Origin of the sequence: Flaviaesturariibacter aridisoli, from assembly GCF_004343705.1 — a bacterium.
Lineage (GTDB): Bacteria > Bacteroidota > Bacteroidia > Chitinophagales > Chitinophagaceae > Flavisolibacter > Flavisolibacter aridisoli.
The window spans coordinates 1-43,687 of sequence record NZ_SKFH01000031.1 but is presented as its reverse complement, the minus strand read 5'-3'; the positions used below and the strand labels follow the sequence as shown (position 1 = coordinate 43,687).

General features: G+C 59.5%; 28 protein-coding genes, 1 tRNA gene and 1 pseudogene. 20 read left to right on the top strand and 10 right to left on the bottom strand.

Annotation, left to right across the window (positions count from 1 at the left end; genetic code table 11):
* On the top strand, positions 1-600 hold a 600-nt coding region (locus E0486_RS14980), incomplete at its 5' end, for a type IX secretion system membrane protein PorP/SprF (RefSeq protein ID WP_131853217.1).
* 295 nt (positions 601-895) lie between these two features.
* On the top strand, positions 896-13,102 hold the full coding sequence (locus tag E0486_RS14975; protein ID WP_131853215.1) for an Ig-like domain-containing protein: 12,207 nt from the start codon (positions 896-898) through the stop codon (positions 13,100-13,102).
* A 166-nt stretch (positions 13,103-13,268) separates the two neighbouring features.
* On the opposite strand, the gene E0486_RS14970 is transcribed toward E0486_RS14975, so the two are convergent.
* Positions 13,269-14,261: a sugar phosphate nucleotidyltransferase gene (locus E0486_RS14970; protein ID WP_131853213.1), complete on the bottom strand. Its 993-nt coding sequence runs from the start codon at positions 14,259-14,261 to the stop codon at positions 13,269-13,271.
* Positions 14,262-14,443: 182 nt separating this feature from the next.
* Here E0486_RS14970 and E0486_RS14965 point away from each other — a divergent pair, with 182 nt between their 5' ends.
* The 4 genes from E0486_RS14965 (at position 14,444) to E0486_RS14950 (ending at position 17,659) form a co-directional block, all read left to right on the top strand.
* On the top strand, positions 14,444-15,721 hold the full coding sequence (locus E0486_RS14965; protein WP_131853211.1) for a serine hydroxymethyltransferase: 1,278 nt from the start codon (positions 14,444-14,446) through the stop codon (positions 15,719-15,721).
* Between the two features lie 92 nt (positions 15,722-15,813).
* The gene (locus E0486_RS14960; RefSeq protein WP_131853209.1) at positions 15,814-16,245 is read left to right on the top strand and encodes a DUF4293 domain-containing protein; all 432 of its coding nucleotides are present in this window, start codon (positions 15,814-15,816) and stop codon (positions 16,243-16,245) included.
* On the top strand, positions 16,245-17,198 hold the full coding sequence (locus E0486_RS14955; protein ID WP_243697455.1) for an NAD(P)H-dependent flavin oxidoreductase: 954 nt from the start codon (positions 16,245-16,247) through the stop codon (positions 17,196-17,198). The genes E0486_RS14960 and E0486_RS14955 overlap by 1 nt, the downstream gene beginning before the upstream one ends.
* Positions 17,199-17,251: 53 nt before the next feature.
* Positions 17,252-17,659, top strand: a complete 408-nt coding sequence (locus E0486_RS14950) for a carboxypeptidase-like regulatory domain-containing protein (RefSeq protein ID WP_131853207.1) — start codon at positions 17,252-17,254, stop codon at positions 17,657-17,659.
* Positions 17,660-17,710: 51 nt separating this feature from the next.
* Here E0486_RS14950 and E0486_RS14945 read toward each other — a convergent pair whose 3' ends face one another.
* The 4 genes from E0486_RS14945 to E0486_RS14930 all read right to left on the bottom strand — a co-directional run bounded on the left by E0486_RS14945 (position 17,711) and on the right by E0486_RS14930 (position 21,503).
* The gene (locus E0486_RS14945; RefSeq protein WP_131853205.1) at positions 17,711-18,262 is read right to left on the bottom strand and encodes a 2'-5' RNA ligase family protein; all 552 of its coding nucleotides are present in this window, start codon (positions 18,260-18,262) and stop codon (positions 17,711-17,713) included.
* A gap of 134 nt (positions 18,263-18,396) precedes the next feature.
* Positions 18,397-19,083, bottom strand: coding sequence for a hypothetical protein (locus E0486_RS14940; RefSeq protein ID WP_131853203.1), 687 nt, complete (start codon positions 19,081-19,083; stop codon positions 18,397-18,399).
* A gap of 152 nt (positions 19,084-19,235) precedes the next feature.
* Positions 19,236-20,555 (bottom strand): ABC transporter permease, encoded by a 1,320-nt coding sequence (locus E0486_RS14935; RefSeq protein ID WP_131853201.1) that lies wholly within the window; start codon positions 20,553-20,555, stop codon positions 19,236-19,238.
* Positions 20,556-20,567: 12 nt separating this feature from the next.
* Positions 20,568-21,503, bottom strand: a complete 936-nt coding sequence (locus tag E0486_RS14930) for an ABC transporter ATP-binding protein (RefSeq protein WP_131853199.1) — start codon at positions 21,501-21,503, stop codon at positions 20,568-20,570.
* Positions 21,504-21,656: 153 nt separating this feature from the next.
* Here E0486_RS14930 and E0486_RS14925 point away from each other — a divergent pair, with 153 nt between their 5' ends.
* Positions 21,657-22,658 (top strand): zinc dependent phospholipase C family protein, encoded by a 1,002-nt coding sequence (locus E0486_RS14925; protein WP_131853197.1) that lies wholly within the window; start codon positions 21,657-21,659, stop codon positions 22,656-22,658.
* A 213-nt stretch (positions 22,659-22,871) separates the two neighbouring features.
* Here the strand turns inward: E0486_RS14925 and E0486_RS14920 are convergent, their stop codons facing one another.
* Positions 22,872-24,431: an NAD(P)/FAD-dependent oxidoreductase gene (locus E0486_RS14920; RefSeq protein ID WP_131853195.1), complete on the bottom strand. Its 1,560-nt coding sequence runs from the start codon at positions 24,429-24,431 to the stop codon at positions 22,872-22,874.
* 186 nt (positions 24,432-24,617) lie between these two features.
* Between E0486_RS14920 and E0486_RS14915 the strand changes: the two genes are divergently transcribed.
* The 3 genes from E0486_RS14915 to dnaA all read left to right on the top strand — a co-directional run bounded on the left by E0486_RS14915 (position 24,618) and on the right by dnaA (position 27,891).
* Positions 24,618-25,397, top strand: coding sequence for a 5'-nucleotidase C-terminal domain-containing protein (locus E0486_RS14915; RefSeq protein WP_131853193.1), 780 nt, complete (start codon positions 24,618-24,620; stop codon positions 25,395-25,397).
* The gene (locus E0486_RS14910) at positions 25,387-26,322 is read left to right on the top strand and encodes a bifunctional metallophosphatase/5'-nucleotidase (RefSeq protein WP_131853191.1); all 936 of its coding nucleotides are present in this window, start codon (positions 25,387-25,389) and stop codon (positions 26,320-26,322) included. Before E0486_RS14915 ends, E0486_RS14910 begins: the two co-directional genes overlap by 11 nt.
* Before the next feature lie 135 nt (positions 26,323-26,457).
* Positions 26,458-27,891 carry a chromosomal replication initiator protein DnaA gene (gene dnaA / locus E0486_RS14905; RefSeq protein ID WP_131853189.1) on the top strand — a complete coding sequence of 478 codons (1,434 nt, stop codon included), beginning with the start codon at positions 26,458-26,460 and terminating at the stop codon, positions 27,889-27,891.
* Between the two features lie 65 nt (positions 27,892-27,956).
* Here the strand turns inward: dnaA and E0486_RS14900 are convergent, their stop codons facing one another.
* Positions 27,957-28,151: a hypothetical protein gene (locus E0486_RS14900; protein WP_131853187.1), complete on the bottom strand. Its 195-nt coding sequence runs from the start codon at positions 28,149-28,151 to the stop codon at positions 27,957-27,959.
* A gap of 157 nt (positions 28,152-28,308) precedes the next feature.
* Here E0486_RS14900 and E0486_RS14895 point away from each other — a divergent pair, with 157 nt between their 5' ends.
* From E0486_RS14895 to E0486_RS14880, 4 genes are all read left to right on the top strand, one after another.
* Positions 28,309-29,646, top strand: coding sequence for a chloride channel protein (locus E0486_RS14895; protein ID WP_165917356.1), 1,338 nt, complete (start codon positions 28,309-28,311; stop codon positions 29,644-29,646).
* Between the two features lie 92 nt (positions 29,647-29,738).
* Entirely contained in the window at positions 29,739-32,138 is a 2,400-nt protein-coding gene (locus E0486_RS14890) for an alpha-2-macroglobulin family protein (protein WP_131853183.1), read from the top strand.
* An 80-nt stretch (positions 32,139-32,218) separates the two neighbouring features.
* Positions 32,219-32,307, top strand: a tRNA-Ser gene (locus E0486_RS14885).
* Between the two features lie 151 nt (positions 32,308-32,458).
* Positions 32,459-34,639, top strand: coding sequence for a PAS domain-containing sensor histidine kinase (locus E0486_RS14880; RefSeq protein ID WP_131853181.1), 2,181 nt, complete (start codon positions 32,459-32,461; stop codon positions 34,637-34,639).
* A 113-nt stretch (positions 34,640-34,752) separates the two neighbouring features.
* Here the strand turns inward: E0486_RS14880 and E0486_RS14875 are convergent, their stop codons facing one another.
* Positions 34,753-35,970: an aminopeptidase gene (locus E0486_RS14875; protein WP_131853179.1), complete on the bottom strand. Its 1,218-nt coding sequence runs from the start codon at positions 35,968-35,970 to the stop codon at positions 34,753-34,755.
* A 215-nt stretch (positions 35,971-36,185) separates the two neighbouring features.
* Between E0486_RS14875 and E0486_RS14870 the strand changes: the two genes are divergently transcribed.
* The 3 genes from E0486_RS14870 to E0486_RS14860 are packed head-to-tail and all read left to right on the top strand — an operon-like array spanning position 36,186 to position 38,729.
* On the top strand, positions 36,186-36,974 hold the full coding sequence (locus E0486_RS14870) for an MlaE family ABC transporter permease (protein WP_131853177.1): 789 nt from the start codon (positions 36,186-36,188) through the stop codon (positions 36,972-36,974).
* On the top strand, positions 36,967-37,746 hold the full coding sequence (locus E0486_RS14865; RefSeq protein WP_207906272.1) for an ABC transporter ATP-binding protein: 780 nt from the start codon (positions 36,967-36,969) through the stop codon (positions 37,744-37,746). Before E0486_RS14870 ends, E0486_RS14865 begins: the two co-directional genes overlap by 8 nt.
* 2 nt (positions 37,747-37,748) lie before the next feature.
* Positions 37,749-38,729 (top strand): MlaD family protein, encoded by a 981-nt coding sequence (locus E0486_RS14860; RefSeq protein WP_131853175.1) that lies wholly within the window; start codon positions 37,749-37,751, stop codon positions 38,727-38,729.
* Between the two features lie 45 nt (positions 38,730-38,774).
* Here E0486_RS14860 and E0486_RS14855 read toward each other — a convergent pair whose 3' ends face one another.
* Positions 38,775-38,960 carry a hypothetical protein gene (locus E0486_RS14855; RefSeq protein WP_131853173.1) on the bottom strand — a complete coding sequence of 62 codons (186 nt, stop codon included), beginning with the start codon at positions 38,958-38,960 and terminating at the stop codon, positions 38,775-38,777.
* A gap of 79 nt (positions 38,961-39,039) precedes the next feature.
* Positions 39,040-39,282 (bottom strand): hypothetical protein, encoded by a 243-nt coding sequence (locus E0486_RS14850; RefSeq protein WP_131853171.1) that lies wholly within the window; start codon positions 39,280-39,282, stop codon positions 39,040-39,042.
* A gap of 381 nt (positions 39,283-39,663) precedes the next feature.
* Between E0486_RS14850 and E0486_RS14845 the strand changes: the two genes are divergently transcribed.
* From E0486_RS14845 to E0486_RS14835, 3 genes and pseudogenes are all read left to right on the top strand, one after another.
* Positions 39,664-40,731: a PAS domain-containing sensor histidine kinase gene (locus tag E0486_RS14845; RefSeq protein WP_131853169.1), complete on the top strand. Its 1,068-nt coding sequence runs from the start codon at positions 39,664-39,666 to the stop codon at positions 40,729-40,731.
* A 176-nt stretch (positions 40,732-40,907) separates the two neighbouring features.
* A pseudogene (locus E0486_RS19375) lies at positions 40,908-41,111 on the top strand (helix-turn-helix domain-containing protein); the annotation flags it as partial.
* A 245-nt stretch (positions 41,112-41,356) separates the two neighbouring features.
* Positions 41,357-43,528, top strand: a complete 2,172-nt coding sequence (locus tag E0486_RS14835) for a sensor histidine kinase (RefSeq protein ID WP_131853167.1) — start codon at positions 41,357-41,359, stop codon at positions 43,526-43,528.
* The last annotated feature ends 159 nt before the right edge of the window (positions 43,529-43,687 follow it).

Sequence of the window (43,687 nt, the reverse complement as noted above, 5' to 3'; positions counted from 1 at the left end):
GGCGCCACCCGCCTCGGGGTGGGGGCCCAGGCGGCCTACACCTCCCGCACGCTGAACACTTCGAAGCTCACCTTCGAAGACCAGTTCACCTCGGGCGGCTTTTCGACCCTGCCCTCGCGCGATGCCGCCCGCGGCGGCACCGACCACCACCTGGACCTCAACGTAGGCCTGCAGCTCTCCCACGAGGTGGCCCGCTGGGGCGCCTCCGTCGGCGGGGCCCTGCGCCACGTCAACCGGGCCAGGGAATCGTTCTGGGACGGCGACTACCGCCTGCCGATGACCTACACGGCCCACGGCCAGGTGTTTGCCAAGCTCAAGGGCGGCGACAAGCTGACCGTGCAGGCGCAGTACGTCAACCTGGGCGAGCAGAACTACCTGCAGGGCGGACTGGTGTTTTCCAAGAACATCCACCTGTCGGCAACCGAGACGACGCTGGACGTAGGGGTGCTGGGCCGCGACACGCGGACGGTGATTCCCTACCTGGGGCTGAGCTACGGCCGCACCAAAGGGGCGATCACTTATGATGTGACCACCAACCAGAGCAAGCAGGCCGGCCTCAACCGCCAGTCGCTGGAGGTGACCCTGCAGCATAGCTTCTAACCGAACTACCGGAACCGCATACAAAAGCCCCCCGACGAAAAGGTCGGGGGGCTTTTTCGTGTGCCCCTGACCGGGAATTTCTGCAGGAATCTATCGCGGCTTCGTCCGGCAATCGGCCGGTTTCGCCGAAAAAAGGGCAGTTTTCCACATTTGGTTAGGAAATCCTCTTAGTCTGTTATTAAAAACGTATTAAAAATGTCCTAATTTCCCATTCCCATTCTTTTTGAGAAGAGACCAGACCGACCAACCGAGTAGATCCATTTTCCTGTAGAGCCAAACAAAACAAAACTGCTTTATGAGTCAGCACACTGCTCCGGCGGTCGCGCACGCGGCTGCCCCCTGCCCGGCTATGTCCGGGTCCTCCCAAAACCGCAAAGCCCGCTTCGGGCGACGTTTGCTTGCCTTCCTGGCTGCCTTTGCAGTAGGAGGGGTGGTGCAGGCGCAAACCACCCTGATCGCTCCGGCTGGTGACGGCGGATTTGAGACGGGAGCAACGCTGGCCGCCAACGGCTGGACGGCTGTTAATTCCACCACCGATGGCTGGGTGACCGGGAATATTGTTTCCCCGGGCACCAGTGCCGGCAGCCGCGCCGCCTATGTAAGTGCGAATGGCGGTACCGGTTGGACCTATTCGGAATTAAGTAAATCAGTTTCTATTTACAGAGATATTTCAATACCCGCCGGGGAAACCAAGCTGACGCTTTCTTTCAGATGGAAAGCTGGAGGTGAAGGCACGACCACCAGCGATTGGGATAACATGAAGGTGTACTTTGCACCAACGACTGTAACACCGACAACCTCCAATAGCTCTGTGAGCAGTTCCTACCAGCAATCCGGTAACGGCGCTGTGAGTGGTATGTACAAGCTGAATTCTACCAGCTGGAACACTACGACCATGACCTTCTTTACCAACCTCGCGGGGCAGACCGGGCGGCTAATTTTCGTATGGCAATCGGACGTGACCACCATTGCGAACCCGCCTGCGGCGCTCGACGAGATCAGCCTCGTCTCAGCAGCGCCCGGCAACATCAGCTCTACCGCCACCGGTGGTAACTGGAGTTCCACCGCTACCTGGGTGGGCGGCGTTGTTCCCTCGGCCGGTGATAACGTCACCATTGCCGACGGCGCCACGGTGACTATCGATGCTTCCGCAGGAAACCCTTCTGTCGGCAACCTTACCGTTGGCGGCGGCACTTCGGGCAATCTGGTGTACAACGCCACTGCTGCGCAGACCCTGACCGTTTCCGGTAATGTAACAGTTAACACCGGGGCCAGCTTGAAATCGGCCGCCTCCGGCACGATGACGACGCATGCGCTGAACATTGCCGGCAACCTGACGAACAATGGTACGATCGACTTCAGCACCAATGGCAATACGGCCGGCGCGCAAATCACCTTCTCGGGTGCGGCAAACGCAACCTGGACCAATGGTACGTCTTCTATTACCAACCTGCGGCAATCAACCGGTGTCACCCTGAACAAGGGTACGTCTACCGCCACGACATTGACCTTCGCGCCCGGTGGCACGCTTACGGTGCAAGGCTCGAATGCGAACGGATTCCTGTCTATTTCCAATGGCCAGTTTATCCTTGGCGGCACGAATGCCTACAGCGGCCCCGTGTTCAATGCGACGGCCTATACAATTCCCAGCACCGGCGGCTTTTGGATGAACAACGCCAACGCCACGGTCACGGGCCTCAACGGCTCCCCCACACTAACCGGCGCCCTGCGCGTTTCTGCCGGTACGTTTACGGTGGGTACGGCCTCCGGTAACTCGATGACCGGCGCTTCGTCCACTTCCAATTTTACGATTGACGGCGGTACCTTCAACAGCGCTGGCCGCCTGGCCCTCACCAGCGGCAACATGACCATTACCGGTGGCACTGTAAACCTCAGTACCTCGGGTCAAAGTACCAACTCGAGTGGCTCGATGAACTTCACCGGATCGACCTTCACGATGAGTGGTGGCATTGTGAATCTCGTGCAGGCCTCGACAGCAGCCACAACGCAATACGACTGGAACGTGGTCCCAACCACGACCGCTATTACCGGCGGCACCCTCAACATCGGTACCAGCGCGACGGCCACCAACTTTACTTTCCGCACGATCGGTTCCATCCCGGCCACCGTAACCAACACCACGAACGGCAATAAGAACCTGACCCTCGCGGGCGCCACGAATGCCTATGGCGACGTGACGATCAGCGCCGGAACCACGTTGAACCTCAACGGCGTCCAGTTGCAGGAACGCAGCAGCACCTTCACCAACAACGGTACGGTTACCGGGACTACGGCAGGCAGTGTGCTTTCCTTCTTCTCGCCCTCCTCGTCTACCCAGACGCTGGCCGGCTCCGGCACGTTTACAGCCGGACTCGCAGCGCTGAGCAACCAGAATACGGGCCTTACGATCACGCACAGCAACGTCATCACGACCCTGCGGGTGAACCTGTTCCAGGGACAAATCACCAACAGCAACAAACTGACACTTGGTACCGGCGCCGCAGCATCCGTCGTCGTTCAGATCGGTGCGGCTGCGTTTGCCAACACCGGCGGCTCCTTCGACGTAGCGCCGACGTTCAACCTGGGTACGGGTACGTACACGATCCTGTATTCGCAGGAAGGAACGCCGCGCACGACCGGCCTGGAGATTCCGCCCTCCCGCTCGATCACGGCGGCTACGATCAACAACACGAACAACCTTACCATCGCCGGCGGCCCGCTTTCGATCGGCACGCTGACGCTGACCGCGGGCAAGGTGAACACCGACGCCTCGAACCTGCTGACCATTTCGGGTACGACGGCAGCCAGTGTAACCGGCGGCTCCACGACTTCCTACGTAAACGGACCGCTTGCCCGCACGCTCCCCGCGAGCAACAGCACCGGCACCTTTACGTTCCCTGTCGGTAAGGGCAGCTATAATCCTTTTGAACTCGTTACGCCGACGACCAACAGCGGTGGTACCGTTGTGGTGCAGGCCGAAGTGTTTGATGCCAGTGCCGGCGGCACAGCAGGTGCGGCCTTCAGCACCCTCGCCACGAACCGCTACTGGCAGGTTGGTATCCTTTCGGGTGCCGGCAACTTTACCGGCTCGCTGGTGAGGCTCAATGATACCCGCGGCTCGAACAACGGTATCGGCAGCAGCGCTACGCAAACCGGCACCTATAATATTGTAGGCGGCGGCCAGGCGACACTCACTGCTTCGTCGCTGACCTCGATCGCTCCGGCCGTCAGCAGCCTTCCCGGTTATTACCTGATGGGAACGCTGGCACCGCCGACCGTGGGTACGCCCACGGCAACAGCCGCAGCCGGCGACCGCTGCTCGGGCAGCGTGGCGCACAACGTATCGGTAACGGTTACTTCAGCGGTTTCGATCAGCACGGTGTCGCTCGCCTACTCGGTGAACGGTACGGCCGCAGGTACGATCAGCCTGACCAATTCCGCTGGCACGACGTGGACCGGAACGATCCCCGCCGTAACACCCTCGAATGCTGTTGTTACCTGGAGCGTAACCGCTACGGACGTCAACGGACTGACGGCGACACAAACCGGTGCGTCGTTCCAGGACAACATCCTGACCGGCATCGATATGGCAATCAGTGCTTCGCTGGCCACGGTCTGCAGCGGCAGCCCGGTAACCCTGACCGCTTCCGCCAGCCGTCCGCTGTCTACCGCCACTTATTCGACACCGTCCGTGTCGAATGCCACAACGGATGAAGACCTCGGCAACGTCACGATCACGAAGGGCGCTACCGAGATCCTGAACAATACCTCGGCCCGCAACTCGCTGGTGGGTACGATCGGCACCGCTACCGGCACGGCCGGCGGCTTTGCCAACTATACCGCCTTCGGACCCTATGCGCTTACCGCGGGTGAGAACTACAGCTTCTCGCTGACCTCCGTACAAAACGGGACCTCGGCATTCAACCATGCCATGGCCATTTATATTGACTACAACCGCGATGGCGACTACAACGACGCCGGGGAACAGGTATACTCCTCGGCCGCGCTGATTTCGGGCGCGCATACAGAAACCGGCACGTTCACCGTTCCCGCTTCGGCCAGAAACGGCCTGACGCGCATGCGCCTTATCGTTACCGAGACGTCGCTGGTGACCAGCCCGACGCAATCGGTGTCGTACGGTGAGTTCGAAGAATACATGCTGAACATCTCCAGCCCCAATGTGGGTGGCGGCGCTGCCGTAACCGGTATCAGTTCGTATACCTGGAGCGATGGCAGCACTACTACGGGCAACTCTTTTACGGTGAATCCCAATAACATCACGACCTACTTTGTGTTGGGCAACGACGTAAACGGTTGCTCCACGGCGGTATCGGCAGCGGGTGTGACGGTGAATGTCAACCAAACGCCTTCGGCGCCGTCGGCTTCCAATTCCACGCAATGCGGTACGCAGGTGCCCACGGCATCGGTAGCCTCCACCAGCGGCCAGGGCAACCCGACCTTTCGTTGGTACGCAGCCGAGACCGGCGGCAGCCCGCTGCAAAGCAGCACTTCTACGACGTATGCTTCTGCCGTCAGTGCCAATACGACCTTCTACGTTTCCGAACTCAACAGCACAACGGGTTGCGAAGGCAGCCGCACGGCAGTGACCGTAACGGTGGCTGCTCCCGACGCGGTGACGGCCGCCAGCAATGGAAACAACGTTTGCCCCGGCACCCCGATTTCCCTTTCGGCCAGCCAGCAGGGAAGCACGCAAAACTACAGCTACACCTGGACAGCTTCGCCGGCTGCCGGATCGGGCATCCCGAGCGGCTCTGTAAGCGGCAACCCTGCCTCGGTAACGCCTACTGCCGCCGGTACGTATACGTATACCGTTACGGCGGTGGACGGCAGCTGCACCACGACGGCTACTGCGACGGTAACGATCACGGCTCCGCCCCCGATCAGCACCATCACGGCTACGCCGACCACGGCCTGTCCCGGAACGACCATCAGCCTGAACGCTACGAGCATCGGCCTCGGCGCGGGTACGGCTACATTGGGCAACGCCAGCACCTCTACTTCCACCGCCGGTATCTCTCCGTTCAGCCAGGGCTGGGAGGCCGTGCATACGCAATACCTCGTTCGCGCTTCCGACCTTACGGCCGCGGGCCTGCGCGCGGGTAACATCAGCAGCGTTGCTTTCAAAGTGACAAGTGGTGTCAGCACCAACCCCTTCACCGATTATACCGTGAAGATGGCTGCCACCAGCGCCACCGCGCTCAGCGGCTACCTCACGCCGACCTTTACCACCGTGTACGGCCCCGCCGTGTACCCCGCCGTGACTACCAGCGGCAACAAGACGATCCCGTTTGCTACCCCCTTCAACTGGGACGGCACCTCCAACATCGTGATCGACATTTGCTTCGCCCTGGATCCCGCCGGCACGGGCGGTACCGTGTATACGTCGTCATCGACGGTTTCGGCGACCTCCAAATCGTACAACGCCGTTTACGGTACCTATAATGACAATGCAAATATTTGCGGCGGCACCGGCACCAGCACCGCTTCGGGTGTGACCAACCTGCCCGACATGATCTTCACCGGCCAGTCGATCAACGGTGACGCCACCCCCAACCTCACCTGGACCTGGAACCCCGGCGGCCTCAGCGGTGCTTCCGTATCAGCAACAGCACCGGCCAACAACAGCGGCAGCCCGGTGACGCAGGTCTATACGGTGTCGGTAACCAGTCCCCTGACGGGCTGCTCGAATACATCCACCGTCAACGTTTCGGTCAACCCGACCCCGGCTGCCCCGACGGCCACCAGCTCCATACAGTGTGGCCTGGCGGTTCCGACGGCTTCAGTGGCTTCGACCACCGGCGTTGCTACGCCCACCTTCAAGTGGTACAGCCTCGCCGAAGGTGGCACTGCGCTGCAAACCGGTACGCAGACTACTTACCAGACCGCCATCAGCCAGACGACGACCTTCTACGTTTCGGAAGTGTCGGCAGCAGGTTGCGAGAGCAACCGCACAGCGGTGACGGTTACGGTCAACGCGCCCGACGCGGTGACGGCTTCTTCCAACGGACCGGTCTGCCTCGGCAACCCGCTCAGCCTGTCGGTGGCACAGACCGGCTCGGGTAATACCTACGCTTATGCCTGGACCGCTGCTCCCGCCACGGGTTCGGGTATCCCGGGCAGCGCCTCGGGCGCTACGGCTTCGGTTACACCCACCGCCGCCGGCACCTACACCTACACCGTGACTGCAACCGATGCTTCGGCCGGCTGCGTTACGAATTCGGCGGTTACCGTAACGATTAACCCCCTCCCGGTAATGCCGGTTGTTTCTGCCACGCCTTCGGTTGTCTGCTCCGGCGCCACCATAGCGCTCAGCGCTCTTTCCTCCGGCAACGGACCTGGAACGGCTACGCAGGGCGCGGGCGCCAACACCTCGTCTTCCATGGGCATTTCGCCGTACAACCACGACTACGGAGCTTCTAAAACGCAATACATCTTCAAACCCGCCGAACTGCAGGCCGCCGGTCTGCGCGCCGGCAACATCACCAGCCTTGCGTTTGACGTAACGACGGTGGGTACCACGCCGCTCAACGGCTTCCGTATTGCGATGGGACACACGACGGCCAACACAGCGCCGATCGATGCGCCGATCACCACGGGACTGACCACGGTTTATACCAATTCGGCCCAGGCGATCACGGCGGGTATCAACACGTATACGTTCACAACGCCCTTCAACTGGAACGGCACCTCGAACATCGTGGTGAGCGTTTCGTTCAGCAACGTGAACACCGGCGGCATTTCCAGCGCCGTGCGTACCGACCTCACGTCGTTCGTTTCTTCGTCGGCGATCGTTGCCGATGAAGTTTCGGCCAATACAATCTTCAATGCGACCTCGTCGTTCAACACCGGTGCCTTCGACTACGATTACGACTACTGGTCCGAGCGTCCCAAGGTGATCTTCGGCGGTACGGTCAATGCGAGCCTCAATGGCCAGTACAACTGGAGCTGGGCTCCCGGCAACCTGAGCGGCGCCAGCACAACGGCCATTGCCGATAACCCCGGCACCACGCCGCTGACGCAACCCTACACGGTTACCGCTACCATCCCGGCCACCGGTTGCTCGGTTACGGCAACGGCAAACGTCACGGTGAACCCGCTTCCCACGGCGCCGACGGCTTCCAACTCCATCCATTGCGGTGTGCAGGTGCCGCTGGCCTCCGTCAGCTCCACCAGCGGTCTGAGCAGCCCCGTGTTCGTCTGGTACGACCAGGCTTCGGGTGGTACTGCCCTGCAAACGAGCACATCCACGACCTACGGCACGGCGGTAGGTGCGACGACGACGTTCTATGTTGCCGAGCGCAATGCGACCACTGGTTGCGATGGCCCCCGCACGCCGGTGACCGTAACGGTGATCACGCCCGATGCCGTCACGGCATCCGCTAACGGCCCTGTATGCGCCAACGGCAGCCTCTCGCTGTCGGCCGTTCAAACTGGTGCTACCAATAACTACACCTTCGCCTGGACGGCCAGCCCTGCTGCCGGCTCGGGTATTCCTTCAGGTTCGGTGGCCGGCAACCCGGCTGCCGTGGTACCGACGGTTGCAGGCAGCTACACCTATACGGTGACGGCTACCGATGCCGGAACGAACTGCGTGGCCGTTGCGACGGTTGCCGTAACGGTAAACCCGAACCCCACCATCAGCACGATCACCGCCAGCCCGCTCAATGTATGCCCGGGCGGCGCGGTGACTCTCGCCGCTACGAGCATTGAAGTCGGTGCGGGAACTACCGTTGTCGGTACGCAAGGCTCCACCAGCACTACCGGCAGCCCCTACCGCTCGGGTGCAGGTGCGGATATGAAAACGCAATACCTGTACACAGCGGCAGACCTGACGGCAGCCGGCGTTTCCGCAGGAAACATTGCCTCGATTGCCTTCAACGTTACGTCGGTAGGTACCGGTGCGATGCCCAACTTCACCATCAGGATGGGTGCCACCAGCGCCACCGCCCTGACGTCGACCTTCAACACAAGCACACTGACCACAGTGCTTCCTCCTGCTACGTATTCCGCTGTCGCCGGCATCAACACGCACACCTTTACGACGCCCTTCCTCTGGGATGGTACGTCCAACGTGATCGTACAGATCTGCCACGACGGCGTAGCTAGTACGTCTTCGACGGTCTCACTGGCCACGACGACCGGCGTCCGTGCCGTGTACCTCACCGCCGCAAACGCCTGCACCACGGCGTCGGGAGGTTCTACTTTATCTAACCGCCCGGTAACGACGTTCGGCGCGCAGATCGGCACCAGCCAGACGGCTAATCGTAACTGGGCCTGGAACCCCGGCGGCCTCAGCGGCGCCTCGGTAACGGCTACGGCACCGGCCACCCCGGGTGTGCAGGTGTTTACGGCGACCGCCACGAACGCGGGCACGGGTTGTGCCAGCACCGCCACGGTGAGCGTGAATGTGGGTTCTGCGCTGATCGCAACAGCAACGGCCGGCACCCCGACCATCTGCGCCGGCGGCAGCAGCACCCTGGCGGCTACGGCCGACGGAGGTGGCGCCCCGTATACGTTCACCTGGACCGACGGTAACGGTAACCCCGCCGGCACCGGCGCCTCCATCAGCGTTACTCCCGCAACAACGACAACCTACACAGTTACGGCTACTGACAATTGCGGCACAACCGCAACGAAGTCCGTAACGGTGACGGTCAATGCCCTCCCGGTGACTACGGTGAGCCCCAATGGCACGCAAGCGGTTTGCGCTTCGAGCCAGGTGCTGACGGCCACCACGAACGCCGCTACGCCTTCTTACCAGTGGCTCCTCGGTGCATCGAATATTTCTACGGCAACGGCGGCCACCTATACGGCCAGCGCTGCCGGTTCTTACTCGGTAAAAGTGACCGATGCCGCCACCGGTTGCTCGGCCACTTCGGCTGCAACGGCACTCACCTTTGCCGGCTACCCGGGTCCGATCACGGTAACGCCCGCCACGGCAACCAACCTTTGCCTTGGCTCTTCGCTGCAGCTTACGGCCGCCTCCACCGTCACCAACGGTGGTACGACGAACCTGTTCAGCGAAAACTTCAACTCGGGAACGGCTGCTTGGACCATTACCAGCGCTTCGGTCAACGGTAGTTCGATACCGATCACGAATGTGGACTGGGCAGCCCAGGCGGCTCCCTTTACCGGTACGACCGGTGCGGCTACCTTCTCGAACTTCAGCATCGAAGGAGCACAGTTCGTGATGGCCAAGCCGGACGGCGGTGGTTCGGGCAGCGTGACCAATACGAAGCTCGCTTCGCCCTCGTTCAGCACGGCCGGCTACGCCAGCGCAACGCTGCTGTTCCAGCACGCCTACCGCTTCAACAGCGGTGATGCGGCGGCCGTAGAATACTCGGTGAATGGCGGTGCCTGGCAGAACCTGAAGAGCTATTCGGCCAGCCAGGGTACGACCACCTCCGGCTCGCAGGCTGTTGTTACGGAAAGCATCGCACTGCCTGCGCCCGCACTGAACCAGTCCAACGTACGTGTCCGATTCAGCTACACGAGCAGCTTCGGCTGGTGGTGGGTGATCGACAACGTACGCGTATCCGTCCCGGTTACCACGGCCAGCTTGGCCTGGACATCTACTGCCAATGCCGGTATCCCGGCACCTGCAGGCACGGCCAATCTCGCCAATAGCACCGTCTCGGTGACTCCGACGGCTGCTGGTGCCTACACCTATACCGTTACCGCTTCGGTTCCCGGCTCTGCCTGTACGACCACGAACACGGTAACCGTGACCGTACTGACGCCGTCGACGGCGCCGGCTACGCTCAACGCCTCAGTGACCGGCAGTCAATGCGCCGGCACAAACGTGATCCTGACGCAAACCGGCGGCTCGCTGGGCGATGGCGCCCACTGGCAGTGGTACAAAGACGCTGCCTTCACACAGGCTGTCGGCGGCCAGCTGACCTCCGCCAACGCACAAATCACGGTGGCACCCACGGCCACTACGAGCTACTACCTGCGCTCTGAAGGCGGCAGTGCTCCCTGCGCCGCCAACGTGGCTGCCGCATCACCGGTGACCATCACGGTGTTCACGCCTTCTGTCGCCGGTACGGTGTCCTCGGCCCAAAGCTTCTGCACGGGCGGCACGCCAGCCGACGTAACGCTGAGCGGACCCACCGGTGCTATCCAGTGGCAGTCCGCTACCGATGCGGCCTTTACCCAAAACGTTGTGACCTACGCCAGCACGACGGCTACGCTTAGCGGCTCCGAGATCGGTGCCCTGACGCAGACCCGTTACGTGCGTGCCGTGGTGACCAACGGCGGTGGCTGCGCTTCGGCAACGTCCAATACCATCACCCTGACGGTGAATGCCTTCCCGGTTCAGTACACGGTAACCGGCGCAGGCACCTATTGCGACGGCATCGGCCGCAGTGTAGGCCTGTCGGGCTCGCAAGTCAATACCAGCTACCAGCTGCGCAAGGGCGGGGCCGACCAGGGATCGCCGGTTTCCGGCACGGGTGCCGCACTGAGCTTCGGCGTGCAGCCTGCCGGTACGTATACCGTCGTGGCTACCTCCAGCACGGGTTGTTCCGCCACCATGGCCGGATCGGCCGTACTGAGCGCCACCGGTCCGTTCTCGGCCGAGATCTCTGCCCAGAACTCCATACTCTGCTCGGCCGGTAACGCCACCACCATCACCATCGCCAACGGCCCCGCCAACGGTATCGTGACAGTGACCACCAACGGCGCCAATGCACAAACGCATACGCTCGACGCTTCGGGCACCTTCCAGTTCAACACGGGGGTACTCAACGCCAATGCTACGTATACCATTACTTCGGTCAGCAACGGTTCCTGCGCTACACCCACCAGCATCGCCACAACGGTGTATGTCGGTGCACTCGTAGCTGACCCGCTGCCCGGCCAGTCGGTATGCCCCGGCTCCACGGTTGGACCCACTACCTTCCTGGGCAACTTCCCGGCAGGTACCACCTACAGCTGGACGTCCACCAACCCGGCGGTTGGCCTCGCGCAGACGTCCGGATCGGGCGCCGCACTGCCCGCCTTTACGGCTACGAACAACGGCAACAGCACCATCTACACTGATATTGCTGTATGGCCGAACCTCGACGTCGAAGGTTGCGAGGTGCGTAAGATGGTCTTCCGCATTTCTGTGAAACCGACACCGACCATGAATACGGTAGGCAACCAGTCGCTCTGCGCCGGCGCCCTGACGGCTGCCGTCAACTTCAGCGGCAACCTGGCCGGCACTACCTACAGCTGGACCAACTCAAACCCCGCCATCGGTATGGTGGCCCAGGGTGCGGGCAACATCCCCTCGTTCACGGCCGTCAACAACAGCAACCAGGGCACCATCAGCGGCACCTTCACCGTAACGCCGTACAACAATGGCTGCGCCGGTACGCCGACGTCCTTCAGCGTGGCGGTGAACAAAGCATCGGTCAGCCTCGTGTATCCCAACTCGCCCTATTGCCCCGTAGGCCCGGCCACTCCGCGCCAGTCGGGCACTTCGGGCGGTACGTACTCGGCCCCCGCAGGTGTGGTGTTCTACAGCACCAGCACGGGTGAGATCAACCTTGGCGCATCGACCGCCGGCACCTACACGGTGACCTACACCATGCCTTCGGCAGTTGGTGGTTGTGGCGGCACAACGACGGCAACGATCACGATCCTGCCCCGCGCTACCGTCAACACGATCCCCAACCAGGCCCTTTGCGCCGGTGCTGCCACAACACTCGTGCAGCCCACCGGTACCGCAAGCGGCTACTCTTGGGTCAACCTCAACCCGTCGGTGGGTCTCGCCGCAACCGGTACGGGTGCTGTTCCGGCCTTTACCGCTGTAAACAACACCACCGGTATCGTAACGGCGCAGGTCAACGTCACCCCGCTGGGCAATGGGTCATCGAGCTGCAACGGCAACGCCGTGGCCTTCCGCTACACGATCTACCCGCGTCCGGCCGTAACCCCGGTGACCGTTGCGGATTACTGCCGCGGCGTACTCACGGCGCCGGTGACCTTCAGCAGCGCCACAGCGGGCACGAGCTTCGCCTGGACAAACAGCAACACTACGATCGGTCTCGGTGGCCGCGGCACGGCTGGTCTGCCCGCCTTCCTGGCGCAGAACCCCAACGCGTCGGCACCCAACACCGCTACCATCATTGTGACCCCCTCGGCCAACAAGTGTACCGGCACGCCGTACCAGTTCACCTTCCAGGTGGATGACTGTACCACCCAGTCCGGCGGCACGGGCAGCGGCAGCGGCAACGCCCGCATGGCCGACCAGGTGACCGTAGGTCCGAACCCGACACAGAACCGCGTGACGGTGTTCTACAAAGGCAGCGACGAAGGCCCCTTTACCGTGCAGCTCATTACGCAGTACGGCCAGGTGCTGACCAAGCCGGTGTCTTTCACGGGCAACACCTACACACTCGACCTCACGGGTATGACCGCGGGCGTCTATGTGCTGCAACTGGTGAACCCGCGCACGAAGGAAACCGTGCAGAAGCAGGTGATCAAGCTGTAAACTGGAGCAAGGTCCCTAAAAACAAAAGCCGCCCTTCGGGGCGGCTTTTGTTTTGGACAGGCAAGCAGGGAACAAGATATGTTGAAGTAGGGGAGCGGGCAGAATGAAGAAGGAAGATCTGTTCAGACCTTCCTTCTTCATTCGTAATTTCTTGTTCTTCTGTTTCTTAGCCGAGATCGATATCGGTATTGTCGCCGATGTTGAGCGTACGCGTTTCTCCGCGGATGCCGGTGTCGGAGCCGATGATGGAGTAGTCGAGCACGATGTCGAACAGGTTGGAGTAGGAGCCGATGATGGAATTCTTGATGATGGAGGAGTCGACCGTGGTCTGGTCGCCGATGGTGACGTTGGGGCCGATGATGGAGTTGCGGATGTCGCAGCCTTTGCCGATGCGCACGGGCTGGATGATGACGGTGTTTTCGTAGGCCTGGCTCGACATCATGGAGCCGCCGAATTTCTTCAGCAGTGTGGCGTTGGATTCCAGCAGCGTTTCACGCTTGCCCGCGTCGAACCAGGAATCGACCTTGAAGGCCCGGAAGCCGGCGCCCTTGCGGATCATGCAGTCGATGGCGTCGGTGATGCCGAACTCGCCATGGGTGCGCAGGTCCTGCGCCATGTTGTTGTCGAGGCACTCGAAGAGCATCCGGCTTTCGCGGATCTTGTAGATGCCTACGAGGGCCATATTCGACTTCGGGATCTGCGGCTTCTCCACCACGTGGGTGACGTTGCCGTCGGGGTCGATCTCGGCCACACCGAAGGAGCGGGGGTCATCGACCTTCTTTACACCGAGGAGCGAATGCTCACTCCGGATGACGGCATCGAGGTCGTATTCGCAAAGGGTGTCTCCCAGCACCACCAGCAGCTCGTCGTCTTTCACGATGTCGGCGCAAAGCTTCAGCGCGTGACCGATGCCCTGGCGGTCGTTCTGCTGCACGAAGTGCGCGGTGATGTTGAGGTAATTGTAGCGGACGTAGTCCTGGATCTTCTCGCCCAGGTAGCCGACCACGAAGATGAATTCGTTGATGCCGGCGTTGCGGAGCTGGTCCACGATAATGCTCAGGACCGTCTTACCCGCCAGCGGGATGAGGGCTTTGGGTTGTGTATAAGTATGCGGCCGCAGCTTTGTTCCGGCGCCGGCCACAGGGATAATTGCTTTCATTCGGTTTTGTTTGGATGGTCCAACTGCACATGCCTTTCGCTTCAGCCACCAGGAATCGAACGCCGGGGCGTTCGGGCTAAATTAGGAACGGACCGGCAAAATTAGCTGAATTTGCGGCCCAAAGTGCCTGCCGGAAGGCAAGGGCGCTTAATTTTGCCCGCATTCCCATCAACCCAACCCTTATGCAACAAGACGTCGCCGTTTTTGATATCATCCGCAAAGAACTGACCCGCCAGCGCCAGGGCATCGAGCTGATCGCCTCCGAGAACTTTACCTCGGCGGCCGTCATGCAGGCCATGGGCTCCGTGCTGACCAACAAGTACGCCGAAGGCTACCCCGGGCGCCGCTACTACGGCGGCTGCGAGTTTGTAGACGAAGTGGAGCAGTTGGCCATCGACCGCGTGAAGCAGGTCTTCGGCGCCGGTTACGCCAACGTGCAGCCGCACAGCGGCGCGCAGGCCAATGCTGCCGTGATGCTGGCCATTCTCAAGCCGGGCGATAAGATCCTCGGCCTCGACCTGAGCATGGGCGGCCACCTGACCCACGGCTCGCCGGTGAACTTCAGCGGCAAGCTGTACGAACCGCATTTCTACGGGGTGCACAAAGAGAGCGGCCTCGTCAACTACGAGCAACTCGAAGAAGTGGCCCGCCGCGAAAAGCCGAAGCTGATCATCTGCGGCGCCTCGGCTTACAGCCGCGACTGGGACTACGCGCGCATCCGCGCCGTAGCCGATGAAGTGGGCGCCTTCGTGCTCGCCGACATCGCGCACCCCGCCGGCCTCATCGCCAAGGGACTGCTGGCATCGCCCTTTGAGCACTGCCACTTCGTGACCTCCACTACCCACAAGACGCTTCGCGGACCCCGCGGCGGCATCATCCTCATGGGCAAGGATTTCGACAACCCCTTTGGTCTGAAAGACCCCAAAGGCAATACCCGCGCCATGTCGCACGTGCTCGACATGGCCGTGTTCCCCGGCTCGCAGGGCGGTCCGCTGGAGCACGTCATCGCCGGCAAGGCCGTGGCCTTCGGTGAGATCCTGTCGGACGAATACACACAGTATATCACCCAGGTGCAGCGCAACGCGCAGGCGATGGCCAAGGCCCTCGTGGCACGCGACTACGCCATCACCTCGGGCGGCACCGACAACCACCTTATGCTGATCGACCTGCGCAACAAGTACATCACCGGAAAGAAAGCCCAGGAAACCCTCGACCGCGCGCACATCACGCTCAACAAGAACGCCGTTCCCTACGACGATAAAAGTCCCTTCGTGACCTCCGGCATCCGTATCGGTGTACCGGCCATCACAACGCGCGGACTGAAAGAAGAACACATGGAGTCGGTGGTAAGCCTCATCGACCAGGTGCTGATGAACATCGACGACGCCGCCGTGATTGAAAAGACGGCAGGCGATGTTAAAGACCTGATGGGCGCTTTCCCCCTGTACCCGGAAATCTAAAAATGGTTCTTAAGGTTTTATTGTTCTTAAGGTAGGTAGGTACGACGTTACCAATAGACCAATAGACCAATAGACCAATAAACTAACACCTCATGCTACAACGTATTCAAAGCATCTGGCTGCTGCTTGCCGGGGCTTTTACCGCCACTACTTTCCGCTTCCCCTTTTATGCGGGCTCGTACCAGATTCCCGGCAGCGGCCCTGTGGTGCCGCCGATGCCGATGGAGCTCAACGCGCAGACGGCCCTGCTGTACACGATCCTTACCGCGATCATCTGCGGCCTGGCCTTCGTGACGATCTTTCTCTACGGCAACCGCAAGCTGCAGCTGCGCTTCAGCATCTTCGGCCTGCTGTTGTCGCTTGGCCTGCTGGCGCTCTACTTCGTAAAGATGACCGGCTTTGTGTCGGGAACGATGGCCTTGTCGAGCATCTTTTATTTTGCAGTCCCGTTGTGTTTTTTCCTGGCCATCCGCGGCGTGGTGCGCGATGAAAAACTGATCCGGAGCATGGACCGCCTCCGCTGATGCTTATGTTCGAAAACCGCATTACCCGGCTGTTCGGGATCCGGTATCCCCTGGTACAGGCCGGCATGATCTGGGCCTCGGGCTGGCGCCTTGCCGCAGCGGTGAGCGAGGCCGGCGGCCTCGGCGTTATCGGCGCCGGCAGCATGTACCCCGAGGTGCTCCGCGAGCACATCCGCAAGTGCCGCGCAGCCACCGCTAAACCTTTCGGTGTCAACGTGCCGCTGCTGTACCCCGACCTCGGCCGGCATATTGAAATCATTATCGAGGAGAAAGTGCCCATCGTGTTCACCTCGGCGGGTAATCCCAAAACCTGGACGCAGCACTTCCGCCAGCACGGCATTACCGTGGTGCACGTGGTCAGCAGCAGCAAGTTTGCCCGAAAGGCCGAGGAGGCCGGTTGCGACGCGGTGGTGGCGGAAGGCTTCGAAGCCGGCGGCCACAACGGCCGCGAGGAGACCACCACGCTGGTGCTCATCCCCGCGGTGGCCGCAGCCGTGCAGATCCCGGTCATCGCCGCGGGCGGCATTGCCACGGGCCGGCAGATGCTGGCCGCAATGACCCTCGGCGCCGAAGGCGTGCAGATGGGCTCGCGCTTCGTGGCTTCCGAAGAGGCCTCTTCGCACCAGGCGTTCAAGCAGGCCGTGATCGCGGCGGCCGAGGGCGACACCCGTCTGTCGCTCAAGGCGCTCACACCGGTGCGGCTGCTGCGCAATCATTTTGCCGCGCAGGTGGAAGCAGCCGAAGCGAGAGGCGCCTCGAAAGAAGAGTTGCAGGAGCTGCTCGGCCGTGCCCGCGCCAAGCTGGGCATGTACGAAGGCAACCTCGAGGAAGGGGAGTTGGAGATCGGGCAGGTGGCCGCCTTGCTGCAGGCCATCGAGCCCGCCGGACGGATCGTGGAAAGCGTGTGGAAGGAATTTTCAGAAGCTTTGGAAAATCCGCTTCAAATACGATAACTTTACGAGAGGTTTCGTTTGAACCCTGGCATTCTTCATCCAAAACGACGGTCATGAAACTACGTTTACTGCTGATGGTTGGCTTACTCGGGGGCGCCGTTGCCGCCCGCGCGAACAACACTACCCCGGGAGCCGGGGAAGAGAGTGCCCGCAAGACCGACATTGCCGGCGGCGTTTTTCACAACGAGTCGCGCCGCCCCCTGGGCAATGTGACCGTAACCGCTTACGTCAATAACCAGAAGCAAAAGGTGGTGCAGACCGATGCCACCGGCGCCTTTTCCTTCGACGACCTGAAGCCCGGTACTTACCGCTTCGTATTCGAAAAGGCCGGCTACCGCAAAGTGGTCAGGGAAAAAACGATCCAGCGGGTAGACGAAGCCGCCGAGCTCAATGTTACCCTCGAGGAACACTCTACGTACGATTTTACGCCCGGCCCCGCGCACTTCTTCGACTTCCAGTAAGACCGTGGTTCGGCAAACGCAATATAAAAGGCAGCCCTTGGCTGCCTTTTTCTATTCACGATCCAAGTCGCGGAATGGTGCAGCAAAGACCACCTCCCACACCCGGCCATTGTGCCGGAGCAACGACAGCGCTGCCGCCGTCCATCCTTCGTCGAAACGCTTGTTTCTAAAATGCGCCCAGGCTTCGTTGAAGGCGCCCGCCGGGATGTCGCGCGTGGCGATGGTAATGTGCGGGTGAAAGGGACGCTGCTCCCGTATCAGGCCATAGGGTGGACGGTTGGTGAACGACGCGTCGCAGGCTTCCTTCAGCTGCCGGAGCGGCTCGTCAACTAGAACATCGATGAACAAGGTGCGATTTTTAAAGGACGAAAACCCGTTTGTCCGCACCGGGAACGGCGCCAGTGTGCCCGCAAACGATTCCAGGTCGGAACGCAGCCCCGCTTCGAGTGCAGGCGGCATCCAATAAGGCGGCAGGATCGTAATGTGTGCCGGCGACCTGAGTCCCACGCGGCACCCAAACCGGTCGCGCATCCACTCCTTGAAGAGCACAATCTCTTGGTTGAGTGCTTCGGGTAGCACAAGCGCCATGTAATAGAGTTGCATGGCCCTAAAGTTCGTGAATCATCAAGCGGGAATCGTCAAGCGTGAATCGTCCATCGGCGACGTGCCGTAACGCGAAACGTCCCGCACACAGTGCGGGACGTTTCCGGAATAAGGGCCTTGGCCATTCCTGTTTCCTAGTCGAGGTTGCGGATGTTGAACTCGTCCTTGCTTTTGCGCCAGGTGAACTTCTTGTGCTTGTCCAAAAAGCTGCGGAACTTCTGGTACACGTCGGCTGGTTGTTCCTTGTCGTTGAGAAAGAGCTTGCCGTCATGGTGCTCGATCTTATAGTCGTTCTTGTCGATAAGACCCGCTTGTGCCAGGTCATTTTCAAAGGCTTCGTATTCCTTCATCTCGGCACGGGCCTTCTCCATACTGCGACCTGCTTCGGCCATGGAGCGGCGGGCGTCTACCTGTGCAAGGCGGGCTTCTTCGATATGCCGGGGCAGGTCGGCCTGCACCCGGGCCATTTCGCGGCGGGCGTGGGCCATCTCGGTGCGGGCGCGGGAAAGGTCAATGCGGCTCATCCCTTCGTTGCTGCGCAGCTCACGCTCCGCGCGGGCCAGGGCACGGTCGGTTTCGGCAAGGTTGATGGCCGGCGGCGGGGGCGGTGTGGGCAGCGAACGTAGCTCGATGCGGTCGAGTTGCTTTTGCACGCGGTCGAGTTCGGCCTGCACGTCGTCGAAGTTGCGGATCTTCCGTTCGGTGGACGGTGCTTCGGGCCTGGCAGGAGCGGCAGGAGGCGCCGGCGGCTGCTGGGCACCGGCGCCGCAGGCCGTCAGCAGGAGCGCGGCCAGCAGGAGGTTACGCGGGGTCTTTTTCATAACAAGGGTTTTGTGTTGACGAAATGTTTCGTACAATGTTACGATGAATTTCGTAATTAAGCGCGCCGCCATTCAAATTTTGATTCCGTTAACAAAGACGCCGAAGGCGTCGCAATTGCGACGCCTTCGGATTTATCAAAACGTATGAAAACCTATTTCCTGGCCCACTTCATCATCTCTTTCCATGTCGGCTTCTTGCCATACAGCAAAATGCCGGTGCGGTAGATCCGCGCGCTCAGCCAGGTCGTGCCCAGGAAGCCGCCCACAAGCAGGAGCATCGACAGGGCGAGCTGCCAGTAGGGCACCGTGTCGGGCACGCCGAAGGGAATGCGCGACATCATCACGATGGGCGACGTAAAGGGGATGAGCGAGGCCCAGGTAGCGAGGGTACTGCTCGGGTCGTTGATGGAGTTGATCATGATGATGATGGCCACAATGATCGGCATCGTGACCGGCAGGGTGAGGCTTTGCGCGTCCGCCGGGTCTTCGTTGACCGTGCTGCCCACGGCGGCAAAGAGCGCCGCGTAGAACAGGTAGCCGCCGATAAAATAAAAGAGGAAGCAGCCGATGACCAGCGGCCAGTTGACGCTGCCGAGCACGTTCTGCGCTTTGGCAAAGGCCTGGGCGGCTTCGTTGCCCTGCTGCATGGCACCGGGCATCTGCTGCGAAGCCTGCTGGGCATGGTGCAGCATCTCCGACGGCAGGAAGGCAGAGGCGGCGAACATAATGCCCACGATGAGCACGATCCAGATGAGGAACTGCGTGAGGCCCACGGCGCCGATGCCGAGAATCTTTCCCATCATCAGCTCGAAGGGGCGCACCGACGACACGATGACTTCCGCCACCTTGCTGGTCTTTTCTTCCATCACACCGCGCATCACCATGACGCCGTAGATAAACAGCGTGATGTAAATGAGGAAGGCCGTTACATAGCCCACGGCCATGCCGACCCCGAAGTTGCTTTCCGCATTCTTGGCGAGGTCGCTTTTCTTTACCTGTTGCACCACGGTCTTGCTCGCCACTTCCTTGAGCGAATCAATGCGCTTCGGGTCTACCTGCAGCTGCTGGCTGATGAGGTGGTTTTCCACGGCGCGGTAAATGTCGCGCTCCAGTTTGTCGTGTGCGATCCGGCTCAGGCTTTTCTGCGACACCACCTGGTAGCCGTCGCCGCGGTTGATGCCGGTATGCGGCGCGAAGACCACCGCGGAGAAATCCTTTTCAAAGTTGCTCGTGTCTACCTGCGCGTTGAAGTTGTAGCTGATGGCTTCGCTGCTGGTGAGCGATTCGCGGAGCATGCCCGAAGGGTCGATGACGGCGACGGATTCCTTGCGGGTGCTGTTGATGGTGATGATGGTGACGATCGTAATCAGCGCCACAAAGAACAGGGGCGTGAGCAGCGTCGTGAGGATGAATGTTTTTTTGCGGACGCGGCTGATGTATTCGCGCCGGATAATGATACCTACTTTACTCATGGCAGCCGTTGTTTAAGGAGTGACGGTTTGAAAAGGGCGGGAAGCAGCGGTGCCTTCCACCAGGCGGATGAAGATGTCGTTGAGCGTGGGAAGCACCTCGTTGAAGGAGCGTACCGTAATGCCCTTGTCGATAAAGAAGCGCAGCACTTCGTTGGGCGAGCTGTCTTCGTCGATGCGCACCGTGATGACGGGCTCGTGCGGCACGGCGCCCATGACGGCGAAGCCCGGTCCCTCGAGCACGGGAGGCAACACATCAAAGCCGATGCGGAACAGGTTTTCCTTGTAATGCTGCTTCACTTCCTTGATGGTGCCGTCGAGGATCTTCTTACCGCGGTTAACGAGCACGATGCCGTTGCAGATCTCTTCCACCTGCTCCATACGGTGGGTGCTGAACAGGATGGTGCTGCCCTGGCGGGCGAGGCGATAGATCTCTTCCTTGATGATGTTGCTGTTCACCGGGTCGAGGCCGCTGAACGGCTCGTCGAGGATGATCAGCTTGGGGTGGTGCGCTACGGTGGTGACAAACTGCAATTTCTGCGACATGCCTTTGGAAAGGTCTTCCACCTTTTTGTTCCACCAGCTTTGCATCTGCAGGCGGTCGAACCATTCGCGGGTGCGCTCCTCGGCTTCTCGGGCACCCAACCCGCGGAGGCGCGCCAGGTACACGGCCTGCTCGCCGACTTTCATTTTCTTATACAGGCCGCGCTCTTCGGGCATGTAGCCGATCGAAGCGATGTCGCGCTCGGGATTGAAGGGGCGGCCCTCAAACAGCACCTCGCCCTGGTCGGGGAGAAAAATGCCGGTGATCATGCGGATGAGGGTGGTCTTGCCGGCGCCGTTGGGACCGAGTAAACCAAAGATGCTGCCGGCCTCCACCGAGAAGGAGATGTCGTCGACAGCCTTCTGCGTAGCGTAATACTTTCGCAGGTGACGCAGTTCCAGGATCATACGTGGTTGAAGTTTTTTGGTGGAGTGAAGCTAGCTGTACTGGCCGGAAAGCCGCTAAAAATTTGACAAAAGCCGCTTTGTGCAGGACGAAAGCGACGCCCCTCCTTGGGCGGTCGGCGGGAAAGGGGCAACTTTGCCAAAATAGTTACCGATATGCGGACCATCCGTTACCTCTTCTTCGCGGCGCTCGTTCTTGGCCTCTCTTCCTGGGGCTTCCTGGTGCACCGCACCAGCACCCAGCTGGCGCTGTACCAGCTGCCCGAAAAGCTGCAGCCGTTCTTTTACGAAAACCTCGACTACCTCGTACGCTATTCCGTGCGTCCCGACCAGCGCCGTAACAGCGACAAGGCGGAAGGTCCCAAACACTTCATCGACGCCGAGCGCTTCGGCCCCGGCGGCCTGGCTGGCATGCCCCACAACTGGAATGCAGCCGTAGCTAAATACGGCGAAGACAGCCTGCTGCGCAACGGCTACGTGACCTACTGGGTCATCAACCAGAAAGCGAAGCTCACCGAAGCCTTCAAAAGCGGCAACCGCGACAGCATCCTGTTCTATGCCGCCGACCTGGCGCACTATATTGAAGATGCCCACGTGCCCCTGCACACCACCGAGAACCACGACGGCCAGCTGACCAACCAGAAGGGTATGCACAGCCTGTGGGAGAGCATGATCCCCGAGATCGAGCTGTCCTCGTACAACCTTTACGAAGAGCACAAGGCCACCTACCTGAAGAAGCCCGAAGAGGCGATCTGGAAGGCTGCGCTCGATGCCAACGCCCTGCTGCCCCAGATGTTCGCGCTGGAAACGGAAACCTCGAAAGCCTTTACGGATTCGACGAAATACCGCTACCAGATGCGCAACGGCCGCGAATCGCGCAGCTACTCCACCGCTTTTGCGAAAGCATACGCCGAGCGCCTCGGCCCGACCATCAACCAGCAGCTGGTCCGCAGCGCGCACCTGGTTGCCGACTTCTGGTATAGCGCCTGGGTAGATGCCGGAAAGCCCAACCTCGATGGCCTGATGAAGGAGCCGATCTCCGCGCAAACGCGCAGCGCCTGGGCGCAGGAGCTCATTTCGTACAAAACGAATTCCCTGCTGAAGAACAAGATGCTGCGGGCCCGCGAGAAGCAGGAAGGCGGTGGCTCCGGGGATTAATGAGTAATCAGTAATGAGTAAAGCCAAAAGGCGTCTTCCTGAGGAGGACGCCTTTTTCGTCATTACGAGCTATACCATTCGTTCGTCATTGCGAACGCAGTGAAGCAATTTCTTACAGGCTGACTCCGCTGCCACATCGGGCTGCGGACCCAGCACTGGCTGATTGCTTCAGGCTTTCACTTCGTTTCAGCCTGCGCAATGAAGGACTGGTGGTTAAGCCAGCACCTGCGCAATCTGCGTCGCCACCCTTTCGCCATCCATGGCTGCACTAACAATACCCCCGGCATAGCCGGCTCCTTCCGCACAAGGATACAGATTGGAGGCCTGCGGGTGGGCCAGTGTTTCGTTGTCGCGCGGAATGCGTACGGGCGAGGAGGTGCGCGACTCGGTGGCCACCACCACGGCGTCGTTGCTGTAATAACCGCGGATCTTGCGGCCGAATTCTTTGAAGGCTTGTTGTAAGGCCGCATGCACGAAGCCCGGGAGCACGCTCCGTAGATCTACGGAATGAATGCCGGGCAGGTAGCTGCAGTCGGGCAGGGTAGGGGAGGTGATGCCCTTGGTGAAATCCACGAGGCGCTGCGCCGGCGCTACCAACTTTCCGCCGCCTGCTTCAAAGGCTTTGCGTTCTACCGCGCTCTGGAAGCCAACGCCCGCCAGGGCACCCATCTTCTTATAAGCCTGGATGTCGGCCTCCTCCACGTTGACCACGATGCCACTGTTGGCGTAGGGGTTGTTGCGCTTCGAGGGCGACCAGCCGTTGACCACGATCTCGCCGGGCGCCGTGGCTGCGGGTGCGATAATACCACCAGGGCACATACAAAACGAGAAAACGCCTTTCCCATTCACCTGTTGCACGAGGCTGTAGGCCGCCGGCGGCAGCCACTCGGGGCGGATGTCGCAATGATACTGTCCCTGGTCGATGACCGACTGCGGGTGCTCGATGCGCACGCCGAGCGCGAAGGGCTTGAATTCGATGCGCAGGCCTTTCTGTGGCAGCAGCTCGAAGATATCGCGGGCGGAGTGCCCGGTGGCAAGGATGAGAGCATCGGCCGGAAGCTCGTCGCCATCGGCCGTGCGCACGCGGCGGACGCGGCCGCCTTCGATCGTAAAGTCGGTCAGTTTCTTGTCGAACAGCACCTCGCCGCCCTGCGCCACGATCGCTTCGCGGATTGCCGTGATGATGCCGGGGAGCTTGTTGGTACCGATGTGCGGGTGGGCCTCGTAGCGGATGCGGTCGTCGGCGCCGTATTGCACCAGCAGGTCGAGGATGCGCTGCACGTCGCCGCGCTTGGTGCTGCGGGTGTACAGCTTACCGTCGCTGTAGGTGCCGGCGCCTCCTTCCCCGAAGCAATAATTGCTCTCGGGGTTGACGATGCCTTCTTTATTCATGGCGGCGAGGTCGCGGCGGCGCGCCCGCACGTCCTTGCCGCGCTCCAGCACGATCGGTTTGATTCCGAGCTCGATCAGTCGGAGGGCGGCGAAGAGGCCCGCGGGACCCGCACCCACCACGATCACCTGTTTCGAAGCAGTGCTTACGTCGGGGAGCTCCAGCCTCAGCGGCGGCTCGGGTTGATAGGGTTCGTTTAGAAATACATTGGCCTTGATCTGCAGCCAGGCCTGGCGGCCGCGGGCGTCAAGCGACTGCCGGAGGCGCTGCACGCCGCTGATGGAAGATTCGGGAACGGCCAGCGCTTCGGCGGCTGCGCGGCGAACGAGCGCCTCGTCCTGCGCCTCGGAGGGACGGATACGTAGAAGGATCTGCTGGGGCATAAGGTGTCAGGTTTTTATCCTGAAAAAAGTTGTGGCAAAGGTCCGGAAAACCGCTGAAGTTTCCCACGGAAGAGTGGCCTGCCCTGTTTGCCCCTTGTTAAAAATCCAGGTACGAAAATACCGGCTCCCAGATGTTGAAAACTTGTGTACATTGACCGCCGAACGATCTTTTCCACATTTTATTTTATGGCTACACAGCTTCCCGACCTCAAAGGATTGACCGGTCGCCTGCGCATCACCGGCTACGCCGGCCTGCTGGCGCTGCTGGTCTCCTGCCACACGGTGCAGCAACCGGTGCGCACCGAGTACAACGATTACCGTATTACTACGGCCTTGCCCCGCGATACGGCCCTGGCGCAATTGCTGGCCCCCTACCGCGACAGCGTGGACCGCAGCATGAACGAAGTGGTGGGCACGGCAGAAAAGGCACTCGATAAAAAACAGCCCGAAGGCACCCTCGGCAACTTCATGGTCGACGCCTTCTTCTACGGCGCCGAGAAATCCTTCGGTGTGAAGCCCGACATCGGCGTGCTCAACTACGGCGGTATCCGCCTCACGCAACTCGCCGCCGGCCCGGTAACCCGCGGCAAGATCTTCGAGCTGATGCCCTTCGACAACCTGCTCGTATTGCAGAAAGTTCCCGGCAACGTACTCCAGCAGTTTCTCGACCTGACGGCCGGGAAGAAAGGCTGGCCCGTGCACGGCCTTACGATGGAGATCCGCGACGGCAAAGCCACCAATGTAAAGATCAACGGCGCGCCGCTCGACCCGGCCAAAGTGTACACGATGGTGAACTCCGACTACGTCGCCAACGGCGGCGACCAGGCCGCGATGTTGAAGGATATTCCCCAGCAAAGCAACGGCTACCTCCAGCGCCAGGCCCTGTTCGACTACATCCGCTTCCTGAAGAGCGAAGGAAAAAATATTTCTGCCACCGAAGAAAACCGCGTTGTCAATGCCCAATAGAAGAACCTTTCTGAAACAAAGCGCCCTTGCTGCCGGTGCCCTGCTGGCGGCACCGCTGGCCCGTGCCGTTGAAGCGGCCGACGCACCCAAGCGCCTCACCATCCTCCATACGAACGATACGCACAGCCGCATGGATCCCTTCCCCATGGACGGCGGCAAGAACCAGGGACTCGGCGGCGTGGCCTCCCGGAGCGAGCTGATCAAGCGGATCCGTGCGCAGGAAGACCATGTGCTGCTGCTTGACGCCGGCGACATCTTCCAGGGAACGCCCTACTTCAACATCTATAAAGGTGAGCCCGAGATCCGCGCCATGAGCGCGATGGGCTACGACGCCACCACCATCGGCAACCACGACTTCGACGCCGGCCTCGAAGACCTGGCCACGCAGCTATCGCGGCACGCGCGCTTCCCCATGATTGTGAGCAACTACGACTTCACCGGCACGCCGATGGAAACGATGTATGCACCCTACAAGATCTTCCGCAAGGGCGGGCTCAAGATCGGTGTGCTCGGCGTGGGCATCGAGGGTGACGGGCTTATCCCCGCCAACCTGTGGGGCGCCACGAAATACCTCGACCCGGTGCAGAAGGCCAACGAAACGGCCGCCCTGCTGAAGCGCGAAGGCTGCGACCTGATTATCTGCCTGTCGCACCTCGGATACAAGTACGACAGCGAGAACCGCATCTCCGACCGCAGGCTGGCACCGGCCACCGAGCACATCGACCTGATCATCGGCGGTCATACCCACACGTTTATGGACGCGCCCGAAGTGATGAAGAACGCAAAAGGCGACGATATCCTGATCAACCAGGTAGGTTGGGCCGGTATTCAGCTGGGACGGCTTGACTTTGTTTTTGAAAAAAAGAAAGGAAAAAATTTGGTGGGTTCGCAGTCGATTTTAGTTACGAAAAAAACGGAAGGATAAAAATTTTTTTCTGAGTTTCTTTTGGGTCAATTTCGTCCTCCTGACTTAAAAAAATTAAGTTATCCACCACCTGTGAGAATGTGAACACCGCGTTGAAAAGTCCTTACTCATTATATATAAACTGCTTGATACTGCATGGAGAAGAATGCTGAACTTGTTTGGAACAATTGCCTGGGGATTATCAAGGATATTGTGGAGTGGCAGCATTTCAAGACCTGGTTTGAACCCATCAAACCCGTAGCGCTCAAGGAAAGTGTATTGATCATCCAGGTGCCGAGCCAATTCTTCTACGAATACCTCGAAGAGCATTATGTGAACCTGCTGGCCAAGACCCTCAAGCGCGAACTGGGTAAGGACGCACAGCTCGAATACCGCATCATGGTCGATGGCGGCAACAATTACAACAAACCCGTAACGGTCGATATGGCGGGGCAAGGCTACAAGTCTTTTGCCGGCAACGAGATGGACTTCCCGCTCGTGATCAACACACCGGTGAAGAATCCCTTCGTGATCCCCGGTCTGAAAAAGATGCAGATCGACCCGCAACTCAATCCCAATTATACGTTTGAAGCCTATATCGAGGGCGATTGCAACCGCGTGGCCCGCCGCGCCGGCAAGACCGTGGCCGAGAAGCCCGGTGCCAACTCCTTCAACCCACTGGTGATCTACGGCAACGTAGGCCTCGGCAAGACGCACCTGGCGCAAGCCATCGGCAACGAGGTGAAGCGCGTGCACCCCAACAAGGTAGTGCTGTACGTGTCGAGCGAAAAATTTATCAACCAGTTCATCGACCACAGCCGCAACCAGGCCATCAACGACTTTATCCACTTCTACCAGATGATCGACGTGCTGATCATCGATGACGTGCAGTTCTTCAACAAGGCCGAGAAGTCGCAGGACGCGTTCTTTTCGATCTTCAACCACCTGCACCAGAGCGGCAAGCAGCTCGTGCTTACCTCCGACAAGGCTCCCAAGGACCTTGAGGGTGTGCAGGAGCGGCTCCTGAGCCGCTTCCGCTGGGGCCTCAGCGCCGACATCCAGGTGCCCGACTACGAAACGCGCATCGAAATCCTGGAGCGCAAGATGAAGAACGACGGCCTCGAGATGCCGGCAGAAGTAGTGAAATACATTGCTTACAACATCAACAACAACGTGCGCGAGCTCGAAGGCGCCCTTATCTCGCTGCTCGCCCAATCTTCGCTCAACCGCAAGGAGATCGACCTCGAGCTGGCCAAGAAGGTGCTGCGCAACTTCGTGAAGTCGTCGAGCAAGGAGATCACCATCGACACTATTCAGAAAATGGTGTGCGACTACTTCGAGGTGCCTTACGAGAAGCTGCTGCAGAAAACCCGCAAACGCGAGATCGTACAGGCCCGCCAGATCACGATGTACCTCGCCAAAGCTTTTACGAAGAATTCGCTCAAGAATATCGGCGAGCACTTCGGCGGCCGCGATCACACTACGGTGATCCACTCCTGCCAAACGGTAAAGGATTTGATGGATACCGACTCCGGCTTCCGTGAGCACGTGGTGGAACTGCAGCAAAAAGTGCAGCTCGCCGCCTTATAAGTTTTTTCGCGATTGCTTGTTATATGATAATCCCGGCCTGAAGCCGGGATTTCTGTTACACGGCATTAGCCGGTCACTTCGTCTTCATCGATTCCAAGACCCGATGACAGGATCACGTAGTCTTTACCCTCGACGCCGGTTACCTTGCCGTTGCTCGATTCGCGGCCATCGTCGGTGAGGTGTTTTTCCTGCCTGGGCTTTTCGGTAGAACGTCCCTGCTCCTGGCTGGGCGCGTCCGGTTTTTTCCTATCGTCTTTCATAAATACCTGTTTTTAGAATAGTCGGCAATAATGGTACCGACGCGTTGCAAGGCGTTATTAAAATGCTGTTAGCTGAGCGCCCCGGGGCTGGTCTGGGCACAACTTTGCGGTCATGAAAAGGAAGTGGTGGCTATTGTGGCGGCAGAGGCTGGCAGGCATGGCGCCTGCTTTATGGGGGCATCCGCTTTCGCGGCGCGCGTTGCTGGCGCTGCCGCTCTGGATCGCTTCGCTCGCCACCGGCCTGGTGGCGGTGGGATACACCCGCCTGTTCGGCTGGGCTGAAGCCCTGCTGCAAGGAGCGCTGCACCAGCATTTCTGGTATGTTTTCCTGCTGTCGCCCCTGTTTTACCTCTTGTCCTGGGCCTGTGTGCAGTGGTTGGCACCCGCCGCAAGAGGCAGCGGTATTCCGCAGGTCATGGCGGCGATCGACCTGGCGACGCCGGCTCACGACCCAAAGATCAACCGGCTGCTCAGCCTGCGGATCGCTGCCGTAAAGGTGCTGTCGAGCGTTGGAATGGTGGTGGGCGGCGGTGCCATTGGCCGCGAAGGGCCCACCATCCAGATCGCCGGCTCCCTGTTCCGAACGGTCAACCGTCTTATACCGGCTTCGTGGCCGCGGCTCTCGAGCCAGAGCTACCTGCTCACCGGCGCCGCGGCTGGCCTTGCGGCTGCGTTCAACACCCCGCTCGGCGGACTTGTTTTTGCCGTGGAGGAGCTGGCACGGGTGCATGTGCGTTTTTTCCGTACCGCCCTGTTTACGGCTATTATTATTGCCGGCCTAACGGCGCAGGCCCTGCTGGGGCCGTACCTCTACCTCGGTTATCCCGATGTGCACGGCCTTTCCTTCCGGATATTTCTGGCCGTGCTGCTGGTGGGTGCATTGGCCGGCCTGGTTGGCAGCCTGCTTTGTACCGCGATTCTGCGTGTTATGGCCTGGAAGCGCACGGCACCACGTTTCATGCAGCCCTTGTACGTCCTGGTCGCCGGGTTGCTGATGGCCGCTTTGGCTTTTTACGTCAACCCCAGCGTGCTGGGATCGGGCAAAGAGCTGATCAACCGTCTGCTTTTTTCGCCCGACAAACACTGCGGCGCCGATATGGTGCTCCTGCGCTTCCTGGGCCCGTTGCTTTGCTTTAATACCGGTGCGGCCGGTGGTGTATTTGCCCCTTCGCTGGCGGGTGGTGCTGCCATCGGTGGCTGGATGGCGTCGCTGTTCGACGTGCTCGGCAGCAAGGCCAATATCCTCGTGCTGGCCGGCATGGTCGGCTTTCTTACGGGTGTCACCCGCACGCCGTTTACCTCGGCTATCCTCGTGCTGGAAATGACGGACCGGCACAGCGTCATCTTTCACCTTTTGCTGGCCGCAATGGTGGCCAACATGGTCGCATCGGTCATCGACAAGCGATCGCTTTATGAGCACCTGAAAGGGGGTTACAAGGTGGAGGCCGGGGCTCCTGCCGATACGGGGCTGGGCGAGGAGCCGGAGCGGGAATAGCAGCGCGCCCGGCCTGGATCGGCACCGCCGGATCAAAATGCAGTGTTAATGTGCCCTCAATCTGGCGGGACTGCGTTTACTTAGCGGTGCTTATGATCCTACGTGTCCTGTTCCTCCTGATGCTGGGCTCCGCCTCGGCTTCCCTGCGCGCCCAGGGCCTCGATTCCCTGTTCGAGCTGCAGCGCCGCGCTGACCCCCGCGAAAAGATCCACGTTCACTTCGACAAGAATTACTATAACCCCGGTGAGATCATCTGGTTCAAAGCCTATGTGTACAACAACGGCGGCTTGTCTGACAGCAGCAGGAACTTTTACGCCGAGCTCCTCGATGAGGACGGACGCGTACTGAGCCGCCTCACCGCGCCCATCGCCTTTGCCGGTGCCTCGGGCTCCTTTGCGCTCGACAGCGGCTTCGCCAGGCCCTCCGTGCTGTTCCGCGCGTATACCGTGGCGATGCTGAACAGCGATACCGCCTACCTCTACACGAAAACGATCCGCGTGCTGGCGAAGACCAAGCCCGCGCCCGTTAAGCCATCCGCGCCGGCGCTGGCCTTTCTGCCCGAAGGCGGGCAGTGGGTGGCCGGTATTCCGTCGAATATGGCCTTTATCGCCACCGATAGCCGCGGACTGCCCGTAGCCGTGTCGGGTATTATCACCGACAAGAGCGGGGGCAAAGTAGCCGACTTCGCCAGCATCCACAACGGGATGGGCACGGTGGCCCTGCTCCCGCAACCGGGCATGACCTACACCGCGCGCTGGAAAGACGACAAGGGCAAGAGCTACAGCACCGAACTGCCCGCGCCCAAAGTGCAGGGGCTGGTGTTGCGCGTGGGCGATGGCGCCGAGGGGAAGCGTTTTACCATCCAGCGCAGCAACGACATCCCTGCGCTGCAGCAACGCCTGCACGTGCTCGCATCGATGAACGGCGCCCTGGTGTATAAGGCCGACATCAACCTCGCAAACCGGCCGGCAGCCAGCGGCGTGTTTCCAACCGAAGCGCTGCCCACCGGCATCCTGTGCATCACGGTCTTCGACAGCAGCTACCGCCCGCTTCTGGAGCGGGTCACGTTTGTGAACAACCATGAATACGAGTTTGACGGCGATGTATACCTGACGAAGAAAGATGCCGGCAAGCGTGCGCTGAACCGCGTGGAGATCGCGCTTTCCGATACGCTGCCCGCCAACGTATCGCTGTCGATCACCGATGCCGACCTCAACGAATCGAATACGATGGACGACAACATCGTGAGCCGCCTGTTGCTGACGAGCGAGCTGCGCGGCCGCATCGTGAACCCGTATTACTACTTCTACAGCAACAACGACAGCGTGTCGATGCAGCTCGACCTGGTGCTGCTCACGCATGGCTGGCGCCGCTACAACTGGGAGGCGCTGATGGCCGGCCGAACGGTGGCGCCGCGCTACCGCGAAACCGACTACCTCGCCCTCAGCGGGCAGCTGCAGGGCTTGCCCCCGGGCCGCATCGGCGCGGGCCTGCAATTGAACGGCATCCTCGAATCGGCCGATTCCGCCCGAAGCTTTATCATGATACCGGTGGACCGCAAGGGCGGTGTTCAGACCGACGGTCTTGTCTTCTACGATACCGCACGACTGTATTTCAGCTACAACGACAAGAACATTCCCGCCGGCACGGGCCTGCTGCAACTGCAGAACGGGTTGTACAAAGGCGTGCGCCGCATTGTGCCCGACTCGCTGTGGCAACGCATCGTCGCGGAACCCGGCGCCGATGTCGTAGCAGCCAACGCGCGCAACCGGGCCCTCATCCGCGAGCGCGGCATCAGCGGGCTCAAGGCCGTGGAGCTGGCAACCATCACCGTGCAGGGACGGGGTAAAACGCCAAAGGACCGCATGGAGCAGAAATATGTGAGCGGCCTCTTTGCCGGCGAAGCCATTTCGTTCGACCTGGTAAACGACCCGTTGGCGCCGAACTACATGAGCATCTTTCAATACCTGCAGGGCAAAATAGCCGGCCTGCAGATCGACGGGGGAACGCAAACGAATTTGAGCTGGCGCGGCGGCACCCCGGCCGTTTATCTCAACGAGATGCAGACCGACGTGCAACAGCTGCAGAACATTTCGATGAGCGACATCGCCTACGTGAAAGTATTCCGCCCGGGCGAAAGCCTGGCCTATGGCGCTGGCGGCGGACTCATTGCCGTTTATACCAAGAAGGGCGGCGACCGGCCCGTGAACAACAATGCCAAGGGGCTGAGCTCCACGCTGGTGGCGGGCTACACGGCACAACGCGAATTCTATGCGCCCGACTACGCCTCCGATGCTTCCTCTGGGTTAGGCGATTTTCGCAGCACGCTGTACTGGAACCCGGCGCTCTACCTCGATCGCAACCGCCGCAAGCTGCGCCTGCAGTTTTACAACAACGACATCACCCGCAACTTCCGCCTCGTGCTGGAAGGCGTAGATGCCTCCGGCCGCCTGATCCACGTGGAGAAGCGTGTGGCGGGAGATGCAAAGTGATGAAGGCCACCACTTTTTTGCTTTAAAATATTGGGCAGTTAACCGGAACTCCCTATTTTTGCCCCCCACTCTACGGAAACGGTGAGGTGGATGAGTGGCTGAAATCAGTAGTTTGCTAAACTGCCGTACGGGTTAAACTGTACCGCGGGTTCGAATCCCGCCCTCACCGCAAACATCCAAAAGGCGCCCCGACTTAGTCAGGGCGCTTTTTTTTGTCCTGGCCGGTCGCCGCACGTACCCGGGCGATCCGCAGGAGGGCAACCGGCTCCGCAAACCCTGCTCCCCGCAACCTTTGGTACCTTTTTTTCCTGCATTGCTTTATGGACACTGATTCCAGGGTGGACAACCATACCGACAAGGACCGGCATTACCCTTCCTACCAGCACCTTAAACGGGTGTTCGACCAATCACTCGACGTCATCTGCATTGTCGACAGGCTGGGCCGTTTCCTGGAGGTGAGCAATGCGGCGGCGCAGACATGGGGCTTTTGCCCGGAAGAGCTGCTCGGCAGGCCCTTCATGGAACTCGTGTGTGACGAAGACCGGATCCGTACCGAAGTGGCCACGCGGCAGGTGATGAGCGGCACGCCCCTGGTAAATTTCCAAAACCGCTTTGTCCATAAAAATGGGCACCTTGTGCCCCTTTCCTGGTCGGCCCATTGGGATCCGCAGCACGAGTACCTCTTCGGCATCGCACGCGACCTTTCCGATACCGGTGCCCGCGAACAACTCCAGACGAAGTATGAACAGCTGCTTCAGGCCGAACGCAACCGCCTGCTCAACATCCTCGACCGGATCAAGGACGGCTTTTTCGTGATGGACGAAAATTGGATCATCACCTATGGCAACCGCTACGTGGAAGACATGCTCGGGATCCGCAAGGAAGATTACCTGGGCCGCAATTACTGGGAGAGCTTCCCCGAGGCCAAAGGAACCCCGTACGATGAGCAATACCACAAGGCGATGGCCGAGAACGTGCCGGTTCATTTTGAAGCCTATTTCCCGCCTTTCGAAAGATGGTTTTCGGTAGACGCCTATCCTTCCCGCGACGGCTTGTCGATCTTCTTTCGCGATGTAACGGAAAAACGGAGAGTAGACGAGGAGCGCCGTGCCTACGAAGCACAGATCGAACAGCAGAACAAGCTGCTCACCAGCATATTTGAAGGAATGAACCAGGCTTTCTTCCTGTTGGATGCCGACATGCGCGTCATTTATTGGAACCGGCTGGCGAGTGAGCTGTTCGGGTGGCGTCGGGATGAAGTGCTGGGGCAGAAGCTCCGGGAATGGCTGCACGGACCCACCGCGGATGCCTACGAGCCGTTGGTCCGGCAGGTTCTCCGCGAGAACCGTCACCTGCGAAGGGAGTCCATATGTCCCTTCTCCGGCCGTTGGGAAGAAGTGGACCTGTTCCCCTCGGAAGGTGGTGTGTCCGTATTTATACGGGACGTGAACGAACGCAAGCGCACCGAGGAGGAGTTGCGCAAGCTATCGCTGGTGGCGGAAAATACCGTCAACATCGTGATCATCTCCGATGCCAACAGCAAGGTGCTCTGGGCCAACCGTGCAGCGGTAGAAGCCTCCGGCTATAGCTTCGACGAACTGATCGGCATGCCGATCGGGGAGGTGGTGGACGGCCCCGATACGGCACCGGAGGCCATTGCCCTGGTGGAGGAACGCCGCGCGGCGAACCTGCCCTACGAGCTCGAGGCGATCAACTACCGGCGCGATGGAACACCCTTCTGGGTGCACGTGTCGAGCCAGCCACTCTTCGACGAGGAAGGCCACCTGCAATACTATTTTTCCATCGCTACCGACATCACGGAGCGCAAACGCCTGGAGCAGACGGTGCAGCGGCAGCAGCAGCGGACCAATGCTGCCGTCATTGCCGCGCAGGAAAAGGTGCGTGCCCAGGTAGGCCGCGAGCTCCACGACAACGTGAACCAGGTGCTGACGTCGGTGAAGCTATACCAGGAATTGCTGCTCTCGGGCATCGGTGAGCAGGACACGCTGGTGCGCAAATCGATCGACCTGCTGCAGTCGTCCATCAACGAGATCCGCAGCCTCTCGAAGCGGCTGTCGGCGCCGACGCTGGGCAACATCCGCCTGCGCGACTCGGTAAAGGAACTGGCCGAAACCGTGGCTGCCACCGAGCAGTTTGCCATCATCGTGGACACGAAGGCCGTCGACGAGCTGGAAGTGAACGAGTCGGTGCACCTGGCACTGTACCGGATCCTGCAGGAGCAGCTGACGAATATCCTGAAGTACGCCGGCGCCACGGAGGTGTTGATCACCTTCCGCCTCGACGGCGGGCAACTGTCGATGACCGTGGCCGACAACGGCGGCGGTACCGACATCCAGCAGAAAAGCGCCGGGATCGGCCTGTCGAACATGAAAGCCCGCGCCGAAAGCCTCGGCGGCACTGCCAGCGTCGACAGCGCGCCCGGCAAGGGGTTTCGCCTGACGGTATCGGTGCCGCTGCACGGGCAGGGGGAGTTTAGTTAGATCACCGCTTTAACGGCAGTGGGTGCAAACGGGCAAACCGTGCCTGGCACAAAGGGGGCGCTGCTTCTAAAGCGTCCAACGCGGTTACATCCTGACCCGTTCCCCACCTCCCGTCAATCCAATTGGAATTGCCCGTCGCGGTAGATGATCCGCTCGCTGCCATCGGGTAGGAGCGCGGTCACCGTGCGGTTGCTGGTGCTCACGATGTCGGTGTGCACCTTCGGGCAACTGTTGTAGCCCATCGCGGCCCATTGCTCGTCGCTCACGGTCGCCATGTCGCCGGTGTATGCGTCTTTATAGGCATTGCCCAGGGCTACGTGCGTGTTGCCGTAAGTGCCGCCCACGTTCTCATCGAAGAGGGTGGTGGCCATGAATTTCGTAATGCGCGAGTGACGGCGGTCGGTAAGCGAAAATTCACCCACCTTATCCGCATTTTCCTGCGCGATCATTTCTTTCAGCGCCTCTTCGTTCTCCGTGGCGGAGGCCGATACGACCAGGCCGTTTTCAAACGTGAGCGAAACGCCCGAGATGCGCTTGCCCGAATAATACAACGGCTGGTTGAAGCGTATATGTCCTTCGGTGCCCCGCCAGTCGGGCGAGGTAAAGATCTCAAAGGAAGGAATGTTCTTGCCGCCGCCGCTGAGCCACTGACGGTGGGCGCCGAGGCGGATGCGCAGGTCGGCGTCTTCACCCTTAATATGCAGCGACTCGATGGCCAGGGCGTCGAGGCGGTGTTTGATCCCTTCGATCTCGGCCTGCACTTCTTTCCACCGGGCCACGGGGTCGTCTTCGCGGAGGTAGCACGCTTCGATGATCTGCTCCCAGTATTCCTCCAGCGAAAGTCCCGCTTCTTCAGCCATCGAGGGCGTGCCGTAGAGACACAGCGACCACGACAGCTTTCCTTCCTGTTCCTTGCGCTCGCGCATCTTCATATACGGCGCGCGGGCGCTGTTCATGAGGCTGATCCTCGAAGCGGGTATGCCTTCGAGGTAGTGGATGTCGGGCTCCGAGATGAGAAACAGGATGTGGTCGGCGGACTCCACGATGCCCTGCCAGTAGGGTTTGGCAAAGAAGGCCAGCTGTTCGTCGCTGCCCCGTTCGAGGAGCATGCGGGCGAGGCTGCCCTCGCGGGTGTTGTCGGGCTGGAAGTTCGGGATGACGTTGCCGCCGGCCGCATATACGGTGCGGGCCACGGCGAGAAAGAGGTCTTTGGCGCATTCCTGGCCCACGAGAAATACCGTGTCGCCCTTGTTGATGCCTTTGCCGTTGTTGAGCGCGTAGTGTACCATCACCTGCGCGTATTTCTGAAGGAGGTTGTCGTCGAGCTTCATGGGGAGCGTTTAATGGCGACTAAGATAAGCGCGGGCCACCGCCGCCGTGTCGGCGGACAAGTTCTTCAGCCGGAATGTTGCGGACCGGTTAAGAATGGTGTTCGGTGGGATTTTTGCGGTAGCATGCAGGAACCCGTTCCCGGCGAAGAATGAGCGGTCATCTTCGAAGAAATGTGCTGTGGAGGCCGGCAACAACCGAGTACCGTCTATGCCGAATGAGCAATACCACGAAATATTTTTTCGGAAAAGCTGCCGATTCCTTTTTGATGGAAACGTTCCAGCTGCTCAAATTCACCGGCCTGTTTTGGAAAAATGTCTTCCGGCCGCCTTTTGAATTCCGGGAGCTGCTGCGGCAGTGCTACGAAGTGGGCTACCGGTCGCTCGGGTTGATCTCGCTTACCGGGTTCATTACGGGCATTGTATTTACCCGGCAATCCCGCTCCTCGCTGGCCGATTTCGGCGCTACCTCCTGGCTGCCCGCGCTGATGGGCGTGGCCATTGTGCGGGCGCTGGCCCCGCTGATAACTTCGCTTATCTCCGCCGGAAAGGTGGGTTCCAACATTGGCGCGGAAATCGGCTCCATGCGGGTGAGCGAGCAGATCGAAGCCATGGAGATGTCTGCTGTGGATCCCTTCAAATTCCTCGTCGTCAGCCGCGTGCTGGCCACCACGCTCATGATGCCGCTGCTGGCCGCCTATATGGCGCTCGTGGGTATGTTGGGCTCTTACCTGAATGTGCACCAGAACGAGCAGACCAGTTTCACGGTCTTTATCAAAAACGCATTCGCCAACCTGAGCTTCCTCGACCTCGAAGCGTCACTTACCAAAAGCATTCTTTTTGGATTCACGATAGGCCTGGTCAGTTGCTTCAAGGGCTATACCGCAACGAATGGGACGGAGGGGGTGGGACGCGCCGCCAACGCTTCGGTGGTGGTATCGATGTTTTTCATTTTTATCGAGGAAGTGCTGATCGTTCAAGTGTTTAACCTGATCAAGTATGCGTGAAAAAATGAAGGATACGGATTACGGGAAAAACGACGTGGTGATCTCAGTCCGCGGCCTGTTCAAGGCGTTTGACGGGAGCCGCGTGCTGGAAGGTATTGACCTCGACGTGCACCGGAGCGAGAACGTGGTCGTGCTGGGCCGCTCCGGCTCGGGCAAGTCGGTGCTGATCCGCTGCATTGCAGGCCTGCTCCGGCCCGACGCTGGCTCCGTTGTAGTGATGGGTCGAGAGGTCGCACGGCTGCACCCGGAAGAGTTGCGGCGATTGCGCCTGAAGATCGGGTTCCTCTTTCAGGGAAGCGCTTTATACGACAGCATGACGGTCAGGGAGAACCTTTCGTTTTCGTTGCTGCGGTTTGCCAAAGAGAAATCCCGCGCGGAGGTCGATCAAAGCATCCGGGAAATGCTGCAAAGCCTGGAGCTTGACGGCACCGAAGACAAAGTGCCCTCGGAGCTTTCCGGCGGGCAAAAGAAGCGGGTCGCCATTGCCCGCACCCTGATCCTGCACCCGGAGATCATGTTATACGACGAGCCCACCGCCGGCCTCGATCCGATGACCAGCCGCGAGATCAACGACCTGATCAACAAAGTGCAGCAAACCTTCCGGACCACCTCCATTATCATTACACACGACCTCACCTGCGCCAAGATGACCGGGGATCGGATCCTCATCCTCGAAGGGGGACGGTTTATCCGCGAAGGAAGTTTCGAGGCCGTTTTCGGAGCCGTCGACCCGGTTGTCCATTCGTTTTATGAATACAACTTTATCGACTGATCATGGACGCCACGCGCAACAGGAAAGCGATCATTGTCGGCCTTTTTTTCGTCGTCGGCATTGCCATCATCCTGGCGGCCATTTTCCAGCTCGGCGGGAAGGGAAAGATCTTTGCCTCCACCTTCCAGGTCCATGCTTACTTCCCGAATGCCAACGGCTTGCAGGCAGGCAATAATATCTGGTATGAAGGAATTGCTGTCGGGACAGTCCGATCGGTATCCTTCCAGGACAATTTCACCGTACACGTGGTCCTGAATATCGAAGAGAAGGCGCGGCGCTACATTCACCGGGATGCCAGAGTGAAGATCGGGGCCGATGGACTGATCGGAAACCGGATCGTGTTGATCAACGGCGGCTCGGCGGCTGTGCCGGTGATCGCGCCGGGGGATGTGCTGCACGCCGAAAAGCTGCTGACGCCCGACGACCTGCTGGCCAGCCTGCAAACCAACAGCGTCAACCTCACGGCCGTCACGGCCGACCTGAAGACAGTGAGTCGCGAAATCGCCGGCGGACGGGGCACGGTGGGCCGGCTGCTGAAAGAAGAAGGCCTGTACCAAAGCCTGCTGGCCATCGCGGCGGCACTGCAACAATCCGCGCACCACACCCGGCAACTGACGGCCAACCTGGAAGCCTATTCGTCGCGGCTCGCTGCAAAGGGAAGCTTTGCCAACGAGCTCGTTACCGACACCATCATTTTTTCCCGGCTGCGCGCCACCGCTTCGCAACTGCAGGGTGTGGCCACGAAGGCGGACGCTATCGGGACGAACCTGCTTGCCATCAGCGCGTCGCTGAACGACAGCGCCGGCACGGCGGGCCTGCTGTTGCACGACACCGCCGCGGCAGCAAACGTCCGGACCACCTTGCTCCACCTGCAGGCTGCCAGCCAGAAGCTCGATGAGAACATGCAGGCCTTGCAGCACAATTTCCTGTTGCGTGGCTATTTCCGGAAGAAGGCGAAAGCGGACGGCAGGAGCGGGCAATAATCCGCCTGCCGGTACGGGCCGGGATAAGCGAAAACAAGGAGGGGCCTATTTCTTGGGTGCGTCGGTGACCGTGGCGCCGAGGTCGTTGATGGCGCTGGCGATGTCGCGCAGGGCGCAACGGCAGATGATGTAGAGGCCGGCCACGGAGGCAGACAGGATCGTTACGGCCTTCATGCGGCGGAATTTCTGGAAGTCCTGCGGTGTCTGGAACTGGAGTTTGACGTTTTCCATATCGCTGTTTTAGCTGAAGCGGCGCCGGCAAGGACCGGCAGGGACAGCGGTGAGCCGTAGTTATACGGATAGGGCACGCTTACTTCGTGCGCCGGGTGTGCCCGGCACGGGGGCGATTGGCGGTGCTGAGGCGGTTGTGCAGCGCTACGCTGAGGCTGGATACATTCAGGCGGCATTGCTGGATCTCCTCCCAGGGGGTGCCATTGAGTAGCGAGGTCTTGAATTGGTCCATCTCGCGGGTATACGCGCGGCGCAGCGACTCTATGTCCATGCGCTCATAGTCCAGCTCAGGAGCGGGGTAAGTGAATTGGGCAGGGTGCATACGATAAGATGAGAAGAAGGTGTTTTTCAAAAAGTTAGCAAAGACGGTAAAACGATTAGTGTGCCAATTATTTCAGCACCGCGAACGGGACAGGAATTCATAAGCAATAAAGGGTACCCGAAACAGGGAGCCCGCCTTACTTTCAGAGGGAAGCAAAGCTCCGCGTTCCGGCGGGTTTTGCGTGCTGGGGCGGAAGACGGGGCACGCCGGCCACAAGCCCTGGTGCCCTCCGGGGGCGGATCGCAGTTGACCGTTGTACCTGCGTAAGTGAAATGTCTTATCTTGACCCCTGCCCGCGCGGATTTGTTTTACGGAACGCCGCAGCCGGGCCAACTACCGTAACAGGGCCCCTGCGGGTGGGCCGGAAAAACACGAGCAACGATGGATAACGAAATTCGCCACTACGCCTTCCAGGGCGCTATAGACCCGATGTGGATCATCGATATTGAAGGGCCGGGCCGGTACCGCTTCGCCGACACCAACGATACCTTTACCGCGGTCACCGGTTGGCAGAAGGCCCAGGTCATCGGGCAGCCGATGGAAAAGATCGTCCCCGAATCGTCGCACGAGCTCGTACGCGAGAAATACCATGAGGCCATCACGACCGGGCAGACGGTAGATTATATCGAAGAGTCCGTGCACCCGGCCGGGATCAAGTACGGACAGATCCGCGTCATCCCCATCAAGGACGCCGCGGGTGCCGTGGTCAAGCTGCTGGGCATTGCGCACGATATCACCGATAAAACGCTGCTGCAGGACGCCCTGATCAGCGAGCGCGACCGTAAGAACCGGCAGATCACCGCCGCCGCCATCAAGGGGCAGGAGCTGGAGCGTAGCCGCGTAAGCCGCGAGCTGCACGACAACGTCAACCAGGTGCTTACCACGGTGAAGTTGTACGCGGAGCTGTGCCTCGATGGAAAAGTGGACCACCGGCAGCTGCTCCCGAAATGCATCGGCCTGCTCTCCACCGCCATCGACGAGATCCGCTCGCTCTCGAAGCAGCTGTCCGCACCCACGCTCGGCGATGTCAACTACATCGAAACATTTTCCGACCTCGTGGAGTCCGTCAAGCTCGCTTCCGGCATCGCGATCACCCTGGAGACCTCGCTGTCCGACTGCCAGGAGATGGACGCCGAGCTGCACCTGACGATTTACCGCATTTTGCAGGAGCAGCTGACCAACATCCAGAAGTACGCGGCCGCCACGCACGTGTGGGTGTACCTGGCCATCGACCCCAACGAACTGCTCCTGCGCATCGGCGACGACGGCCAGGGCTTTGACCCGCTGCAGAAGTCGCGGGGCATCGGCCTTACCAACATGCGGAGCCGCGCCCAACTGCTCCACGGCTCGTTTTCGATCTGCAGCGAGCCCGGCAAAGGCACGGAGGTGGAAGTCATCTTCCCCGTACAGGTTGCCGACGGGTTGTGCCGGCCGGCGTTTATGAGTTAGGCGAACGACACCTGTTTTGAAAAAAGGGATGCTCCGCGGAGCATCCCTGAAAAAAGCTGGCTTTTACGACCCTGTTGGTTATTGAATGTTGACCAGTTTGCCGGTAACTTTTTGATTGCCTAAGAGGAACACATAGATCAGGTCGGCCCGCTTGCCGAAGGGTACATTGTTTTTCGGCATCGGAAGGACAGACCCTGGAGCAATACATCATTCAATGCAAAATTGAGAAAGCAAGGAACCTGCTTGTCTATGAAGGACTCTCGGTGGCAACCATCGCGGCGCGGATGAATTACTGCAGTGCCGCCCACCTCTCCCGGCAATTCAAGAAAGTAACCGGCTGCACCGCGTCGGCGCTCCGGAAGCGGAACGGCCTGCCTTAAGCCTATCCGCCACTACGGGTGCAACCCTATCGTGTGGACACATTTCCTGTTCCCGTTATCGATGGCGTCTACAATAGCAAAGGGAAGGGTGGAGGCAGATCCGCGCCCGGTCCTGAAGGCCCGGGCCAATTGGTGCCGCTACGCGGCGCATGCACCAGTAATTATTATACAAAGGCGGGAAAAATGCCCGGCAACAAACCGAATGTTCCTTATTTTAAGTCATTGATTCATTTGTTCGACCAGATATGAAAGAGCGTGAGAATAAATTCAACGTCGACGTAGAGGCACTTTTTGCAAGTTCGGTCGATTTGATTTGCCTGATTGATAAAAATGGCCTTTTTATCAAGGTCAGTGATTCGTCGCTTGCTATTCTCGGGTATACACCCGACGAACTTGCAAGTAAGCCGTTTATTGACTTTGTTCATGAAGAGGATGTCGAAAAAACATCCCTGGCTGAAAAAAGCTTGCTGCTGAATGATAAATTAATGCAATTCGAAAACAGGTACTATCGGAAAGACAGATCTGTTATAACCATTGCCTGGACAGTACGGCTTGACAAGAGTTCGGGTGTCCTGTATTGCATCGGGCGCGACAACACGGAATCAAGCAGGGTCAAGGCGGAATTACAAAGGAGTAACGAAAGGTATTTTTTTGTAACCCAGGCAACGCATGATGCAGTTTGGGACTGGGATATCATTAAAGGCCAGGTAACCTGGGGGGGCGGGACCAAGGAGTTTTTCGGATATGAATTGAATGAGCGGTCAACGGATAAATTTCTCTGGAAATCCCGTGTACACCCAGACGACGTTGAAATTGTCATGGCTGGCATCCGGCAAGCCCTGGAACACGATGATCAATGGAAAATGGAATACCGGTTCTTACGGCCGGACGAAACTTACGCATTCGTTTCTGACAAAGCCATCATATTACGCGACAGCTACGGTAAAGCTGTTCGGATGATTGGTGCGATGCGAGACGATACGGACCGGAAATTAGCTGAAATACGACTCGCGTCGAGTGAATCAAGGTTTAAATCACTTGTTCAGGAAGGGTCTGATCTAATCGCTATTATTGACGCCAACGGTGTTTACCAATATGTAAGTCCTACATCGGAGCATGTTCTTGGGATTAAGCCCGAAGAATTTTTAGGCAAGAATGCTTTTGACTTCATTCATCCGGACGACCGGGAAGCTACAATGAAGATGCTTCAAAAGATTGCACTGGAGGAAACCGTGCAACTGCCCCCGTTTCGCTTTCAAAATGCTCAGGGCGAGTGGCGCTGGATCGACACGATTCTGACCAATCGTATGAATAGCCCGTCGATCGGCGGGATCGTAGCGAATTCAAGAGATATCACTCAAAGAAGGGCCGTCCTGGAAAAGCTCGAAATATTATCGCTTATCGCGAAGCAAACTTCCAACCCGGTGATTATTACCGATCCCGACCGGAAAATCACCTGGGTGAATGATGCTTTTGTACGGCTCACGGAATACACGCTGGAAGAAGTAAAAGGAAAGTACCCTACCGCGGTTCTCGCCGGGCCTGACACTTCGGTTGAAGCACTGGAAACTATTTCCGGAATACAAGACACTTTACAGCCGGTAGAGGTGGAAGTAGCTTTCTACAGCAAGTCGGGGAACAAGTATATCGTCGACGTACAGATCCAACCGATTTTGGGGGAGGATGGCCGGGTAATTCGTTTTTTCGGAATGCACCATGATGTCACCGAAAAGAAAAACCTGGAGCGAAAGCTGCTGGCCGAGCAAAAAGAACGCGAAAGGAAAATTGCGGAAGAAGTGATTTTAGCACAGGATAAGGAACGCTCTGAAATCGGCAGGGAGCTTCATGATAATATCAACCAGGTGCTGACCACCGCACGTCTTTATCTCGATTTGGTCCAGGCCGGGCACCAACACCATGAAGAGCTGCTCGAAAGAAGCCGCCAGTACATTGAGCAATGCATCTCGGAAATACGGAGCATTTCTCAAAGGCTCTGCGCCTATGTGGTGGATGAGTCGCTCGCGTTGTTGCTTTCCGAATTAATTAGATCCGTAGAACTGACCGAGCGGTTGAAGGTTTCCCTGACAATGACCGGCTGGGACGAAAATCTGATTACCAACGAGCATAAAATAGCCATTTACAGAATTGTGCAGGAGCAGCTAAACAATATCCTGAAATATGCGAAGGCTACCCAGGCCTCCGTTATCCTGAAGTATGCTGGTGGCGAGCTCAGCCTCGCTGTTACCGATAATGGAATCGGCTTCCACTACGATCCGAAGAACACCGGCACCGGACTGAAAAATATTATGAACCGGGCATCCGTTTATTATGGCCGCGTCGAAATAATAACATCCGAAGGAAATGGCTGCACGATGAAACTATCCTTTCAGCTATCACCTGGCAATCCCAGTAGCTGAGAAGCACCGATGCGGCTGATCAAATGCCACTCCGGGAGCCGTATTTTAAGCAGCGCATGGCGCCCAAGGCGCCATGCGCTACCGGGCAAAAAAAGAAGGCCCAGGGCGCTCTTTTGTCGGGCGCCGCCCGACGTAGCCCGCCACGAAGATCAGCAGGGT

Coding starts and splice junctions, on each gene's coding strand:
- E0486_RS14935 (WP_131853201.1), bottom strand. CDS start 20,555: ATGAGTAAAGTAGGTATCATTATCCGGCGCGAATACATCAGCCGCGTC.
- E0486_RS14850 (WP_131853171.1), bottom strand. CDS start 39,282: ATGCACCCTGCCCAATTCACTTACCCCGCTCCTGAGCTGGACTATGAG.
- E0486_RS14975 (WP_131853215.1), top strand. CDS start 896: ATGAGTCAGCACACTGCTCCGGCGGTCGCGCACGCGGCTGCCCCCTGC.
- E0486_RS14865 (WP_207906272.1), top strand. CDS start 36,967: ATGCGTGAAAAAATGAAGGATACGGATTACGGGAAAAACGACGTGGTG.
- E0486_RS14845 (WP_131853169.1), top strand. CDS start 39,664: ATGGATAACGAAATTCGCCACTACGCCTTCCAGGGCGCTATAGACCCG.
- E0486_RS14965 (WP_131853211.1), top strand. CDS start 14,444: ATGCAACAAGACGTCGCCGTTTTTGATATCATCCGCAAAGAACTGACC.
- E0486_RS14955 (WP_243697455.1), top strand. CDS start 16,245: ATGCTTATGTTCGAAAACCGCATTACCCGGCTGTTCGGGATCCGGTAT.
- E0486_RS14920 (WP_131853195.1), bottom strand. CDS start 24,431: ATGCCCCAGCAGATCCTTCTACGTATCCGTCCCTCCGAGGCGCAGGAC.
- E0486_RS14970 (WP_131853213.1), bottom strand. CDS start 14,261: ATGAAAGCAATTATCCCTGTGGCCGGCGCCGGAACAAAGCTGCGGCCG.
- E0486_RS14945 (WP_131853205.1), bottom strand. CDS start 18,262: ATGCAACTCTATTACATGGCGCTTGTGCTACCCGAAGCACTCAACCAA.
- E0486_RS14895 (WP_165917356.1), top strand. CDS start 28,309: ATGGCGCCTGCTTTATGGGGGCATCCGCTTTCGCGGCGCGCGTTGCTG.
- E0486_RS14890 (WP_131853183.1), top strand. CDS start 29,739: ATGATCCTACGTGTCCTGTTCCTCCTGATGCTGGGCTCCGCCTCGGCT.
- E0486_RS14910 (WP_131853191.1), top strand. CDS start 25,387: ATGCCCAATAGAAGAACCTTTCTGAAACAAAGCGCCCTTGCTGCCGGT.
- E0486_RS14900 (WP_131853187.1), bottom strand. CDS start 28,151: ATGAAAGACGATAGGAAAAAACCGGACGCGCCCAGCCAGGAGCAGGGA.
- E0486_RS14855 (WP_131853173.1), bottom strand. CDS start 38,960: ATGGAAAACGTCAAACTCCAGTTCCAGACACCGCAGGACTTCCAGAAA.
- E0486_RS14940 (WP_131853203.1), bottom strand. CDS start 19,083: ATGAAAAAGACCCCGCGTAACCTCCTGCTGGCCGCGCTCCTGCTGACG.
- E0486_RS14930 (WP_131853199.1), bottom strand. CDS start 21,503: ATGATCCTGGAACTGCGTCACCTGCGAAAGTATTACGCTACGCAGAAG.
- E0486_RS14960 (WP_131853209.1), top strand. CDS start 15,814: ATGCTACAACGTATTCAAAGCATCTGGCTGCTGCTTGCCGGGGCTTTT.
- E0486_RS14880 (WP_131853181.1), top strand. CDS start 32,459: ATGGACACTGATTCCAGGGTGGACAACCATACCGACAAGGACCGGCAT.
- E0486_RS14950 (WP_131853207.1), top strand. CDS start 17,252: ATGAAACTACGTTTACTGCTGATGGTTGGCTTACTCGGGGGCGCCGTT.
- dnaA (WP_131853189.1), top strand. CDS start 26,458: ATGGAGAAGAATGCTGAACTTGTTTGGAACAATTGCCTGGGGATTATC.
- E0486_RS14925 (WP_131853197.1), top strand. CDS start 21,657: ATGCGGACCATCCGTTACCTCTTCTTCGCGGCGCTCGTTCTTGGCCTC.
- E0486_RS14835 (WP_131853167.1), top strand. CDS start 41,357: ATGAAAGAGCGTGAGAATAAATTCAACGTCGACGTAGAGGCACTTTTT.
- E0486_RS14860 (WP_131853175.1), top strand. CDS start 37,749: ATGGACGCCACGCGCAACAGGAAAGCGATCATTGTCGGCCTTTTTTTC.
- E0486_RS14915 (WP_131853193.1), top strand. CDS start 24,618: ATGGCTACACAGCTTCCCGACCTCAAAGGATTGACCGGTCGCCTGCGC.
- E0486_RS14875 (WP_131853179.1), bottom strand. CDS start 35,970: ATGAAGCTCGACGACAACCTCCTTCAGAAATACGCGCAGGTGATGGTA.
- E0486_RS14870 (WP_131853177.1), top strand. CDS start 36,186: ATGAGCAATACCACGAAATATTTTTTCGGAAAAGCTGCCGATTCCTTT.